The sequence below is a fragment of the Pannus brasiliensis CCIBt3594 genome (genome assembly GCF_036688125.1).
Taxonomy (GTDB): Bacteria; Cyanobacteriota; Cyanobacteriia; order Cyanobacteriales; family Microcystaceae; genus Pannus; species Pannus brasiliensis.
Genome location: NZ_JBAFSM010000042.1, coordinates 1 through 43399 on the forward strand (window position 1 = coordinate 1; position 43399 = coordinate 43399).

Genomic DNA, 43399 nt, shown 5'->3' on the forward strand with positions numbered 1-43399 from the left:
TCTTTCCGCGAGGTTTCTATCTTCCCCGACCCTAGAGTGATAAAAGAGCGATATAATAGAGTCGATCGACCCGGAGGATAAAAACCGTGAATCCCGCTCAATTAAGAAATGAATTGCTCGAAGAGATCCGCTTACTTCCCGATACGGAGTTAGAACGAATTTATCAAATGATTCATCAGTTGAGATTATCTGTAGAAAAACCACAGGCTAATGTACAAAATACGCTAAAGTTCGCGGGAAGTTGGAATGATTTAACCGAAGAGGAATTTAATGGATTCGCGGAGGAAATAATGTCGCGTCGTCAGCGAGCCTTTACGGAGAGAAGAAATCATGAAACCATCCTTGATTGACACTGATATTCTTTCTCTTTTCTTTCGGAATCATCCCAATGTTGTCGCTCGGTTTACCGCTTATCTGAATCAATACGGTTATCTCAGTATTAGTATTATTACTTGTTACGAAATTTTAAGCTGTTTAAAATCGTAAGTCGGGTTAAATAAAGTAAAACTAAACAACTATCTAGGGGACTTTTAAAGATGTAACCATTTAGTAGAAATACGGTTAAAACCATTTAGCAGAAATATAATTAACTAATAGCCCTAGAATAAAAGATAGAACAATAGAAATCGCCAAAATCTGAAGAAATTGATTTCTACGAGCTTCTATTTTTTTATACTGTTCTTTTTGATTGCCTATAAGAAAGTAAATTTTGGGAAACAGATAATGGTTAAACTTTCTAGATTTTTTGAGAATTGAAAAAGGAGGACAGATACAAATTATAAGACCATAAAAAATAAAATTAATAAAATTTAAAAAATTTATACCCAGCAAAGTAACAATATTTGCCAATAAAATGTTAAATAAAATGTTATAAATATAACTGTTTTTAAAAAACAACACAACTACTGTTATAAAAAATATAAATACAGGAAATATATAAGAGATAAAATTAGAAAAATTTGTTTTGGCAAGATAATTATACCAAGGTCTACAATCAAGTAGGTATTCTTCCAATTTTCTCGATATATAAAGAATATTTTTTTCGGAGATGGATTCTAGATCTAGGCTTGCTGTTTTTTGATTGAAATCAAGAAACAGCAAAGAAGTCTGTTCTGATCCAATCGTTATCTTTAAATTTTCAGTTGTTTTAATAGGTGATTTTTCTTTTTTTAAAGCTTGAATAATAATTATAATTATTTTATATTGATTCGTGTTGTCATGATTAATTATATCATTGATGTCATCGGTTTCTATCGTGAGTCCATTTGAACACTCAGCTTTAATTGTTATTTCTTCATAATTTTGTTTTATTAGCTCAAAAACTAGCACCAAACATTTTTCATTAATAATCAAACAATCACTAATTGTTTTGGATATATGAAATTCTTTCATAAGTATGAGTTGACCAAAATATAATAAGCTATTTGAAAAGTTAGGCGAACTGTTTGATCCACAAAGGTTCAGCAGAGCGAGAGATCGAGAGATAACGATGAATCCCATACGTCGAGAGGCTGGCAAAAGAATTCTCGAAAGGAAGAAATCTACTTCACCTACCCTATACTTATTCGATTTTATATTAATCTTGGCTTTTACAACCTCGGTAATTCTTAAAACAGGTTTAAGAATCGAGTTGGGATGTACATCGGTCGAACACAACCAAACTCAACAAAATTGATCGAAAAACCGGCTCTCTTGTAATGGCGATCGATCTCGAAGGGCGCGTCCTACCAGAACGGCGATCGCTATCCAATGTGATATGATTTTATGTGTTGATGATGGGTTAACCGAAAAAATCCATGATTATACGAGCGATATTAGAGTGGGATGAAGAAGTCCAAGCTTTTTCAGCGACCTGTCCGGCATTAAATTATATTTCTTCTTGTGGAGACACCCGAGAAGAAGCGATCGCTAATCTTAAAGAAGCGATCCAACTTCTTTTAGAGCCGATCCCCGATCGTTGGATTTGACCGCGAACCTTCCATAAGCTTTTCGCCCGTGTACAAAATATGATAATTATGGATTTTAGGGAATGATTTCGGGATTTGTAAATTGTGTCTCCCGATCGCCCCGCGAAATTTTCCTTTTCACCGTACCTTCTATGACCAAAAAAGTTATCCGTACTGACAACGCCCCCGCTCCCGTCGGGCCTTACAATCAAGCGATCGCCGCTAACGGTTTCCTCTTCGTAGCCGGACAGATTCCCCTCGATCCCGCGACCGGGGAGATCGTCGGTGGCGATGATATCGCGCTTCAAACCGAACGGGTGATGGCCAATTTACAGGGGATTTTAGAAGCGGCCGGCGCGGGTTGGGAGAATGTCGTCAAAACGAGTGTTTTTCTCTCGGATCTACAAAATTTTACGGCGATGAACGCGGTGTACGCCCGGTATTTCCCCTCGGAAACCGCTCCCGCGAGAGCCTGCGTGGAAGTGTCCCGTCTCCCGAAAGATGTCCTCGTCGAGATCGAGTGTATCGCGGTCTTACCGGGATAAATGACTATATCCGCTCGATCGAACTTTCAATCGAACGGGACAATCGGGCGGGATTCGTAGCGTAACCCGCGAGTAAAAGCCCTTCATCCCTATTCTCTTTTTCGAGGATCGATCGAGCCTAGGGATGAAAGAAGGGACAACTAATGAACTCTCAATCACAAAGTGATTTCCGATAATCTAGCACGATTTTTCCGGGATCGAAAGTGATCGATCCATAGGGATTTCTGTGACACTACCCCAGTTTTTCTTTTGTTAAAAAATTCTTTTTTTCGGCGCGATAGATCTTGACAGGCGCGCGGGAAAATGCCTTATAGTGGAAGGTTAGCGGATCTCTCCCCGCGAATAAATTCCCATGTCTTGGTCGTATAAAACGCCCGGTATTCCCGACGATCGCTTTGAACGCTTACCCGGTATCCCTTTGAGTAAGCGGGAAGTGAGATTGTTGATTCTATCCGCCTTGCGGCTATCGGACGGGGCGGTTGTTTGGGATATCGGGGCGGGAACGGGAACGATTCCCGTGGAACTGGGTTTATTATGTCCTTCTAGCCCGATTATCGCCGTCGAACGCGATGAAGAAGTAGCGAGTCTGATCCGTCGGAATTGCGATCGATTCGGGGTGAAAAATGTAACGGTTTTTGAAGGGAGCGCGCCGGACTGTTTAGAAAAATTACAACCTTTACCCGATCGGGTCTGTATCGAGGGTGGCAAACCGATTAAAACCCTCCTACAAGAAATCTGGCGCTATTTACAACCCGACGGTCGCATCGTGGCCACCGCGGGCAATCTAGAAACCCTCTATCAATTCTCCGAGGGCTTTTCCGAGTTACAGGCCCGGAATATAGAGATCGTGCAAGCGGCCGTGAATCGCCTGGAAACGAGGGGAATTCACCAAGTTTTCGCCGCCGTCGATCCGATGTTTATTCTCAGTGGCGATAAGTTTTAGTATAACGATAACCTTTCATAAGGTTTTCTTAATCGCGTATAATTATTCTCGCTCCCGCCTAATTTACCCGGATTTACCATGCCTTGGCCTCGTATTGTCAGCGCTATCGTCGCTATCGTCCTCGCGTTAGGGATTATTATCATCGGTGGCTGGTACTTCACCCTAGGGTTAGGCGTGATCGTGTTTTTGGGACAATTAGAGTATTTTCGATTGGTTCGGGCGAAAGGTATCGAACCCGCCGCTAAAACCACCCTCGTCGTCTCGCAATTGCTGTTAATCACTGCCGCTCTCGCTTCTCCGATCACCGACGCGATGTTTCCCCTCGCGGGCGCGTTAATCTGTTTTTACCTGCTATTCCAGCCGAAAATGGCGACGATCGCCGATATATCCACCTCGATTCTCGGATTGTTTTACGGGGGCTATCTACCGAGTTACTGGATTCGCTTACGGGTGGGTTTTGCTGGTGAGAATCCCCCGGTGGCGATCGCCAGTAATCTCCCGTTCATGGGATACTGGCCGGAATCGTGGGTAGAGCCGCGATTATTTCCCCCCGCGCTCACGGTGACGTTTCTCGCCTTCGGTTGTATCTGGGCGGCGGATATCGGCGCGTATATCATGGGAAAATGGCTAGGGAGAACGAGCTTATCGTCGATTAGCCCGAAAAAGACGGTAGAGGGAACGATTTTCGGGATTCTCGGTAGTGTGGGCATCGCGGAGTTAGGCGCGTGGTATTTACACTGGCCTTATTGGGAATTTACCGGATTAATTTTAGGGTTATTAATCGGGGTGGTCAGTTTATTAGGAGATCTCACCGAGTCGATGATGAAACGCGACGCGGGGGTGAAGGATTCCGGGCAGTTGATACCGGGACACGGGGGAATTCTCGATCGAACCGATAGTTACGTTTTCACCGCGCCGTTAGTATACTATTTCGTTACTCTCTTCTTACCTCTGCTAGGATAAAATAGAAGTCAACCGATTTCACGAGAGGGTTTGCCTATTTTAAGCGATGATGAACTCCATCAAGAGATAACCGCTATAGCTCGCCGATTCCGACGATTTAAATGTACCGAATGTGTCAGCGCGATCCGAAAGCGTTTACTTTTTTATTCGAGAACAGGAAAAATTATCAAACTCTATACGGGTGATGCAAAAGGAAAATATGGCTATATTTATCACGAGGTTCTGGAAAAAACTATCTCTACTAACGGAAAACATTTTGCGATAATTGTCGTACTAAACAATCAAGAATTAGTTTTCGATAATCTTCATTCTGAAGGTTTGCCCCTAGAAGAGTGGCTAAAAAATTTTAACTGTATCGCAATGGATTTATGTACGGGCTTTCAAATCACCGAAATTGATTTTAATAACTGGTGAGGTTTTCCATGATCGACTTTTTTACACTAATCGATAAAATCAAAAAACGCCCAGCGTTATATTTAGGAAGAAGATCCTTAAGCCATTTATGCACTTTTCTAGATGGCTATACTTTCGCATTACGTCAACAAGATATTCCCGTAAGTACCGAAGAAAGAATTTTTGAAGGTTTTCAAGAATGGATCGAGGAAAAATTCGATCGGGCATCGACTCAGCATTGGTCTAGAATTATATTATTTTCTTCTGAGGATGAAAGAGATGCCCTAGAAACTTTTTTTGAATTATTTGACGAATTTATTCAAGAAAATAGTGAAGAGACAACAAAATTTAGAGAGTATAACGACAAGATGCCACCAAAACCAAGACCTATGCCACTAGCAACAGAGGCTGGCTACAGAGCTTTTCTAGAGAGTCGTCGTTCCACACAAAATAATCAATCCATCAATTCAATCGATAATCCGTGATTGTGGAGTTCTCTTGAGGATCACGATGACAAAGTTAGCTAACGAATCTCGGAAAGCAAGTATAGGGTTACTTTGGGCTACCGCAACATTTAAAAAGTATCCTATCCCTTTTTATCCAACTTCCGAGAGTTCCTATGATATTTTAAGAGAGGGAAACATCGCGATTCGATCGTTCCTAAAAACAAGCATTTCGAGATATTCGGGCCGATCGAACCCGCCATCGAGCTATAATCTCGATCGCACCTCCCACCCCCTCGAAAACCATGCCCACCTATTTTTATTGGGGAGAGGACGATTTCGCCATCGCGCGAGCGGTGAAAAGCTTACAGGATAAAGTTCTCGATCCGAACTGGATATCGTTTAATTATCACAAAATCACGGGTGATCGGGTGGATTCGGCGATCGAGGCGCTCGAACAGGCTATGACACCCGTTTTCGGAACCGGGGGCCGTCTCGTCTGGTTAGCGGACACGGGCATCTGTCAGCAATGTCCGGAAGATGTTCTCAAGGAATTACAGCGAACCCTACCGAATATTCCCGATACTTCCTATCTCCTGCTCACTAGCTCGAAAAAGCCCGATTCCCGACTCAAATCCACCAAATTCATCCAAGCTCACGCGGAAGTACAGGAATTCTCGCCGATACCTCCCTGGAAAGTCGAGGAAATCGCCGCGCGGGTGCGGGAAATCGCCAAGGAAGTGGGGGTGAAACTGACTCCCGACGCGATCGAGGTTCTCGCGGAATCGGTGGGTAATAACTCGCGTCTGCTCTGGATGGAGTTGGAAAAATTACATCTGTTTAAAAATAATTCCAGTTCCGCTATTGACAAAAACGACGTTATACGATTGGTGAATTCCACCGGTCAAAGTAGTTTACAACTGGCGAGCGCGATTTTAAAACGGGAGACGGGAAAAGCGCTCGAATTGGTGTCGGAACTGCTGAATCGGAACGAGAACGCGTTAAGTATCACGGCTACTTTAGTCGGGCAGTTCCGGACGTGGGCGATCGTTAAGTTAAAAATAGAGGAAGGGGAAAAAGACGAGAAAGCGATCGCCTCTGCCGCCGATATCGCCAACCCGAAACGACTGTATTTTATTCGTAAGGAAATCCAATCTTTTTCCTCGAAACAATTACTCGCCACCCTATCGCTCCTGCTCGAACTAGAATATAGTCTCAAACGCGGTGCGGAACCCCTCTCGACCCTCCAGACGAAAATTGTCGAATTGTGCTGTCTACTGGTTTCCTGATACGAAAAGGAGGTAGAAATTCATGAGCGTCGTTACCGATTTAAAAACTCTTTATGAAATCGATGATTCCCTCTGGCTTGAGGAAACGATCGAGCGGTTAAAAGCGAGAAGGTTCGAGGAACTAGATCTAGAAAACTTGATCGAGGAGTTAGAAGATTTGGGCAGTGAAAAAAACACAGGGTTGAAAGTTTATTACGACAAATTATTATCCATCTGCTCCTGATCGAATATTGGACGACCGAGCGAGAATATAATCAAGATCACCGCGAATCAGAAATCGATACCTTTCGGACGGATTTAAATTTGTATTTAACGACGAATCTCCGCAATTATCTCGCGCGCCGAAACCCGATTATCTATCAGGACGCGGTTCGGAACGTTCGGAAAAAAACTCGTCTGTCCGCGTCGGTTTTCCCGATCGAGTGTCCCTACCCGCTCGATCGCTTACTCGATATCGACTGGCTACCCGATCCGGGAAAGAATTGTTGATAAGTTCGGATAAAATAGGCGTGAATAGACTTTCCCGCGAGATGTCGATGAATGACGATGGAATTCCCGGTTTCAGTATAGCGATCGCCCGGTTGGAGTCGGTCGAGGTCGATCGTTTCGCCCGTTGGGTGACGCGAGCGCCCGTACCGGGGGGATACGTGCATCACGATTGTCCGTGGACGGCCGAGTTAACCGCGCTCTGGATGGCGTGGCAGGAAATGTTCTGTCTGCAAGAAAGTGTACCCCCACCGGTCGCGAATTCATCGGTGGAAGTCCCGATCGCTTTCCCGATCGAAGCGGGAAGTTACGGGGGTCAATTGATGCAGAATCTCGGGATCGGGCTGTGGCGCTGGTTATTTCAAGCGTCGATCGCCGAGAGTCTGGCCCGGAGTCAGGGGATCGCGATGGGCAAAGATCGACCCCTGCGCGCGCGTCTGGAAATCCGCGATCCCGCTTTACTCCTCTTGCCGTGGGAGATCATGCAGGCCGAGGCGGGGAGGCAGGCGATCGGCCTGAGTCCGCGAACACTTTTCAGCCGTACCACGAGCGATGTCGATCCCCTTTTCCCGCTAAAACTAACCGACTCTCTCGATATATTGCTCGTTCTCGGTGATAATAAACCGTCCGATCGCCTTCAGCTAGAGATAGAAGCGGCCCGACTCGTCCAGGGAATTATCGAGGAAGGGGAAAATCTCTCGGATTCCCCGGTCCCGGTGAGAGTCGATCCCCTGATCCGGCCGACCGCGGCAGAACTCACCCGCGCCCTCGATACGGGGAATTACAACGCCTTTTTTTACGCGGGTCACGGGATGGCCGCGCCGAACGGGGGAACGCTGTTTCCGCGCTCGGACGAGCGGTTAAACGGGACGGAATTAGCCGGGGCTTTAGTGAGGAATCGGGTGACGCTGGCGGTATTTAACGCCTGTTGGGGGGCGTATCCCGCGCGATCGAACGGGAAAACGCTCGATCGCAGTAGTTTGGCGGAAGTGCTGATCCATCACGGGGTTCCCTCGGTGGTCGCCATGCGGGACGCGATCGCCGATCGAGAGGCGTTGAGTTTTATCGAAACCTTCACCCGCGGCCTCGCGCGACGGCTCCCGATCGATCACGCGCTCCGGTTCGCCCGTCAGCAGTTACTCACGCTCTACAAGTACAATCAACCCGCCTGGACGCTACCGATCCTCTATATGCACCCCGATTTCGACGGGTGTTTACTTCAATCCGCCGACGAGGGGATCACGCGATTACCGGATAGCGGCGCGACCCTGCCCCCCGCGTACCTGCGCTCGCTGGAGGGTCCCGATCGGGTCTGGCGCGTTCGCGGGGGATTACTGCGGGTGGGACGACTCGCGGACAATGATGTCATTCTCCCCGACCAGTGGGTCAGTAAACGTCACGGGGAAATCATCTGTCGTAAGGTAGAAGAAAGGGGAAAATATCAATACTATTTGCGTGATTTTTCCCGTTTAGGTACATTTATTAGTCACGATGGGAACTGGCAGACGGTTCACCACCAAGAAACGCGGCTTCGATCGGGATTGCAGATCCGTTTCGGCAATTCGCGCGGTCAAACGCTCGAATTCGTGATCGAGTGATCCCGGTTTTCCGGATTCGGGTCGAGACGAATTCGGGCGTGGCGAGCGATCGGGCGCGGATGTCCGTCCTGAATCGAGAGATCCGGTACGGCCCGGCGAACCCCGATATTCCGAGAGATTTATGGCGCGGGGGCGTAGCGGTTTAAAGTCTGCCGCAAAGAAGCCGCCTCCGGGACTCTGACCTCGCCCGCGAAAATCTGCTGGGTCGTGATGCCGGGCTTGCCGTAAAATTCCGCGTTTCGACTTTCATCGATCGCTAGTTTAATTCCCTGTAGAGAGACCCCGCCGAATAAGCCCTCTCGATTGCGAACGTAGGTATAGACATCCGGCACGGTCGAGGTAGCTGTCACCGGGTTGGCACCGGTCGGGCCCGCGGAACCGCTGACACTCCCTCCGAGACTGAAATCTTGCGCTAAAGCTTTCTCTAAACTCTTTTTCGTGTTAAAAACCATGATCACGTCGCTCGATTGCGCGCCGACCTGTAGACCGACACTCCCGCCGGTCAGGGTGACGAAGGCGGGATTACTCCATTTTCCCGACGCTTCGCGGGCGACCAAGACCCCCGCGCCGCGGGTTCCGCCCAAGATAAACCCGGCTTTGATCACATCGGGAATAATGGCGATCGCCACGGCTTTTTCTAGCACGGATTTGGGAATTTTCTGGGATTCCGACACTTTCCCGGTAAACACCTGGGTGGACGATCGGACACTATCGATCGCCGCTTGTCGGCTCGCCATGACGGCGGGTACGGCGCTCGCGAGAATCACGGTAGTCAGAACTAGGGCTTGAATTCGACGCGGGATCATGTCAATTTCTCCATCAACTCTAAACGTTTTCCGGCAAAGGATAACGAGCCGATCGCGCGGGCTTCGCGAAAACCCCTACTGGCAAGATAACTCGATATCTCGAAAACCGGGCTATTCCAAAATAGCGCTCTTTTCCCGATCGCGAGCGAGAGCGATCGGGAAAATTTTCTTTCGCGCCCATTTTGTCCGAATTCCTGCCCGGACGGGAATTTATGACATCATAGCCTAGGTTCGGAATTCAAAAATTGTCGCGTGGTTCAGTCGTGGGGGCGGGTTTAGCCGACCGATTAGTGAGAAGCGTTATCTTGACAACAAAACCCGCCCGTACAGAAATCAGGAGGAATCATCAAGAATATTATCGGTAATTTTTTAAAAAACCTATTTATCGTATAATATTCCAGCTTTGAAAGTTTTTAGATCCTCGAAAATGAACTGGCAGACGGTTCACCATCCGGAAACATCGAGTGAAGTGGGTTTCGGATCGATCGAGACCGGTTCCCCCGATACGAGAATCCCCCTAAATTTCCGAGGAAGGGGAAAAATAGGGGGATCGATCGGGTTCGGGTGCGGATTTCTATTCCTCTCGCGCGAGTTTCAGGATCGCCGAAGTCACCTTCATGCTTTCCTCGTAGAGAACATCCTGACCCCAGCGCTGTAACTGTTTACCGAGGAGGGTTTCCGTTTTCTGATCCGCGAGCGAGGAAACCTGTTGTATCCGGCACGATTGCGCCCCTCCGCCGGCTTCCATCCGCATACAGCCGGTGGTTTCCGAGCAGAGTACCGTACAGCAATCGGCCTGGAGGTTGCTGGAACCGAGTTTCAGACTGATCAGGTCGCCCTGAACCGAACCCCAATCGGCCACGGGAACCCCGGCTAATTCCACCTCGATCGAGCGTTGATCGGGCGCGGCCAGGGTGACGCGACGGAGATCGTAATCGCCGTCCTCGTGGCTATAAGCGACCGGTTTCCATTGCAGGCGGCTGGCCATCCAACCGAGATACATCAAGGCCTGAGCGGGATTACCTTTCTCGTAATCGATCGTCACCCGATCGATCTCCAGAACCGCGCCGCGTCTTTCCGGCGGATCGAACGCCTCGGCGGTGAGTTCCTGCCACGGAGCCAACCGCCCCCAGTTGAGATCGGCGAGGGGAATCCCTTTGTCCAACATCTCCCCATTTTGGAACAGAGCCGTTTCCGGATCGCGGAAGGTACTGGAATCGACGATCACCGTGTCCACCAAACTGGAAAGACGCTTGAACAGACCGAATTCGGTTTCGGGAGTGGCTTTCCACCAGAGGAATTTCGGCAGTTCCGGGATTGTTAACTCGGCGATAATCCCGCCGATCCGATCGAGCGCGGCGGCGGTTCCCCGGAGATTGACGTACTCGCAACAGACGAGAGTATTTTGCGATCGCTTGTTCACCGGACAATAGGCCGACACCTGCACCTTCACCCCCTCATCCTCCTCCGCGGTAGGACAGAGGGTGATAATCCGGCAGGGATTGGAGGCGGCGATCGCGTCGGCGATACCGATTCCCTCCAGATCCGGGGTGTAATGTTTCGCGGTCATCGCCGTAGACGGGTGCAAGGTTCCATCGACTTTCGCCCTGTCCAGTTCCGCTTTCAATCGGGTCAAGAACGCTTCGTTCGATACCCCCGTCACTTCCAGTCCGAAAGCTTTTTGAGCCGATTTGATCGCGGCGTTGGTGCGCGGGCCGGCGATCCCGTCGATGGGGCCGGTGTAATATCCCAGCGCGGCCATCAATTGTTGCGCCGCGTCGGGTTCGTAGACGATAAAGCTAAAAGTGGCCGCTCGCGTGGCGGCGATACTGTTATCGTTCCCGTTATACACCTGCCAGATGGAGCGCAGTTCGCTCTCGATAAAATCGATCGATACATCTTTCGGTGCTTGCAAAGAAACCAGGGGAGGCGTTTGAGTAGTCATAATCACTCGTATGAGTACAGTTAAAATTTCGCGCGATCGGGAGTCGGGAGTCGGGAGTCAGGAGTCGGGGCTACTGTCTCCTGTCTCCTCCCCGTTTACAATCTTCTCCAACGACGACCATCGCGGTTGATCAAAAATTCCGCTTCCGTCGGTTCCCAGGTTCCCGCCTCGTATTGGGGGACGGACGCGGGATCGGCGGGCGCGTCCCAGGCGGCCAGGGCGGGAGTCACCACGCGCCAGGCTTCCTCTACCTCGTCGGAACGGGTGAAAAGGGTTTGATCCCCCAACATCGCGTCGAGGAGAAGGCGATAGTACGCGTCGGCGCCGGTCGCCCCGAAAGAGGAACCGTAACTAAAATCCATCTCGACGGTACGGGTACGCAATTCCGCGCCGGGCATTTTCGCCTCGAATCGTAGCGCGATCCCCTCGTTCGGTTGAATCCGCATACTGAGAACGTTGGCGTTCGTTTGATGGGCGACGGATTGAAAGATCAGTAACGGGACTTCCCGGAATTGAATGGCGATCTCGGACACTTTTTTCGGCAGGCGTTTTCCGGTACGCATATAGAACGGCACACCCTGCCAGCGCCAGTTATCCACCATCAGCTTCATCGCCACGTAGGTCGGGGTGGTCGAGTCCGGACTGACCCCCGTTTCCTCGCGATAGCCGGGGACGGGTTTTCCTTGCATCCATCCGGCTTTGTACTGTCCCCGGACGGCGGATTTATCGAGGTTGTGGATGTCCGCGAGGTGAGTCGCTTGCAGGACTTTCACTTTCTCCCCGCGAATGCTGTCCGCGTCGAGCGCGTTGGGGGGTTCCATCGCCGTCAGACAGAACAACTGCATCAGGTGATTCTGCACCATATCCCGGAGCGCGCCGGATTTCTCGTAGTAACCGGCCCGATCCTCGACCCCGACGGTTTCCGCGACGGTAATCTGGACGTGATCGACGAACTGACGATTCCACAGTGGCTCGAAAATGGCGTTGGCGAAGCGGAAAACGAGCAAATTCTGGACGGTTTCTTTCCCTAGATAGTGGTCGATGCGATAAACTTGGTTTTCCTGACAGACCTCCTGTACCACTTGGTTGAGACTGCGCGCGGAGGTGAGATCCTTGCCGAAGGGTTTCTCGATGACGAGGCGCTGTTTCATCGGGTCGGCGAGCATTCCGGCCGCGCCGAGGTTTTTAATCCCCGGCGGGAAGAAGTTGGGAGATACCGCGAGATAGAAAACGCGATTGCCCCGAGTTCCCCGTTTCCCGTCCAATTCTTTGAGAAAAACCTTCATTTTCTCGTAACTCTCGGGATCTTCCATGTTGCCGGGGAAATAATACAATCCCTCGGCGAAGTCTTGCCACAGTTCCTCGCTCCCGATGCCGTCGGAAAATTCCTCGATGCCCTTACGCATCTGCTCTCTAAAATAGTCGTGACTCCATTCGCGCCGCGCCGTACCGACGATGGTGAGTTCCGCCGGGAGTCGTCGTTCTTTTTTCATTTGATAGAGAGCGGGAACGAGTTTTCGTTGGGTTAGGTCTCCTGACGCTCCAAAAATAACTAAAATAAGGGGTTCCGGGATTCTTTCCTGCTGTAATCCCACGCGGAAAGGGTTTTCAAGTAACGTTACCATAGGATTTTCTTTGGTTCCTGCATTACTTTTCAGTCTAGCGAGAATATTTAAGCGGGGAGCGGGGAAAATATTTAGATTTGATGATCGTTAGAGAGCGCGGGGGGCGAAAAATCACTCGATCGCCCCCTCGGGAAAAAGACGGGAATTTCGGGAGTCAGGAGCGATCGAATCTCGATTTCCCGAACTTCTCTCGCGCCGTCTCCCGCGAATTCTATAGATTTTTTTTACGTTTCCGGGTTGTTTTTACGTTTCTACACGGGGGCTAATTTTCGCGCCTTTTCCTCTAGGGAATTCAGGAGCGACTGGAAGGGTGTGACGAATTTCTCGATGCCGTCGAGTAGTAACTCTTCCATCACCGCGTCGAGGTCGATATCGATATCGGGATCTTGCAAGTTCTCGATTAAATTGTAGGCTAACTCGACATGGCTTTCAATGCGATCGCCCGGATGACAGTGATCCGCGCAGGCCTCGATCGTGGCGGGCGGGAGAGTATTGATCGTATCGCGGCCGATTAACTCGTCCACGTACATTACATCGCTATATTCGGGGTTTTTCGTTCCCGTACTCGCCCAGAGAAGTCGTTGCACTTTCGCGCCTTTTTCCGCGAGAGCTTTCCATCGATCGCTCGCGTAGATTTCTTTCGATTTCTGATAGGCGATCTTGGCGTTGGCGATGGCGACTTTGCCTTTTACCTCTAGTAATTTCACTTTCCGCTCGATGCGATCGACCCCGGTTAATTTCTCGTGAATCCGATGGTCGATATTGGTATCGATACGACTGAGAAAGAAACTGGCGACCGAGGCGATTTTACTAATATCTTTTCCCTCGGCGGCGCGTTTTTCTAATCCCCGAATATACGCCCACGCGCTATCAATATAACTCTCCACGGAAAAGAGTAGGGTAACATTCACGTTGATCCCCTGATAGATCGATTCCTCGACCGCGGGTAATCCCTCGCGCGTACCGGGAATTTTAATCATCACGTTCGGGCGATCTAGCGTGGTAAAATAGCGTTTCGCTTCGGCGATCGTTTTCGCGGTATCGTTCGCGATCGTCGGCGTGACCTCGATACTCACATAACCGTCTAAACCGTTACTTTTTTCGTAGACGGGACGGAGAATATCGCAGGCGTTGCGGATATCCTCGAAAACGAGAGATTCGTAGATTTCTAAAATCGGTTTACCCGCGCGGATTCCCGCCTCGATATCCGTGTCGTAGATTTTATTCCCTTTAATGGCTTTTTCAAAAATCGCGGGATTAGAAGTGATCCCGACGATGCCGCGGGTATCGATCATTCTTTGTAATTCCCCGGACTGAAGGACATCCCGGCTGAGATTATCCATCCAGATACTTTGTCCGTAGGTTTGTTCGATCTCGAAAATAGGATTGCTAACGGTCATGAGATACTATCTCCTGTCGTTTGTAAAGCGGATGAATGGTCGGGCTTCCTTCTATTTTTCGAGTCGCTAGTTACTATCCGTCGGGAAATTTCTTCCTCGATCTCTATCTAAAGTTCGTTGAAACGGACTGAAATAGAACGGGAATTTTTCCGAGATCGAGTCGGCTTTATCCGAGTGAGTGACGATTGGAATCGTTATCGGAATAGCCCTCGAATCTCGGTTATCCTAACTAGCAACCCGCGTTACTTATTGTCGAGTTTCAAAATCGCGGCGATCTCGATCGGCGATGAAAGATTCGACGAGTTTTACATCTTCCATGCTACCAATTATTAATGGGGTTCGGGTGTGAAGCTTGTCGGGAACGATATCTAATAAGTTTTCCCGTCCGTCGCTCGCGCGTCCCCCGGCTTGTTCGATTAAAAAAGCGAGCGGCGCGGTCTCGTAAAGCAAGCGCAATTTTCCCCGCGGGTTTTTCACCGTACCGGGATAGAGAAATACGCCACCCTGTAGTAAAATTCGATGGATATCACCGACGAGCGCGCCGCTATATCGCGCGGTATATCCCTCGTGACGGTGAACGTACCGGGTATAGTCGCGAATCGCCTCGTCCCACTGCCAGAAATTGCCCTCGTTGGTGCTATAAATCGGCCCGTGGGGGGGAATAGAAATATTCTCTTGCGCGAGGATAAATTCGCCTAAACTGGGATCGAGAACGAAGGAATGAACGCCGCGACCGATCGAATACACCAGCATGGTCGCCGGCCCGTAGAGAATATAGCCGGCCGCGATCTGTTTCCGTCCGTTTTGCAGTAAATCCCGCGCGTCACCGTCGGTATCGTCCCCTTCCTGTTGTCGGATGGCGAAAATCGATCCCACGTTGAGGTCGATATCGACGTTGGAGGAACCATCGATCGGGTCGTAAAGTAGGGTATAGCGTCCGATCGGACAGTTTTCGGGGATATAGTAGGGGTTATCCATTTCCTCCGAGGCCAGACGGCAGACGAGACCGCTTTGTTTGAAAACGGAGATAAAGACCTCGTTCGCGAAAACGTCCATTTTTTTGACCGATTCGCCTTGTACGTTGGTTTCTCCCGTGAAACCGAGGACATCCGCCATCAATCCGGCTCTACTGAGACGACGGGCGATCAATTTCCCCGCGAGCGCGATCCGGTTCATAATGGCGCTGAGATCCTGCGCGTCCGCGGAAAAACTTTGCAATTGTTGGAGGACGTGACGGGAAAGCGTGGTACAGTCTCGATCGAGCGTGTGTTCGGGAATGGGAAAGGAAGCGGTAGTTACCATAGATTAAAATCCTCGTTGGGGGACGGTACAGCGTTCTATCATTCCGATTCTCTCTAGGGATCGGCTCCGATCGCGTCCTGCTATCTGCCGATCTTAGTCGTGAATTTTCCCGCGACCCCGTAAACTTTAGATGAGCTTCAAAGTTGGGGCGATCTCGACGATGAGGGAATTCGGGGTTCGATCGCCCCGCGAGAGAGTCATGGTACATTGGGGACAGAAATCCTCGAAAGAAGTGATTTCTCGATCGCTTTCCGTTCGTTTTAGAGAGTAAGAGTATGTCCACTGTTATCGATATCGGCGCGTTACTCGATCGAGACCCGAAAATTCATGGCGGTTGTCCGATTATCGCGGGAACCGGGGTTACGGTGCGTCGAGTGGTGATCTGGTATAAACAGGGTTATCAACCAGAACAGATCGCCGATGAAATCCCTCATCTGAGCCTAGCCCAAGTTTATGCGGCCCTGACGTATTATCACGCCAATCAAGCGGAGATAGAAGCGGATATCGCGAGGGAAGAAGAGGAAAGTGAGCGATTGGAAGTGTTACATCGATCGGGGCGAATTTCACGCGTATAATTCGCCTGTATATGGATGAAGATTCCACGGGTCGATCGTTGGTTTGAACTTTTTTACAAATGTGTCTGTATTCGGTATTCGTAAACGGGAGAGCGAGATGAAACAATCATTTACCGCGCGAGTTTTCCAAGAAGGGGATTGGTTTGTCGCCCAATGTTTGGAGATAGATATCGCAAGTCAGGGAAGAAATGAAGAGGAAGCGTTAAGCAATCTTCAAGAAGCGTTAGAATTATATTTTGAACCGCCTTGTGCCACGATCGTGCCGAAATTACAGAAGATCGAGGTAGAAATCGATGCCGCTTAAACCCTTACCTTTTCGTCAAGTCAAAAGAAAGTTAGAGGCGGCAGGTTTTCAGGTAATCGGGCAGAAGGGAAGTCATGTCAAATTTGCCAAAGAAACCCCGGAGGGAAGGCGAACCGCGATCGTTCCCAATCACAAAGAAATCGCTCCCGGTACGATTGGCAGTATTTTAAGACAGGCTGGATTAAGTATTGATGAATTTGAACAATTATAAATTATAATGATTGCTAAAAAATTTGGTTCACCCCAAAAGTAACTACTTAAAAAAAAATTAATTACCGCAAGAAAACATGGATACTCTCACTCGATCGATCCCGAAAAATAAAATCCATTCCACCAATACGGCTCTACTGGTGATCGATATGCAAAGGGATTTTATCGATGTCGGGGCGGTTTTGGAAACTCCTGGCGGACGGGAATTAGTCGAAAAAATCAATCGGCTGATCGCTTGGGCGAGATTACAGGAAATTCCGATTATTTTCACGAGAGAAATGCATCGATCGGACAAAAGCGATTTCGGAATTGAATTAGAATACGAACCGGTTCACTGTTTGGAAGGAACGCCAGGATCTGAATTGACGGATGGACTGGACGCGCGACCGGAAGATTATTATTTAATCAATAAACGGCGTTACGATTGTTTCGCGGGAACGGAACTCGATTTATTTCTGCGATCGAAGCGGATCGAGAATCTGATCTGTTGCGGGGTATTGGCTCAGGTTTGCGTGTTGAGTACCGTTTTAAGCGCTCGCAATCTCGATTATCGCGCGATCGTTCCCCGCGACGCGATCGCCGGAAGTAGTCCCGAATACGAGGCCGCCGCTTTATTGTGCATGGGTTCCGCGTTCGCGTATCTTTCCTCGATCGAGGAGATAATCGCACTAGAATCGCTTTAATTATAGAGTTCTGTTTTTAAACCGAAGGGATCTCTTGGATATGGGGTGAAAAAAGTATAATTTGATACGCCATATTATATTGATAGGTTCGCTTTTAAGTATTGACATACTTGGTTTTCACGGATCGCCAGCTAGAGTGATCGCCGGGTTCCCAAGAGAGCCATTTTTATTATTAAGATATCCGACATATTCTTTGATAAACTTCTTTAATAAACCAATCAATAACTTTTGTAATTTCTTCATATTGAGGTTTAGGAGAGTATAGAGCATATGCATATTTTTGATTCTTTAACTTTTCTTTGATCGCTTCTCCTACTTTTTCCTCAGAGCCATGAGATGATATATTCCTGTACTTTTTAATATTTATGATATGCATATAATTTGCAAATAATACATTTTTCTTGTTTTTAAAATTTCGATCTAGGATATAAAAGAAAATGCTGATCATTGCATGAGTCTGATTTTTTAACTTATCAAATTCTTTTTTGAAAATATACCTCCCGTCGCTTATTTCTGCGTACATATCACTTGTGATACTCTCTGCCCGAACATATATATCTACTGGTGTTTCAAATTGCAATTTACGATATTCTTCACAAACAAGATCGTAAGCGGTCAAAAGTTTGTTGTCACTTTTGCGTTCACTTATACAGATATATTCTCTTTTAAATAATTCTCTAAGTATTGCTTCAATAGATCTAATTGCTTCTCCACAAAAATGGATAAAACTCAAGGCATTGTCCTTTTGTCTGAATTTTGCCATATCTTTATTGTATTGTTCAAGATTCTCACGCAAAACACATAAAGATTTATCTTTAGAATCGATGTATTTATAATCAATCAAAAATTCATTTTCGTCATTTAAAGATTGAGATGATTTCTCATCCTCTTTTTGCGTCGGGTGTATCGAGCTTGAAAATTTATTGATTTCTTGGATTAATTCATTGCCAAATAAAGAACTATCGGTCGTTTTTTTTAAATATCGAGAAATATCCTCGTACATCATAAAAACAACTTTTTTAAGATCATTAATGTCTTTTTCAATTTTTTCATTCATAATAAATATAAAGAATTTAGTTTTCGGGTAATGCTTTAACAAGTTTATGATATTTCTCGAAATATTTCAAGTAAACACTATCTGTTTTTCCTTTTACCAATCCAATAAACTCTATTTTACCTCTTAAAATTTGTAAAAAATTTGATTTACCTTTGAGAGAAAATCGTGATTTTTTTTCATACTTTTCCTGAAACTCCTTTTCCGCCGCATCTAAACCGAACTTCGCCCAAGCATGAAGCATGGCGCGTACTTGACGAATGTAAGAGCGATCGACATTCGGAAATTGATTAGTGGTTAAACCAGTGACAGATTGATGATTATTTCTCGTCTGTAATCTTACTTTTCTATCATTAACTCTAAATCCATTCTCAGCAATAATATTGAATAGAGGCTGACCCAAAATAACTTTTTTAATTCCCTCCTCATCAATGATAGAAGCTAGGGATTCGGGAAATTTCGGAAGCGTAGTAGAAAAAGTGATATCGTCAGCGTAACGAGTATATGTGGCCTTGCATTCTTTAGCTAAACGTTGTAATTGACTATCCATCTTCGCGCAGATCATGTTTGTCACAATCGGCGAGGTTGGCGCGCCTTGTGGAAGTTGATTATCATGACAACAAATCTGAGCTAAAATTGTAGCTATAGTTGGACTTAAACCATAGGGGGGCGACATAAATAATCCTCGAACTCGCCCGAAATTGATTGAAGAAAAAAAATCTTCTAAGTCTAAATTAAGTACATAACGCTTACCCGCATGAGCTTGGGCGTTAGTGACGATATTCTTTCTCTCTACAAATCCATGTACAGAAGGTTTTACAACATAAACCGCCTGTAAAACTTGATTGAGTTTGCCTTGAATTAACTTTAGCGCGGTTACAGGAGTACAGATCTGACGAATGCCACCAGTTTTTTTCGGTATCTCAAATCTTTTATATCTAATCTCTGGATTAACCAAATAAATATGATACACGAGAATACGATAAGGTACTTGTAGCAAATTCGCCACATCGCCAGGATATTTTAAAGATTCAAATTTTTTGCGTAACACTTCTGGTTCTTCTCTTAGAAGAAACTTAGAGAGTTTTTTTACCTTGACTTTTTGATTTTTTAATTGTCCCTGGGGAAATCGAATAGGCATAACTTAGGGATAGCAAAAAAAAACTCGCGGGCGTATTCTAACCTATTCCCTGACGCGTTTCCGGCTCATGAGACGCGCGCGGTTGTAAAGCTAACCGAAAGATACACCGTCGCAGGATCAACAACGGAAATCAATACTTAACCCGCGAGTGATTAGATGGCTATATCAGGGTTATTCCCTGATTCAAGCTTCTTTTAGCATATTCTATCGTTCGCTTTCTGTCATCCCCCAGATGCGAATGACGATCGCCTCCCCCCGATCGATCTCCGCCCCGCCCCCAGCGAGTACAATAGACAAGGAAAGAATCGGTCATCGAAACCATGCGATCGCTCACTCGAAACTCGCCAGAAAATTTTGCCAAGCATTAGCGGGACTCACCGAACGCATCTATCGGACCCCCTCTAATACTTAGGTACTACTATCATGGCTGAAACTTATCTTTTAGACAAACTCAAATCCGTCGAACAAACCTATCGGGAACTCACCCGCCGTCTCGCCGACCCCGACATTACCGGCAATCCCAACGAACTCCAACGGGTAGCCAAAGCCCGCGCCTCCCTAGAGGAAACGGTAAACACCTACGAGATCTGGCAGAAAGCGACGGAAGATCTCGTCGGGGCGAGACAGATCCTCAAAGAGTCCGCCAGCGACCCCGAATTGCGGGAAATGGCCGCCTTAGAAGTCGAGGAACTGGAAAATCAGATTCAGGAACTAGAAGCGAAACTGACGATTCTTCTCCTCCCCCGCGATCCCAACGATGATAAGAACATCATGCTGGAGATCCGCGCGGGAACCGGGGGGGATGAGGCGAGTATCTGGGCTGGCGATCTCGTGCGTTTATATTCCCGGTACGCGGAGACGCAGAACTGGAAAGTGAGCCTTCTGAGCGAGTCTTTAGCCGATATGGGCGGCTTTAAAGAGGCGATCCTCGAAATTAAAGGGGATAACGTCTATAGTAAGCTGAAATACGAGGCCGGGGTGCATCGCGTGCAGAGGGTTCCCTTAACCGAGGCGAGCGGAAGGGTACATACTTCCACCGCGACGGTTGCCGTCATGCCAGAGGTAGATGACGTGGAAGTGCATATCGATCCGAAGGATATCGAGCTTACCACGGCCCGATCGGGCGGCGCGGGCGGTCAGAACGTGAACAAGGTGGAAACCGCGGTCGATTTAATCCACAAACCGACGGGAATCCGCGTTTTCTGTACCGAGGAACGATCGCAACTGCAAAACCGCGAGCGCGCCATGCAGATCCTCCGGGCGAAACTGTACGAGATCAAGTTACAGGAACAACAGGCCGAAGTCTCGTCTATGCGTCGATCGCAGGTGGGAACCGGTTCCCGATCGGAGAAAATCCGCACCTATAACTATAAGGATAACCGGCTCACCGATCACCGTTTGAACCAGAATTTCCCGCTCGATCGGGCCTTAGAAGGCGATATCGAGGATATTATCCAATCCTGTATCGGCCGCGACCAACAGGAAAAACTGGCCGAGTTAGCCAACTCTCCCGAAACCGCCGAAGCCCTGAAATAAGGCGCGGACGGCGATCGAATAGGGGCGGATCTTTCGGGATTCGCTCCTATCGCCTTTTTTTAAGGGATTCATAACAAATTCCGAACTCGATCGGGTTCCATTTTCCGGGGTTGCGGACATAATTGGGAAAGGAAAAGGATTCTCTCGATCGAGTCCGCGAATTACCCCGTAAGAGTCAATGATAAAGATTTACGGGCGTAAATATTCTTTCGTTCGTTGCAAGGCTCGATCGACTCTTTTTCCGCTATCTAGCGAATGTGAGGAGTGTATCGTGAAACGATTTTCCCCGATCTCGATCGGCGTGCCGGTTGTCCTATCTCTCTTAACTGTCGGGTTCGATAGCGGGCGATCGAACGCCGAAGAATCTCCCGCGAACCCGATGGCGACGATTCCCTCCGTTTCTAGTCTGGCGGCCGAACCTCGCGCCAATCCGATGGCGCAGGTAACGAGCGTCAATCAACTGCGCGACGTGTCACCGACCTCGTGGGCCTATGAAGCTTTGCGGAGTTTAGTCGAGCGGTACGGGTGTATTGTCGGTTATCCCGATCGCACCTTCCGAGGCGATCGCGCCCTCACCCGTTGGGAATTCGCCGCCGGTTTAAACGCCTGCCTCAACGTGATGGAACGTTTACTACAAGAGGGCGTATCGGTTGTTCGCGAGGATATCGATCGACTCAAACGACTCGCCGAAGAATTTCAAGCCGAACTCGCCGCGTTGGGCGCGCGCGTCGATAATCTCGAACAACGCACCTCCTTCCTCGAAGATCATCAATTTTCCACCACTACCAAATTAAGCGGCGAGGTGATCTTTTCCGTGGAGGGCGCGACCGGAGGCGAACCCGACAACAGTGACGCGCAATTCGTCTTCAATAACCGCGTCCGACTGAATTTATCCACCAGTTTCACGGGAAAAGACGCTTTAATCACCGGTTTACAGTCCTATAACTTCGGTTCTCGCCTATCCGGTAGTTCTAGCGTCGGGGAAACCCTCTTCCCGAACCAAGTATCGGTTCTGACCGATTCGATGACCAAACTGAACTACGAACCGCAATTCCCCGGATTTAACCCGCAGAATTTGAGCGTGAATTGCGGGGGAAACGATGTCTGTCTCTATAAACTGCTCTACGTCTTCCCCGTTTTCGATAAATTTACCGCCTTTATCGGCCCGATGGCGGAAACCACCGACGCGTTCCCGACGATTATCCCCTTCTCCAGCGAGGGACAGGGCGCGATCTCCCGTTTCGCGGCGGTGAACCCCGTTTTGCGGATGTCCGGGGGAACTTCGGGTTCGGGACTCGCTTCCGCCGGGGGCTTTATTTATACCCCCATCCCGCAGGTGGATTTCCGCGCCCTCTACGCGAGTGTTAACGCCGCGATTCCCGATAATAAAGGGTTTCCCGGCACTCCCCTCGGCGCGGGCTTATTTAACGGTAGTTACGTGGCCGAAGCCCAGTTAACCTTAAAACCCTTCAGTAGCCTCGATATCGGCCTGAACTACGCTTACAGTTACCACCAGATCAACATTCTCGGCAACGGAGCGGCGGCCTCGTCTACGGGGGTTCTGGGAGGCTTACCGCTCACCACTCCCGTCAATATCAATTCCGTGGGCGCGACGTTCACCTGGCGTTTTAGCGATTTCGCCTACCTCACCGGCTACGGTTCCTATTTCTTTGTCGAGCAGGCCAACGGTGGCGCGTATACCAATCTCAGTAGTTGGATGACGGGTTTATATTTCCCGGATCTCATTCTGCCGGGGAATTCGGCGGGTTTAATCTTCGGACAACCCCAGTATCGGACGGCCGCGGGAGGAGGCGCGACGCGAAAACCGTCCGATATCCGATCGCTCGCCACTCCCTATCAGGTCGAGGCGTACTATAACTTCAAGGTGAATAATAATATTAGTTTCACCCCCGGCGGTTTCGTCATCTTCAATCCCGAAGGTGACTCGCGCAACTCGACGACCGCGGTGGGAGTCCTACGCACCACCTTTACCTTCTAAGCGAAAAACGGGACGGATTCGCTGAATAATGGGGAAAGGGAACAGGGGAAAGAATCAGCCTTTCCCTCCCGTATCCCCGCTAGATCTCCAGACAATCGGGATAAAGATGTGACCTTCTCCGATATTTTGCGTCGAATCATTAACAACGCGAATCTTCACACCGATGAGATCGAAATATTATTAGCCTCCGAGAGAGAAGATTCTCGGCAGGCTGATTTTTTTTCTCTCCAAGAAAAAATAGAACGATTCCGACTTCTCTGGCCGGAAGTGCGGGAAAAGTGCCGGGAATTGGGGATCTCTTCGGAAGACGCGATTCTCGTCACTTTCTGGCGCTTGTGGCTGACGGTGGCGATCGAACTCCGGGATTCGCCGAAACCGTTCGTACAGGGAATCCTCGCGCCGCAGGGAACGGGAAAAACGACGTTAACGGTCATTTTACGGCTAATTTTACAATCCTTCGGGGTGAGAGCGATCGGACTGTCGATCGACGATCTGTATAAAACCTATTCGGAACGTTTACAACTACGCGAGGCCGATCCTAGATTACGCTGGCGCGGCCCGCCGGGAACGCACGATATAGAATCGGGAATCGAAACCCTCGATCGCTTTCGGAACCGCGAGAGATCGATCGCCATCCCCCGATTTAACAAGGCCTCGCACGGGGGACAGGGAGATAGAATCGACCCCGAAATCGTCGGGGATATCGATATTATCCTTTTTGAAGGCTGGTTTCTCGGCGTTCGTCCTGTCGGGGAGGAAATTTTCGATTCCCCTCCCGATCCGATTGTAACCGCGGAAGATCGCGCCTTCGCCCGCGATTGCAACCGACGCTTACGGGACTATATCCCCCTCTGGGAGCGGATCGATCGACTCTTAATCCTCTATCCCCTCGATTATCGCTGGAGTCTGCAATGGCGGAAAACAGCCGAACCCGCGGGCGGGATGAGATATACAGAGATAGAGGAATTTGTCAAGTATTTTTGGAAAAGTTTACATCCCGAAATCTTTCTCCCGCCGATGTTGGATCGAGCCGATCGAGTGGTGAAAATTAACCGCGATCGCTCGATCGGCGCGATTAAGAGCCGGATAATTGACGTTTGAGCGATTCTAGGGAAGCCCAGCGACTATCGATCGCCGGCGCGGTGTCCTCTTGCGTCACCGTGAGCGGTTGACAGTCCTTACCGCACAGTTGACGGAGCGGCAAAGCCAGACACAACTGCTCGTAAATCCATTTTTCCGTGTCGAAATAGCCATCCGGGGAAAGGGTTTCCGAAAGATCGTCGTAGGCGACCTCCCGCTCTAGGGGATAGGCTTTATCCATGTCTATCTCCCGATCGAGCCAGATCACTTCCGAGACATCGAGGGGTAAACGATGATTGTACTGTTGTAAACAGCGATCGCAGGTTAAGGTGACGATCGTTTCCGCTTTCAGCGACACCTCTAAAAAATTGCCCCCGTGACGGACGACGAGAATACCCCGAAGCGGTGTCAGCGTTTGCATACCCGGAATGAAATCGTCGAGAGCGATCGATTTCTGCCGGTCGGGGGATTTCAGGAGATTGGGAATAAAGATCGGTTCCATACGCGACTCCTATCGGGGGCGTTTGCTAGGCTAATTCTAGCAGTCATTCCGCCGCCCCCGAATATCTTCCCACCCGGAGGTGGAGCGGCCAGTATACCCGCTGGCGATCGCCCCAATCCTCCTCCAATCGTTCTAATACTTTACCGATCTCGGCTTCCCCGTGGCGATCGAGATACCGCTGAAAACCCGACCAAGTGCAAAGATAGCCGATCACCTGTTCCGCCGTCCACTCGATCGACATCGCGAACGGGGGTATTTCGATTTCGGGGAAAGGAAACGGGATCGATCGATAGCCCTCCATAACGATATGTCTCTCCGGGGGCCAGAACGGGTCGATCGTGTCGTAAAAGGTCTGTAACGTCGCTTTTAACCGTTCGTCCGCGTCCGGGAGATGGAAAAACGCGTAAGTCCACAGGGCGATAATTCCGTCCGGTTTTAACACCCGTTTCGCCTCGCGGAAAAACCGATCCGCGTCGAACCAGTGGAAAGCCTGCGCGACGGTGATCAGATCGATCGAGTCCGGGGATAGGGGAGTGGATTCGGCGACGGAAACGAAGTATTCTACTTTCTCATTCGGCTCCGCGTTGTCGATCTGCGCCTGACTTCCATCGGTAGCGTACACTCTCTCGAAATATCTCGCCAATACGGTCGCTACCTGCCCGTTTCCCGTCGCGCAATCCCACGCGGCCTTTTTTTCCTCTACCAGTTCGCTCAAGTATTGAATCAATTCCACCGGATAACGGGGGCGGAATCGGGCGTAATCCGCGGACTGTCGGGAAAAATAATCTTTAAAGCTCATAAATCGCGTTTACTCCCCTTGAGAGATTTTTGTCGATCGAGAGCGATCGACTCCTCGATCGGGCGATAATTGGTAAATTACCGCCCCGATCATTATTGTTTCGAGACCGAGAGTTTATACCCCTAAAATTTCTTTTAGTTTAGTTAACGCGACGGCTTCCCGATCGCTGACTTTCGCCCCGGTTCCGAAGAGGCCACTTCCGGCGGCGTTGGCTACCGCGTCCGCGCAGGAATAGATAAATTCCTTGTACTGTTGGATGTCCTCGGGGGTGGCTTTGGTATTCAAAATCGCCAGCGCCGCGCTAATTTTCTCGATCGCCGTATCGATCGCCGTGTCCGGTTGGAGATCTTCGGCCGAGATCTCCACTTTCGCGGGTGGGTTTTCCTTGGCTTGTTTTAACGCTTCCTCGGAAAAGAGGGTTTGAATAATAGTATTGGTGGGATAGGTTTCCGCGGCCCCGGCGATTTCTCGCGCCAGCGCGGTCGCCTCGATCGCCGTGGAAATAATGCCCGCGTCCACCATCGCCACCGCCATCCCGGTAATCATTACCGCCCTAGCGATCGTTGCCAGTTCATCGGAAGTGTACACGTCAACCGTCATAATTTTTCTCCTTCAGTTTTTGATTCGTTCGGGTCGATCGAATCTTGTCGATCGAGTGTTTTCGAGAGAGCGATCGAGCCGGATTTCCCGATCGATTTTCCGTGTCCCGCGCTTATTCTATCCGAACCCGTCTTCGTTTTTGTCAACTTAAGAATGAATTTATAAGGCGATCGGTCCGGCCGCCATCAATAACATAGCCACCGACGGATCGCGGTTTTCACGATCGATCCCGGACGGCAAGGGGCATTTAATCCGCAAATCCTCCCATCGATCGACGAGAACAATGGGGGTTATTATCACAACAGAGATCCCGACCCGATCGAGCGATCGCCGATCGACAACTAGAATTTTCATCCCTATGGTTAAACTAACCGCTCCCTTGCAGTATTCGATCGCCATTCTCGCGGGGGGGATCGTTCTCGTCGCGGGGGTTCGGGCGTGGAAAATCCCCAATGTCGTGATTTTTCCCGCGGCCGCTCTCGTTACTGTCGTCACCGCGATCGGTTTCAAAGCGATCGAACCCGATCCCGAAAAGTTAGCCCGCGAGGAAATCGATCGGGAATTAAGAAACCTCAAGGTTTCCGGTCAGGAGTTAGCGCTCAGAGCGGGATTCGTCCGACAGGAAGCCCGTCAAATTTTAAGCCGCGAGGTCGAGTATCAAAAATTGTTCGCCCGGATCGAAAAAACCTGTGAACCGTTCGCCGAAATCGTGCCGAAGATAGAGGAATTCGGTCGTCAGATCCCCCGGAAAAACGCGAGAGTATGCCTCGCCGAACTCAAAAAAGAGTTAGATTCGGCCCGCGATCTCGTCTCTTCGAGTCGCGGGAGCGCCCGTCAACAAGCCGAGGAATTCGTGACCGCGTTAGAGAAAAATTTAGAACTGGCGAAAACGGGAAACTCGGTAACTCTGGCCAAACTGTTACAATTACAGGCGATCGTTCAAGACGCGACGGAACTTCTCCAGGACGTGCAGAACAAAGTCCGAACGATCCGCCGTCGCGGGGTCGATCGAGTGGCGGAGATCGGCGAATTACGCGAGCGATTACAGGGGATTTCCCGTATTTTAGAGATTTTAATCCGGTGAAATATCCCGACCCGATCGCTCTCTAGAGCGAACCCGGCCCCGCGGGGGAACCGAACATCTTCTGATACACCGGTTGTGTCGGCGCGATCCACACCCGTCCCGTTCCCCGGAAAGTTTGCAGAAGCCCCTCGCCACTGGTGATCGCGCCGACGATCGAGGTGGAAGCCTTTTCCACGTTAAAGTGAACCCCCTCCGTCCGCAACAGGGCGAAAGTGCCGTCCACTTGCAGGGTTTCGTTATCGAGCGTCATTTCGAGAATCTCGCGCGGGGGTACGGGGATTTTAAAAACGACGAGACCCGTCCCGCTCACCTTGGTCTGATAGCGTCCCTCGCCCCCGGCCACTCTCGCCGAAAAGCTCTCGACCTTGTGCGCGTCGATTTTCAGCGAGTCCTCACAACAGAAAAATAGCCCCTGATCCGCGTACAGGGTTTCCCCGTTCAGTTGTCTCAACCAATAATGTCCGAAGGTCGGTTCTAGATACAATTCCCCTGTCCCCCGATACAGGGGTTTGAAAATCGTTTCTCCCGTTCGGGCCGCGGCGAGCGCGCCTTTCATCAGGCCGCCCCATCCCTCGCCCGCGCCCGTCGAACTCTCCATCTCGATCCGTCCCTTGAGGAATTGAAGCGCCCCCGGTTCGGTTCGTACCGCGTCCCGGTTCAGACGGACGCGAAGCTGACGGAGACGCATTCCCGCTCGATCGATCGTGTAAATCTGTTCCGCGACCCTCCACGATTCACTACCCCCGAGGGATTCGTATTCCAGTATCTCGAAAATCGTCCCGCCTCTGGTAACGCTCTCGACCACCGTGAAGGGAAAGGAAGGATTCGGGGTATTCATAGATCTCTTGCAGAATTCAAAAATTGTCGTGTGGTTAGGGAGTCAGGAGTCAGGAGTCAGGAGGAATAATCAAGAATATTATACCTAAAATTTTTAGTAAAAACCTATTTATGTTGTAAAATCCCATTTTTTGAGGTTTTTATAGCCTCAAAACGAATTGTGCGAGAGGTCTCATGACGGTGAATCGTGAAAATGGCTATATCGATCTTACCGAAGAGAGTTCTGACGATACCTTGATTCTCGGATTCTCGGAAAAAATCGCCCCGGACCGATCGAACCGGAGCGACCGTTCCCCGAGATCCCCCGGTCACGGATAATAATCCTCGGTACCCACGCGAGAAATGTATGAAAATCTTAATCATGGGAGGCACCCGCTTTATCGGGGTGAATCTAACGCGAGTTTTAATCGAGCGCGGCCACGAGGTCGTTCTTTTCAACCGCGGCAATAAACCCGCGCCGATCGAGGGAATCCGCCAGATCCACGGCGATCGAACCGATCCGGAGCAACTTAAAGAAAAGCTAAAAAACGAGACCTTCGACGCGGTTTTCGATAATAATGGACGCGAATTAAGTGATACTCAACCCCTCGTCGAGATTTTTAAAGACAGAATCCAGCATTTCGTCTACGTTAGCTCGGCGGGGGTTTATTTAAAATCCGACCTCATGCCCCATATCGAGGGAGATCCGATCGATCCCAAAAGCCGCCACAAGGGAAAACACGAGACGGAAACCTATCTCGCGGCCGCCGGCATTCCCTGGACATCGATCCGTCCCGTCTACATCTACGGGCCCGGCAACTATAACGATCTCGAAGCCTGGTTTTTCGATCGCCTCGTCCGCGATCGTCCCCTACCCGTCCCCGGAAACGGTCTCCACTTCACCGGATTCGGTCACGTCCTCGATCTGGCCGAGGCGATGGCCGCGGTTTTAGGGAACGATCGGGCGATCGGACAGATCTATAATATCTCCGGCGATCGCTACGTCACCTTTAACGGGTTAGCCAGAGCCTGCGCGGCCGCGATGGGCAAAGATCCCGAAAAAATCGAGATCGTCAACTACGACCCCAAAAAATTCGACTTCGGGAAACAGAAACCCTTCCCCCTGCGGGTGCAACACTTTTTCGCCGACATTCACAAGGCGATCGATCACCTGAACTGGAAACCCCGATACGACCTGGTATCGGGGCTAAAAGACTCTTTCGAGAACGATTATCTGGCCGGCGGTCGCCGGGAGAAAGAAATCGACCTCTCGATCGACGATACTATCCTCGCCGGGCGCTAGAAAATTACTGCACCCCCCACCAACCGAAAGCGGGGCCGACGAAACGGATCACCACCCAAACCGCCGCCAGAGCGCCGATCCCGATCCAGGCCCCCTTGGTGGTCACTTGATAGGCTTGTTCCGCTTGTTTTTTCGTGACCGGCAACCAGGATACGATTCTCTCGTCCTGTCCGTACTTATCGCCGAGGGCGGTTTTCCGACGTTTTGACTCTCCCATAACACTCGATGATCGCTATATATTAATTTAATTATATCGATAAATATCTTTTTTCGGAATAACGGGAGTGCCGGAAAAAACCCCGCGAGTTTTTTTTTCCAAAAGGGAAAATATCTATATAATAATGTCCATAAGCGGTGAGGAATGGAAAGTGCCGATCGCTCTATAGCGATCGTTTCCCCGACAAGGGGAGGGTGGGGGGAGAGAAAATCGAACCGTTGTTTCGCGAAAAACAGCTTAGAAAACGATACTCTTTAGAAAAATCGCCCGATCGAACGGCGATCGTCCCATGAAACCTATTACAATCTTAATTGTAGAAGATGAGTTAATTGTCGCCCACAGTCTTCGGGAAGCGTTACAGGACGATGGATACGAGGTCTTGAGCGTGGTAGATTCCGCCCCGGCCGCCACGCGAGCGCTAGAACAGACGAAACCCGATCTCGTGTTACTAGATATCACGTTAAAAGGTCCGATCGACGGGATCTCGCTCGGTCAAGAAATTCAACAGCGATATGGGATACCGATCGTCTATCTAACCGCGTACAGCGATCCGGAAACTCTAGAGCGAGCCAAAAAAACCAACCCTTACGGTTATCTTCTCAAACCCTATCGAGTCCAAGAATTAAAAGTGACGATCGAGATCGCCTTACACCGGTATCGCGAGGAGCGCGACGAGCGAAAACATTTACAAGAGGAAGCGACGATCGCCCGCAAGCTCAAGCAAGAATTCCTCACCAATATTAAACACGAAATCCGCACCCCGATGAACGCGATCCAGGGGTTCTGTCAACTTTTGCAGTACGAGATCCAGGAGGAACCCTCGCGTTCCTACATCGTCTCGATTTTAGAAAGTGGTAACGTTCTCATGAAGACCCTAGAAGATATTATCGAATTATCCAGGCTCGAATCCGGAGATATGGAGCGTTCCTTCCAGTGTTTCGATCCCCGAAGTTTGTTGAGCGAGGTGGGACAGATGGCTTCCGCGAAAGCTAGGGAAAAAAATATCGCCCTAGTCACCGCGATCTCCCCCGATCTACCCCCGCTGATCTTCGATGAACTCGCCCTCAAACGGATTCTCTCGAAACTGCTCGATAACGCGATCAAATTTACCGAGCGGGGAAGGGTGACGATCGAGGCCGACTGCCGGGCGGTCGAACCCGAGCGGGCGATCGAGTTGACGATTAGCGTCCGGGATACCGGGATCGGCATCGCCGAGAGCGATCGGGCGCGGGTTTTCGAGCCGTTCTCCCAGGCCGATAGCGGTTTAACCCGTCACCACGGGGGGATCGGCTGTGGTTTGGCGATCGCCCGAGGATTGACCGAGTATTTAGGGGGTAGATTGGAACTCGAAAGCGAGGAAGGCGAAGGAAGCCTATTCCGACTCGTTTTCCCCCGCGTCGAGATCGTCAAAGATAACGAATGGATCGATCGACTCCTCGCTATCCCCACTTTCGTACCGACCCGAACCACAACCCCGCATCTAACCGTCGTCCGCGACCTCCCCGCGCCGGAGATCGAACTCCTCGAACATTTACGCGTCCGAGAGCGAGAGATCTGGCCGAAAATCACCGATACCGCTATCGTTGGCGAAATACGAGAATTCGCTAGAGAATTACAACGATTAGGGCGAGAATATCACTATTTACCCCTACAGGAATACGCCGATCTCCTCCTGAAACAATCGCTCGAATTCGATCTAGAAGTCGTGAAAACCCTCGCCGCCTTCCCCGATATCACCTGCGCCCTAGCCCGAGAATTCGAGTGAAAAGCGGTCAGCTTCAATCTATTTCCAGCTAAAACCTGATAAATTTAGCCCCGTAGGGTGGATTACGCTTCGCTAATCCACCCTATCTTTTCATAAACCGCCAAAAAGCGCGAAAAACCCGATCGCTCCCGAAAAAACCGAAATCTAACCCTTTATATCGATCGCCCCGACAGAAAAAAGCGATACCCCTCGTTTCCCGACCCCCCCCCGCGTCATCTGTCTGTAGTAAACGCTACCGTTTTGTTAAATATGTCATAATAGAAGTATAAGAATTCATTAGCGCGAGGAGGGGCTATGATAAAGAATACCGAACTATTAGAACGGGTGAACCAAGACGGCATCACCTGCCAAAAAATCCTCGTCGCCGTCGATTATGAAGACATCACCCCGGAAATCTTCGATACCGGGCTAAGACTGGCGAAAAACTACGGCAGTGAAATTCGCGTGTTCTACAGCCTGCAAAAACCGCTGATTCCCTACTCGAATACCTTTATTTACGGGAATTTAAGCGGTTACGGCGGGGTATATTCCCCCGAAATGATGGAAATCGAACAGCAACTCACCGAAGAAGTACAAAATCAACTGCAAACCTGGCTCGATGGATTCGTCCGACGCTCTCGCGAGGAAGGGATTCGCGCGACAGCCGACTATCATATCGGGGAACCCGGAGAGGCCATCTGTCGGGTTGCCGAAGATTGGGGCGCGGATCTCATCGTCATCGGCCGCCACGCGCGGGGGGGCATTTCCGAGCTACTGTTAGGGAGTGTGAGCAATTACGTCATCCATCACGCGAAGTGTTCCGTTCTCGTGGTCAAACCGTAAAATAGGGTAGAGACGTTCCGCTAACGTCTCCCCACCGTAGCGTAAAAATCTTCATGACCTTACTAACCTCGGAACAGCGCGAGGGTTTCCTCACCACCAACGGCATCCGACTCCACTACGTCAGTCAGGGACAGGGGAAACTGATGTTATTCCTCCACGGTTTCCCCGAATTCTGGTATTCTTGGCGGCATCAATTACCGGAATTCGCTAAAGATTATCACGCGGTCGCGATCGATCTCCGCGGCTACAACGACAGCGATAAACCTCCATCGCGGGACGCGTATAGTATGGAGGAATTCGTCAAAGATATCGACGGCGCGATCACCGGTCTGGGTTATGAAGATTGTATCCTGGTCGCGCACGATTGGGGAGGGGCGATCGCCTGGGTTTTCGCCTACGAGTATCCCCACCGCGTCGAGAAATTAATCGTCTTAAATATTCCCCATCCCGCTAAATTCCTCAAGGGATTGTTCACCTCCCCGCAAATTTTCCGAAGCTGGTATATCTTCTTTTTCCAACTTCCCCTACTCCCCGAATTATGGTTAAAAAAGAATAACTACCGGACGATCGCGAATATTTTTTCCGAAATGGCGATCGATAAATCCGCCTTTTCTCCCGAAGATCTGGAAGCCTATAAAAACGCGGCGGCTAAAGAGGGAGCGTTAACGGCGATGGTTAATTACTATCGCGGGATTTTCTCGAAATTTCCCTCTAGTAGCCAGATCCCGACCGAGAAGTTAGACATACCCACGCTGATGATCTGGGGAGAAGAGGACACGGCATTAGGAAAAGAGTTAACCTACGGAACCGAGGAATACGTGCGGGATTTTACCGTGAAATATATTCCCGACTGTAGCCACTGGGTACAACAGGAACGGCCGGATTTAGTCAATCAATATATTCGCGAGTTTTTGGCGAGAGATTAGGATGGATTTTCCCGTAGACCGACAAAATAGTTATTGTCTACTTTCGTCAATTGTAATCCGTCGATCGATTGAAATGCTTTCGTTAAATTTTTCCCCATTCCTAATTGACTCATCATTTTCGTGACGGGAACATTATATTGTTCCCGGAAATAAGCGCCGACGTTGCCGATATTAATCGAGGGTCGATCGGATTTTTCCAGTAATTCCCTCGTCAGTCGATCGACAATTTCTAAAAATTGTTCTTTCGTAGAAATAATCGGATCGCTCGAACCCGAATCTTCCCGACAACTAACCTGATAGGTATTGCCGATTTTAGTAATTTCCAATCTCTCGAAGTTTTTCAGCGCTTTCGGTAAATGTTTTCCCAGCCCTAACTGTTCGGTCACTTGTTTCAGTTGGATCGCGTGGGTTTGATAGAATTTACTGGCGATATCGGCTACCGTCGAGGGTTTAGTGGGATTTTTCCGAGTCGTTTCCTCGATGAACCCGCGAATAAAATCCTCGCAATCTTGTTTAGAAAATCGAGATACCGAGGGGAGAGCTTCCGTGGATTCGGCGGGAGCAAAATCGAATAAAGAAATATAAATTTCCGACTCCTCGCTCACTTGATGGATGACGAAATCCTGTTTGCGATCGAGGAAAATATCCCGCGCTCTTTTTCCGGGGAGATGGCGCGAGATCACCTGCGAGAGCGTGATCCCGTGTTTCTCTCGAAATACCGCGGAAAGTCGGGCGAGCGGCATCCAAAATGAATTAGAATCTTCCCGCTCTTTTTGAACGATTTCTTTAAGAGAAGAGATAGAATCTTCTAGAGAAAGTACGCTTTCCGCGGTCACGAGAGAATATTTTCGATCGCTAGAACTATTCCCATCACTAACCACCAGATCGTTATCCCGTCGGAAAACCCGATAGACTTTTAACCCGTGACTTAAGAGACTATTCGCCAGATGATCGAGATCTCGATCGGACGAACAAACGAAAACCTCTTTAATCCGCGGGTATTGAATGGCGATCGATAACCCGAACGAGGTCATTTTTAAATCCGTATTATTCTTATCCGGGGGAACGTGAATCAGATGATAACCGCGTTGGTGAAAATCCAGATCCTTTTTTCCCAACCCTCGCCAGTTAGCGAACGCGTATTTCCCCCGGATCGGATAGGGAGAAGTTTCCGCGACAAATCTTTCTAACTTTTCCTCCAGAAACAGATTCTCCGCGTCGAGCAGGATCATCGAGGAATAATTTAAGAACGGATACTGTAAAATCTCGTGAACGCTCGTGATCAACCGAACGTAATACGGCGAGGTAAAAAACTCGCTTTCCAAACCACTCGTCAACATCGGCAGTAAACGGTTTACTGTCTCGTTCGTCCCCGTCGGCATTCCGATTTTCTCGATCGACCACGCGATAAATCTCTCCCGGAACTCTTCCTTTTCCCAGGGTTGATTTTTCAGCTTTTCGGACATCCATCGCGGGTAATGCCGATAAACCGATAAAAGGCACTGATAGATAGTAGAAGCGATCGAACGACGCGAGAATTCCCAATCCGGGATCGAAGGAAGATCGGTAGTCATACAGCGAGCGAGAGCGGTAAAAGCGGGGGATCGATCGAGATTATACGTTTAAACTTCCCGAAACCCTATCCGAATCTAACATCCCGAGGAGGCAGGAGTCAGGAGGCGGGAGGAAAGTCCGGACTCCCACCGAATACTTTTCCCGTGGAAAGGGGAGGCTTCCGATGGGTGTCGATCGCCGATAATAGAGACAGCGATTCATTTACATTTCTTCATCATGGCCAGAGACTTACGGGGATTCATCCAACTCCTGGAGGAACGGGGACAACTGCGACGTATCAAGGCTTTAGTCGATCCGGATCTGGAAATCGCCGAAATTTCCAACCGGATGCTACAGGTCGGCGGCCCCGCGTTACTGTTCGAGAATGTCAAAGGGGCCGAATTTCCCGTCGCGGTGAATTTGATGGGAACGGTAGAGCGGATCTGTTGGGCGATGAACCGGGAAAAACCCGAAGAACTAGAAGATCTCGGCAAAAAACTCGCTCTCCTGCAACAACCCAAACCGCCGAAGAAAATAGCTCAAGCGATCGACTTCGGAAAAGTTCTCTTCGATGTTCTCAAGGCCAAACCGAATCGCGACTTTTTCCCACCCTGCCATCAGGTCATTATCGAGGGAGAGAACCTAGATTTAAACAAAATCCCGATGATCCGTCCCTATCCCAACGACGCGGGCAAAATTATCACGTTAGGGCTAGTGATCACGAAAGATTGCGAGACCGGAACGCCGAACGTGGGAGTATACCGTCTCCAACTACAGTCGAAAAATACCATGACCGTTCACTGGTTATCGGTGCGCGGGGGGGCGAGACACCTGCGAAAAGCGGCACAGCAGGGCAAAAAACTAGAGATAGCGATCGCTTTAGGGGTCGATCCCCTCATTATCATGGCCGCGGCGACTCCTATTCCCGTGGATCTCTCCGAATGGCTATTCGCCGGTCTCTACGGGGGATCGGGAGTGCGGTTAGCCAAATGTAAAACCCTCGATCTCGAAGTCCCCGCGGACTCGGAAATCGTGTTAGAAGGAACCATTACCCCCGGCGAGATGTTACCGGACGGCCCATTCGGCGATCACATGGGCTATTACGGCGGAGTGGAGGATTCCCCGCTCATCCGTTTCCACTGCATGACACACCGCGAAAATCCGATCTATCTGACCACTTTTAGCGGTCGTCCCCCGAAAGAAGAGGCGATGATGGCGATCGCTCTCAATCGCATCTACACGCCGATCCTACGGCAACAGGTACAGGAAATCACCGATTTCTTCCTTCCGATGGAGGCGCTGAGTTATAAAGCGGCCATTATCTCGATCGATAAAGCCTATCCCGGCCAGGCGCGACGGGCGGCCCTAGCCTTTTGGAGCGCGTTACCCCAATTCACCTACACCAAATTCGTCATCGTCGTCGATAAGGATATCAATATCCGCGATCCCCGTCAGGTGGTATGGGCGCTGAGTTCCAAAGTAGACCCCTCGCGGGACGTGTTTATCCTGCCGGAAACGCCCTTCGATACCCTCGATTTCGCCAGCGAGAAAATCGGCCTGGGGGGACGCATGGGCATCGACGCGACGACGAAAATCCCTCCCGAAACCGATCACGAGTGGGGAGAGCCGCTAGAGTCCGATCCCGATGTGGCCGCGATGGTCGCCCGACGCTGGGCCGAATACGGGTTAGTCGATATCGATCTCCAAGAGGTCGATCCCAATAAGTTCGGCTACGAGATGTAGATGGGAGAATCGGGGCGATCGAGAACGGTAGCAAGAGCGATCCTTATCTCGATCGAAATAAGCCCTCGAATTTCCGCGAAACCCCCGTCGGGGAAGTCCCGCCCACACTCGATCGCTCGCCGGTTTCGCCGGGTGATATTCTAAAAAATGGTATTATCCGTACAACCGTGTCAGAGGTCGCCGATCATGCAAGTAAACAACCTGGGATTTATCGCGAGTATTCTTTTCGTTTTGGTTCCGACCGTCTTTCTGCTCATTCTGTACATCCAAACCCGCGGAGAGGCCGAAAGTTAACTCGCCCCTTTCTTCTTGACAAAAATCCCCGATCGACCATTCCGGACGATCGGGGATTTCGCGTTGTAGCCGTCCGCTATTCACTCGTAACCGAGGGCGGTTCGGGATCGGCAAAGGAGGGAACCGGGTTCGGTTCATGTCATCCACGCTCCGATCGCCGATCGTCATCTACATCCGCGCCCGAATCCTCGTTCCGTCCGAATTCTTCGCGACACGAAACCAGAAAAAGGTGATGACGTGAATGATTGTAAACAATCGAGATTTCGGGCGAATTTCCGAACGGGCCGATTATAATCGGAACATCAACAAGCTTAAGGGTGAGCGAGACATGAAATTTCGCGCGGGTTCGATCGGATTATTAGCGGTTCTCCTGTTGGCCCTTTTTTCGATCGGTTTTCGAGGGGGGCCATTAGCGGTAGCCGAACAGCCACCTTCGCGCCCCCATATTGTCTACATAATGTCGGACGATCAGGGATGGAAAGATGTCGGGTTTCACGGCTCCGATATCGCGACCCCGAATCTCGATCGACTCGCCAGGGGCGGGGCCCGGCTCGAACAATATTACGCCCATTCTATGTGTACTCCATCGAGAGCGGCCCTGATGACCGGTCGGTATCCCTATCGCTACGGACTACAAACCTTAGTAATTCCCTCGGCGGGTAAGTACGGCCTCGCTACCGACGAGTGGTTGTTACCCCAAGCCTTAAAAGAAACGGGCTACCAAACGGCGATCGTCGGAAAATGGCACCTCGGACACGCGGACCCCAAATACTGGCCCCGACAGAGAGGCTTCGATTATCAATACGGTCCGCTTCTCGGCGAGATCGACTATTTCACCCATCAGGCGCACGGAAAAATCGATTGGTATCGAAATAACGAGTTGGTTCGCGAAGAGGGGTACGTGACTACGTTGCTCGGACAAGAGGCGGTGAAGCTCATTGAAAATCACGATCCGAAAACCCCGCTCTTTCTTTATCTAGCTTTTACCGCGCCCCACGCCCCCTATCAAGCGCCGCCAGAGTATCTCGATCGGTATGCCAAAATTAGCGATCCCAATCGTCGCGCCTACGCCGCCATGATTACAGCGATGGACGATCAGATCGGTCGGGTAATCGCGGCGTTAGATCGACGGGGGATGCGTGACAACACCCTCATCTTCTTCCAAAGCGACAACGGTGGACCCCGTTCCGCCCAGGTGACGGGCGAGGTCGATACTTCCGGGGGAACCATTCCCGCCGATAACGGGCCCTTCCGCGATGGAAAAGGCTCGCTCTACGAGGGGGGGAATCGGGTCGTCGCTCTCGCCAACTGGCCCGGACAGATCCCGGCCGGTTCGGTAGTCAACCAGCCGAGCCATATAGTCGATCTGTACCCGACCCTAACCGGTCTCGCCGGCGTATCGTCTAGTAAGAGTAAGCCGCTCGACGGAACGAACCTTTGGCCGGCCCTGAGCGATGGAAAGACCTCGAAGCGCGATGAGATCGTCTACAGTGTCGAGCCTTTTCGGGCCGCTCTCCGTCGGGGAGATTGGAAACTCGTCTGGCAAGTCACCCTACCGCCTCGCGTCGAACTCTTTAACCTATCGCGCGATCCTTCGGAAAAGACCGACCTCGCCGACCAACAACCGGATCTCGTATCCGAGTTGAAGCGACAGATCGAGTTACTGTCTCGTGATGCCGTCTCTCCACCCCTGTTTTTGAAAGAAGCGCTCGGCGCGGCCAAGAGCGTACTTTTTACCTCGGTTTCCACGCCCGAGGAAGCGGAGGAGGTCGAGAATCAGCCGTAACGGAATCTCGACAAATTTCAGGCTAGAGGTGGAAGAGATAATCATAATCGTCTCCCGCCTCCTGCCTCCTCTAAGTCGTGTATTCCGCGTTAATCTTGACGTAATCATAGCTGAGGTCGCACCCCCACGCGATACCCGTTCCCGATCCGTTGCCGATACAGACGGACATCAGGACGGTATCCTCTTGCAGGTACGCCCCGCTCGCGGCCGATTTTAGATAATTACTCGCCGCGGCCCGATCGAACGGTAACGGTTGTCCGTTTTCCATCATCACGAAATCGCCCAATTTAATCTGTAAATCCTCCTGATGGAAGATGACACCCGCGCGACCCGCGGCCGCCGCGATCCGTCCCCAGTTGGGATCGCGCCCGAAAACCGCCGATTTCACCAGAGAGGAGCCGGCGATCGTTTTGGCGATTTTCCGCGCCGACTCGTCATCGGCCGCGCCCGAAACCCGTACCTCGACGAGACAGGTAGCCCCCTCGCCATCGCGGGCGATCGATCTCGCCAGATACTGACACACCTCCGTCAGCATCGCCTCTAGTTTCTCCGCGTCCTTGCCGGGTTCGGTGATCGCCATCGTCCGCGATTGTCCGTTCGCGAGCGCGATCAGACTATCGTTGGTACTCGTGTCGCCGTCCACCGTGATCTGGTTAAAACTTTTATTCGCCGCCCGGCTTAACATACTCTGCCACAGATGCGTCGAAACCGCCGCGTCACAGGTAACGAACGAGAGCATCGTCGCCATATTCGGGTGAATCATCCCCGATCCCTTCGCGATGCCACCGATCCGAACCGGACGGCCGTCGATCGTCGTTTCCAGGGCGATCGATTTCGGCACGAGATCGGTGGTCATAATCGCCCGCGCGGCCGAGGCTCCCCCCTCTTCCGATAGTTCGCTCACCAACCGCGGAAGCGCGTTTTTCAGTTCCGTCATGCGAATTCGCTGGCCGATCACCCCCGTGGAGGCGATCAGGATAGAATCCGCGGGAATTTGCAAGATCTCGCCCAGAGATGCGGCGGTATCGAGGGTATCCTGCCAACCGGCTTCCCCGGTGGCGGCGTTGGCTTGTCCGGCGTTGCAGAGGATCGCGCGGGCGCTGGCTTTCGCCTGGAGGCGTTGACGGCAGTAATCGACGGGAGCGGCGCGCACTTGACTGGTGGTAAAAACGCCCGCCGCGATCGCGTCCGTATCCGAAACGATCAGGGCTAAATCGGGCGCGCCGGACGGTTTTAAACCGGCCGCCATTCCCGTGGCTTTAAATCCTTTCGGGGCCGTGATCCCCCCGTCTATTTCCTGCCAATCTGCCATGAGAGCGATTTTTCCTACTCGAATTTCGACCACCGATTATAGCAAGAATGCCGGGGAGGGGAGCCGAGCGTCGTGGAAGTCTACAATAGATGTAATATTTTGCAATCTAAACGCCAATTTTTATGGAACGCGGGTTATTGTGGTTGCCCCTGCTGATCCTGTTTATCGGTCTCGCCTGGAGCGGTTGGAACGAGTACCGGAAGGTGGAGATGTACCGACAGTGGGCGGAAGGGTTCGATCGGGCGAAATACGATATCTATTCGGTATTGGGTCAGAAAGAGCGATCGCTCACCTGGGGCAAACCCACCCGAAAAGGAGCGATCGATCTCCAGACAGTCTCTCTAGACGACGTGGAATCGGTGCGATTACTGGTGAACGATCGCCCCGTCGATCTCGATCCCGCGCCCGCGAGCGGTTCGACGGCTATAGAATTAATCCTCCGCGATCGATCGACCCGAAAAATCCCCTTCACCGAGATCGCCCTCGCGGGACAGTGGGCGAAATTCCTACAGGAATCGATCGCCGAAAATCGCGGGATCTAACGCGGGTAATTTTTCCCCGCGTCACCGAACTCCCGCGAAAATTCCCCCCGTTTTTAAACCGCTTGCGGCTGTCCCTGGGGTTGGAACTGGAAGAGAGAATAGACGACGTTACGACGGATATCGATCATCATCTCCAGGAACATTTCGTACCCTTCCTGTTTGTACTCGATCAGCGGATCTTTCTGTCCGTAACCGCGTAAACCCACCGATTCCCGGAGCGCTTCCATCGCCTGTAAATGTTCGCGCCAGAGGGTATCGATCTGTTGCAGGATAAAGAAACGTTCCGCGTCGCGCATCAGTCCGGGACGGATATTATCGACCTGACTTTCTTTAATCTCGTAGGCTTTGCGGACTTCCTCGTGCAAGAACATCTTCATCTCGCTGACGCTCATATCCTCCAGATCTTTTGCGGTAATATCCTCCAGAAGATAGATGAATTCTTGCGATTTACTCACCAATTTTTCTAGATCCCATTCTTCCGCGGGCAGTTCGGGATTGACGTAGGCATCGACGATTTCATCCATCGTTTTTTCCGCGTACTGGAGAACCTGTTCTTTGAGATCCATCCCTTCCAATACCCGGCGCCGTTCCGCGTAGATCGCCCGACGTTGGTTGTTCATCACCTCGTCGTACTCGAACACCTGTTTGCGCGCGTCGTAGTAGAAAGTTTCCACCTTTTTCTGCGCGCCTTCCAGGGAACGGGTGAGCATTCCCGACTCGATCGGCATATCCTCCTCGACCCGGAACGCGTCCATCAGTCCCGCCACCCGATCGCCGCCGAAAATTCTCAGCAGGTTATCCTCTAAACTGAGGAAAAACCGCGTCGAACCGGGGTCGCCCTGCCGGCCCGCGCGACCGCGTAACTGGTTATCGATCCGCCGGGATTCGTGGCGTTCCGTCCCGATCACGTGTAATCCGCCGCGATCGACCACTTCCTCGTGTTCTTTCCCCGTGAAGTTCTCGTAGGTCTGACGGATGAGTTTATACGCCTCCCGTAACTTCAGAACCGCGGGATCGTCGGTGGGCGCTTTTTCCGCCGCGATCGCGATCTTTTCCTCGGCTTCCAGTTCCGGTAAACTCTGGCTTCCGTAGCGATCGACGGCGAATTTCACCGCCTCTTTTAGCTGGTTTTCCACCTCTTTCGGTAACGCGGTCGGGAAAATCTCCGCGGACGCGCGCCAGTTTTTCTTTTTCTTGTCCTTACCGAAACCTTGGGGACGTTCTCGATCGCTGACCGCCGGCATATTGAACCCGAGATTATCCTCCTCCGGCATGACCACTTTCGGCATCAGGTACTCGCGGATCTTCAAACGCGCCATGTAATCGGAGTTCCCCCCGAGAATAATATCCGTTCCCCGTCCCGCCATGTTCGTGGCGATCGTGACCGCGCCCGCGCGTCCTGCCTGGGCGACGATTTCCGATTCCCGTTCCACGTTTTCCGGGCGCGCGTTGAGGAGATTATGGGGAATTTTTCGCTGTTGCAGAAGCGAGGAGAGTAGTTCCGATTTCTCCACGCTAGTCGTCCCCACCAGAACCGGACGACCGTTCTCGTGCATCTGCTGGCACTCTTCGGCAACCGCGTTCCATTTCGCCGCCTCGTTTTTGTAAACCACGTCGGCGAGGTCTTGACGGCGGGAGATCCGGTTCGTCGGGATAATCGTTACCTGTAGGTTATAGACCTTCTCTAGTTCCGTCTCCTCGGTTTTCGCCGTCCCCGTCATTCCCGAGAGTTTCGGGTAGAGGAGGAAAAAGTTCTGATAGGTAATGGTGGCGAGGGTTTGGGTTTCCTGTTGGATCTCGACCCTTTCTTTCGCCTCGATCGCCTGATGCAGTCCATCCCCCCAACGTCGTCCCGGCATCACCCGTCCGGTAAACTCATCGACGATCACCACCTCGCCGCCGCGGACGATATAGTTCACGTCTTTCAAATACAGTTCTTTCGCGCGAATGGCGTTGAAAATATAGTGCGCCCAGGGATTCTCCTGATCGTAGAGATCTGTTACGCCGAGTAATTCTTCCGCCTTTTTAAAACCGTCATCGGTCATCAACACCTGCCGGTCTTTCTCGTTGACCTCGTAATCGCCCGGGCCTTCTTCCTCCTGTTGTCTGACCAACTGCGCCGCGACCTGGGAGGCGAGAAGATATTTTTCCGTGGGTCGATCGACCGCGCCGGAGATAATCAGGGGAGTTCGCGCCTCATCGATGAGAATCGAGTCTACTTCGTCAATAACGCAGTAATTAAACGGTCTTTGCACCACTTCCCCCATCGTGGTGGCCATATTGTCGCGCAGGTAATCGAAACCGAGTTCGCCGTTCGTGGTGTAGGTGATATCGCAGGCGTAGTTTTTCTTTCTTTCCTCCGGCGACATTCCCGCCTGGATCAGTCCCACGCTTAACCCGAGAAATCGGTGTACCTGTCCCATCCACTCCGCGTCACGACGGGCTAGATAATCGTTCACGGTGACGACGTGAACGCCTTTGCCGGTTAACCCGTTGAGATACGAGGGAAGCGTCGCCACGAGGGTTTTTCCTTCCCCGGTCTTCATCTCGGCGATCTGCCCCTTGTGGAGTACCATCCCCCCGAGTAACTGCACGTCGAAATGGCGCATCCCCAACACCCGCACTCCCGCCTCGCGCACGATCGCGAAAGCTTCGGGGAGAATTTCGTCGAGGATTTCCTCTCTCTCGTCGTAACTTCTCGCCTTGTCCAGTTTTTCCCTAAATTCTTGAGTTTTTCGCTTTAGATCTTCGTCGGATAACTTTTTAATATCTTCTTCTAATAAATTGATTTCGGTGACGATCGGTTGAAATTTTTTAATTTTCCGAGCGTTGGGATCTCCGAGCAGGGCTTTCAACATGGCGGTTTTCCGATTCCAGGGCGATTCACGAGTGGCGATCGTGTCTATAGGTGTTACTAATTCTATCATCCCACCCGGCGAGGATGACGGCGTTCGGGAAGGGGGAGAGGGGGGAGATGGGGAGGTGGGGAGAGGGGGGGGTGGGGAGGGGGGGGAGATGGGGGAGAGGGGGACGGGAGGGATGGGGGGGTGATGGGGGGTATTGGGGAG

Annotated in this window: 44 protein-coding genes and 1 pseudogene; 28 read left to right on the forward strand and 17 right to left on the reverse strand. The window is 50.7% G+C overall.

Going from position 1 to position 43399, the window contains the following annotated elements:
- Positions 1-86: 86 nt before the first annotated feature.
- A complete protein-coding gene (locus tag V0288_RS18575; protein ID WP_332866647.1) occupies positions 87-350 on the forward strand; it encodes a protein kinase family protein in 264 nt (87 codons plus the stop codon).
- A gap of 211 nt (positions 351-561) precedes the next feature.
- On the opposite strand, the gene V0288_RS18580 is transcribed toward V0288_RS18575, so the two are convergent.
- Positions 562-1518 carry a hypothetical protein gene (locus V0288_RS18580; RefSeq protein WP_332866649.1) on the reverse strand — a complete coding sequence of 319 codons (957 nt, stop codon included), beginning with the start codon at positions 1516-1518 and terminating at the stop codon, positions 562-564.
- 278 nt (positions 1519-1796) lie between these two features.
- Here V0288_RS18580 and V0288_RS18585 point away from each other — a divergent pair, with 278 nt between their 5' ends.
- The 9 genes and pseudogenes from V0288_RS18585 (at position 1797) to V0288_RS18625 (ending at position 8606) form a co-directional block, all read left to right on the forward strand.
- On the forward strand, positions 1797-1967 hold the full coding sequence (locus V0288_RS18585; RefSeq protein ID WP_332866650.1) for a type II toxin-antitoxin system HicB family antitoxin: 171 nt from the start codon (positions 1797-1799) through the stop codon (positions 1965-1967).
- A 131-nt stretch (positions 1968-2098) separates the two neighbouring features.
- Complete coding sequence (locus tag V0288_RS18590) at positions 2099-2491, forward strand: RidA family protein (RefSeq protein WP_332866651.1); 393 nt, start codon at positions 2099-2101, stop codon at positions 2489-2491.
- Between the two features lie 352 nt (positions 2492-2843).
- On the forward strand, positions 2844-3434 hold the full coding sequence (cbiT, locus tag V0288_RS18595; RefSeq protein ID WP_332866652.1) for a precorrin-6Y C5,15-methyltransferase subunit CbiT: 591 nt from the start codon (positions 2844-2846) through the stop codon (positions 3432-3434).
- 78 nt (positions 3435-3512) lie between these two features.
- Positions 3513-4397, forward strand: a complete 885-nt coding sequence (locus V0288_RS18600) for a phosphatidate cytidylyltransferase (protein WP_332866653.1) — start codon at positions 3513-3515, stop codon at positions 4395-4397.
- Between the two features lie 30 nt (positions 4398-4427).
- The gene (locus V0288_RS18605; RefSeq protein ID WP_332866654.1) at positions 4428-4811 is read left to right on the forward strand and encodes a papain fold toxin domain-containing protein; all 384 of its coding nucleotides are present in this window, start codon (positions 4428-4430) and stop codon (positions 4809-4811) included.
- An 8-nt stretch (positions 4812-4819) separates the two neighbouring features.
- Entirely contained in the window at positions 4820-5275 is a 456-nt protein-coding gene (locus V0288_RS18610) for a hypothetical protein (RefSeq protein ID WP_332866655.1), read from the forward strand.
- 263 nt (positions 5276-5538) lie between these two features.
- The gene (gene holA, locus V0288_RS18615; protein WP_332866657.1) at positions 5539-6522 is read left to right on the forward strand and encodes a DNA polymerase III subunit delta; all 984 of its coding nucleotides are present in this window, start codon (positions 5539-5541) and stop codon (positions 6520-6522) included.
- A gap of 22 nt (positions 6523-6544) precedes the next feature.
- Positions 6545-7011 (forward strand): annotated as a pseudogene (locus V0288_RS18620) (DUF29 domain-containing protein).
- A 47-nt stretch (positions 7012-7058) separates the two neighbouring features.
- Positions 7059-8606 carry a CHAT domain-containing protein gene (locus V0288_RS18625; RefSeq protein ID WP_332866658.1) on the forward strand — a complete coding sequence of 516 codons (1548 nt, stop codon included), beginning with the start codon at positions 7059-7061 and terminating at the stop codon, positions 8604-8606.
- Positions 8607-8725: 119 nt separating this feature from the next.
- On the opposite strand, the gene V0288_RS18630 is transcribed toward V0288_RS18625, so the two are convergent.
- The 5 genes from V0288_RS18630 to fbp all read right to left on the reverse strand — a co-directional run bounded on the left by V0288_RS18630 (position 8726) and on the right by fbp (position 15684).
- Positions 8726-9412, reverse strand: a complete 687-nt coding sequence (locus tag V0288_RS18630) for a lipid-binding SYLF domain-containing protein (protein ID WP_332866659.1) — start codon at positions 9410-9412, stop codon at positions 8726-8728.
- A gap of 574 nt (positions 9413-9986) precedes the next feature.
- Complete coding sequence (gene opcA, locus V0288_RS18635) at positions 9987-11357, reverse strand: glucose-6-phosphate dehydrogenase assembly protein OpcA (protein WP_332866660.1); 1371 nt, start codon at positions 11355-11357, stop codon at positions 9987-9989.
- Positions 11358-11452: 95 nt separating this feature from the next.
- Positions 11453-12982, reverse strand: a complete 1530-nt coding sequence (zwf, locus tag V0288_RS18640; protein ID WP_332866661.1) for a glucose-6-phosphate dehydrogenase — start codon at positions 12980-12982, stop codon at positions 11453-11455.
- A 251-nt stretch (positions 12983-13233) separates the two neighbouring features.
- Positions 13234-14382 carry a transaldolase gene (gene tal / locus V0288_RS18645; RefSeq protein ID WP_332866662.1) on the reverse strand — a complete coding sequence of 383 codons (1149 nt, stop codon included), beginning with the start codon at positions 14380-14382 and terminating at the stop codon, positions 13234-13236.
- A 246-nt stretch (positions 14383-14628) separates the two neighbouring features.
- Positions 14629-15684, reverse strand: a complete 1056-nt coding sequence (gene fbp, locus V0288_RS18650; RefSeq protein WP_332866663.1) for a class 1 fructose-bisphosphatase — start codon at positions 15682-15684, stop codon at positions 14629-14631.
- Between the two features lie 130 nt (positions 15685-15814).
- On the opposite strand from fbp, the gene V0288_RS18655 reads away from it, so the two are divergent.
- The 5 genes from V0288_RS18655 to V0288_RS18675 all read left to right on the forward strand — a co-directional run bounded on the left by V0288_RS18655 (position 15815) and on the right by V0288_RS18675 (position 17456).
- Positions 15815-15955: a hypothetical protein gene (locus V0288_RS18655; protein ID WP_332866664.1), complete on the forward strand. Its 141-nt coding sequence runs from the start codon at positions 15815-15817 to the stop codon at positions 15953-15955.
- Between the two features lie 4 nt (positions 15956-15959).
- Positions 15960-16259: a DUF433 domain-containing protein gene (locus V0288_RS18660; RefSeq protein WP_332866665.1), complete on the forward strand. Its 300-nt coding sequence runs from the start codon at positions 15960-15962 to the stop codon at positions 16257-16259.
- Positions 16260-16356: 97 nt separating this feature from the next.
- Positions 16357-16563, forward strand: a complete 207-nt coding sequence (locus V0288_RS18665) for a type II toxin-antitoxin system HicB family antitoxin (protein ID WP_332866666.1) — start codon at positions 16357-16359, stop codon at positions 16561-16563.
- On the forward strand, positions 16553-16774 hold the full coding sequence (locus tag V0288_RS18670; protein WP_332866667.1) for a type II toxin-antitoxin system HicA family toxin: 222 nt from the start codon (positions 16553-16555) through the stop codon (positions 16772-16774). Before V0288_RS18665 ends, V0288_RS18670 begins: the two co-directional genes overlap by 11 nt.
- A gap of 76 nt (positions 16775-16850) precedes the next feature.
- Complete coding sequence (locus V0288_RS18675) at positions 16851-17456, forward strand: cysteine hydrolase family protein (protein ID WP_332866668.1); 606 nt, start codon at positions 16851-16853, stop codon at positions 17454-17456.
- A gap of 172 nt (positions 17457-17628) precedes the next feature.
- On the opposite strand, the gene V0288_RS18680 is transcribed toward V0288_RS18675, so the two are convergent.
- Entirely contained in the window at positions 17629-18513 is an 885-nt protein-coding gene (locus V0288_RS18680) for a hypothetical protein (RefSeq protein WP_332866669.1), read from the reverse strand.
- Between the two features lie 16 nt (positions 18514-18529).
- Entirely contained in the window at positions 18530-19651 is a 1122-nt protein-coding gene (locus V0288_RS18685) for a reverse transcriptase domain-containing protein (RefSeq protein ID WP_332866670.1), read from the reverse strand.
- A gap of 423 nt (positions 19652-20074) precedes the next feature.
- Between V0288_RS18685 and prfA the strand changes: the two genes are divergently transcribed.
- The 3 genes from prfA (at position 20075) to V0288_RS18700 (ending at position 24287) form a co-directional block, all read left to right on the forward strand.
- The gene (prfA, locus tag V0288_RS18690) at positions 20075-21187 is read left to right on the forward strand and encodes a peptide chain release factor 1 (RefSeq protein ID WP_332866671.1); all 1113 of its coding nucleotides are present in this window, start codon (positions 20075-20077) and stop codon (positions 21185-21187) included.
- Positions 21188-21566: 379 nt separating this feature from the next.
- Positions 21567-23186, forward strand: a complete 1620-nt coding sequence (locus V0288_RS18695) for an iron uptake porin (protein WP_422662019.1) — start codon at positions 21567-21569, stop codon at positions 23184-23186.
- Between the two features lie 126 nt (positions 23187-23312).
- Positions 23313-24287, forward strand: coding sequence for a glycerate kinase (locus V0288_RS18700; protein WP_332866673.1), 975 nt, complete (start codon positions 23313-23315; stop codon positions 24285-24287).
- Here the strand turns inward: V0288_RS18700 and V0288_RS18705 are convergent.
- The 4 genes from V0288_RS18705 to V0288_RS18720 form a co-directional block, all read right to left on the reverse strand.
- Positions 24262-24768: a YceD family protein gene (locus tag V0288_RS18705; RefSeq protein WP_332866674.1), complete on the reverse strand. Its 507-nt coding sequence runs from the start codon at positions 24766-24768 to the stop codon at positions 24262-24264. The two genes, V0288_RS18700 and V0288_RS18705, sit on opposite strands and share 26 nt — an antisense overlap.
- 43 nt (positions 24769-24811) lie before the next feature.
- Entirely contained in the window at positions 24812-25567 is a 756-nt protein-coding gene (locus V0288_RS18710; protein ID WP_332866675.1) for a class I SAM-dependent methyltransferase, read from the reverse strand.
- A 114-nt stretch (positions 25568-25681) separates the two neighbouring features.
- A complete protein-coding gene (locus V0288_RS18715) occupies positions 25682-26167 on the reverse strand; it encodes a hypothetical protein (RefSeq protein WP_332866676.1) in 486 nt (161 codons plus the stop codon).
- Positions 26168-26326: 159 nt separating this feature from the next.
- Positions 26327-26521, reverse strand: coding sequence for a hypothetical protein (locus V0288_RS18720; protein ID WP_332866677.1), 195 nt, complete (start codon positions 26519-26521; stop codon positions 26327-26329).
- A 4-nt stretch (positions 26522-26525) separates the two neighbouring features.
- On the opposite strand from V0288_RS18720, the gene V0288_RS18725 reads away from it, so the two are divergent.
- On the forward strand, positions 26526-27251 hold the full coding sequence (locus tag V0288_RS18725) for a hypothetical protein (protein WP_332866678.1): 726 nt from the start codon (positions 26526-26528) through the stop codon (positions 27249-27251).
- Positions 27252-27273: 22 nt separating this feature from the next.
- Here the strand turns inward: V0288_RS18725 and V0288_RS18730 are convergent, their stop codons facing one another.
- Positions 27274-28089, reverse strand: coding sequence for an AIM24 family protein (locus tag V0288_RS18730; RefSeq protein WP_332866679.1), 816 nt, complete (start codon positions 28087-28089; stop codon positions 27274-27276).
- Positions 28090-28262: 173 nt separating this feature from the next.
- Here V0288_RS18730 and V0288_RS18735 point away from each other — a divergent pair, with 173 nt between their 5' ends.
- Together V0288_RS18735 and V0288_RS18740 are read left to right on the forward strand one after the other, a co-directional pair.
- Entirely contained in the window at positions 28263-28406 is a 144-nt protein-coding gene (locus V0288_RS18735) for a hypothetical protein (RefSeq protein ID WP_332866680.1), read from the forward strand.
- A 28-nt stretch (positions 28407-28434) separates the two neighbouring features.
- Entirely contained in the window at positions 28435-29370 is a 936-nt protein-coding gene (locus tag V0288_RS18740) for an NAD-dependent epimerase/dehydratase family protein (RefSeq protein WP_332866681.1), read from the forward strand.
- Between the two features lie 4 nt (positions 29371-29374).
- Here V0288_RS18740 and V0288_RS18745 read toward each other — a convergent pair whose 3' ends face one another.
- Positions 29375-29587 carry a DUF2839 domain-containing protein gene (locus V0288_RS18745; RefSeq protein ID WP_332866683.1) on the reverse strand — a complete coding sequence of 71 codons (213 nt, stop codon included), beginning with the start codon at positions 29585-29587 and terminating at the stop codon, positions 29375-29377.
- A 289-nt stretch (positions 29588-29876) separates the two neighbouring features.
- Here V0288_RS18745 and V0288_RS18750 point away from each other — a divergent pair, with 289 nt between their 5' ends.
- The 3 genes from V0288_RS18750 (at position 29877) to V0288_RS18760 (ending at position 33100) form a co-directional block, all read left to right on the forward strand.
- Positions 29877-31352 (forward strand): ATP-binding response regulator, encoded by a 1476-nt coding sequence (locus tag V0288_RS18750; protein WP_332866684.1) that lies wholly within the window; start codon positions 29877-29879, stop codon positions 31350-31352.
- 297 nt (positions 31353-31649) lie between these two features.
- On the forward strand, positions 31650-32174 hold the full coding sequence (locus V0288_RS18755) for a universal stress protein (RefSeq protein WP_422662020.1): 525 nt from the start codon (positions 31650-31652) through the stop codon (positions 32172-32174).
- 53 nt (positions 32175-32227) lie between these two features.
- Complete coding sequence (locus V0288_RS18760; RefSeq protein WP_332866686.1) at positions 32228-33100, forward strand: alpha/beta fold hydrolase; 873 nt, start codon at positions 32228-32230, stop codon at positions 33098-33100.
- Here V0288_RS18760 and V0288_RS18765 read toward each other — a convergent pair.
- On the reverse strand, positions 33097-34674 hold the full coding sequence (locus tag V0288_RS18765) for an NYN domain-containing protein (RefSeq protein ID WP_332866687.1): 1578 nt from the start codon (positions 34672-34674) through the stop codon (positions 33097-33099). The two genes, V0288_RS18760 and V0288_RS18765, sit on opposite strands and share 4 nt — an antisense overlap.
- Before the next feature lie 217 nt (positions 34675-34891).
- On the opposite strand from V0288_RS18765, the gene V0288_RS18770 reads away from it, so the two are divergent.
- The 3 genes from V0288_RS18770 (at position 34892) to V0288_RS18780 (ending at position 38477) form a co-directional block, all read left to right on the forward strand.
- On the forward strand, positions 34892-36397 hold the full coding sequence (locus V0288_RS18770; RefSeq protein WP_332866688.1) for a UbiD family decarboxylase: 1506 nt from the start codon (positions 34892-34894) through the stop codon (positions 36395-36397).
- Positions 36398-36583: 186 nt separating this feature from the next.
- A complete protein-coding gene (gene psbM, locus V0288_RS18775) occupies positions 36584-36691 on the forward strand; it encodes a photosystem II reaction center protein PsbM (protein ID WP_332866689.1) in 108 nt (35 codons plus the stop codon).
- Positions 36692-37019: 328 nt separating this feature from the next.
- A complete protein-coding gene (locus tag V0288_RS18780) occupies positions 37020-38477 on the forward strand; it encodes an arylsulfatase B (protein WP_332866690.1) in 1458 nt (485 codons plus the stop codon).
- A 70-nt stretch (positions 38478-38547) separates the two neighbouring features.
- Here V0288_RS18780 and argJ read toward each other — a convergent pair whose 3' ends face one another.
- The gene (gene argJ, locus V0288_RS18785) at positions 38548-39789 is read right to left on the reverse strand and encodes a bifunctional ornithine acetyltransferase/N-acetylglutamate synthase (RefSeq protein ID WP_332866691.1); all 1242 of its coding nucleotides are present in this window, start codon (positions 39787-39789) and stop codon (positions 38548-38550) included.
- A gap of 122 nt (positions 39790-39911) precedes the next feature.
- Between argJ and V0288_RS18790 the strand changes: the two genes are divergently transcribed.
- Positions 39912-40331 carry a hypothetical protein gene (locus V0288_RS18790; protein ID WP_332866692.1) on the forward strand — a complete coding sequence of 140 codons (420 nt, stop codon included), beginning with the start codon at positions 39912-39914 and terminating at the stop codon, positions 40329-40331.
- 53 nt (positions 40332-40384) lie between these two features.
- On the opposite strand, the gene secA is transcribed toward V0288_RS18790, so the two are convergent.
- On the reverse strand, positions 40385-43189 hold the full coding sequence (gene secA, locus V0288_RS18795) for a preprotein translocase subunit SecA (RefSeq protein ID WP_332866693.1): 2805 nt from the start codon (positions 43187-43189) through the stop codon (positions 40385-40387).
- Positions 43190-43399 lie beyond the last annotated feature (210 nt).

Excerpts from the sequence above, each read along its gene's own strand:
- zwf (WP_332866661.1), bottom strand. The coding sequence starts at position 12,982 with ATGGTAACGTTACTTGAAAACCCTTTCCGCGTGGGATTACAGCAGGAA.
- V0288_RS18770 (WP_332866688.1), top strand. The coding sequence starts at position 34,892 with ATGGCCAGAGACTTACGGGGATTCATCCAACTCCTGGAGGAACGGGGA.
- argJ (WP_332866691.1), bottom strand. The coding sequence starts at position 39,789 with ATGGCAGATTGGCAGGAAATAGACGGGGGGATCACGGCCCCGAAAGGA.
- V0288_RS18680 (WP_332866669.1), bottom strand. The coding sequence starts at position 18,513 with ATGAATGAAAAAATTGAAAAAGACATTAATGATCTTAAAAAAGTTGTT.
- V0288_RS18740 (WP_332866681.1), top strand. The coding sequence starts at position 28,435 with ATGAAAATCTTAATCATGGGAGGCACCCGCTTTATCGGGGTGAATCTA.
- tal (WP_332866662.1), bottom strand. The coding sequence starts at position 14,382 with ATGACCGTTAGCAATCCTATTTTCGAGATCGAACAAACCTACGGACAA.
- V0288_RS18715 (WP_332866676.1), bottom strand. The coding sequence starts at position 26,167 with ATGACGGTTGACGTGTACACTTCCGATGAACTGGCAACGATCGCTAGG.
- psbM (WP_332866689.1), top strand. The coding sequence starts at position 36,584 with ATGCAAGTAAACAACCTGGGATTTATCGCGAGTATTCTTTTCGTTTTG.
- V0288_RS18610 (WP_332866655.1), top strand. The coding sequence starts at position 4,820 with ATGATCGACTTTTTTACACTAATCGATAAAATCAAAAAACGCCCAGCG.
- secA (WP_332866693.1), bottom strand. The coding sequence starts at position 43,189 with ATGTTGAAAGCCCTGCTCGGAGATCCCAACGCTCGGAAAATTAAAAAA.
- V0288_RS18705 (WP_332866674.1), bottom strand. The coding sequence starts at position 24,768 with ATGGAACCGATCTTTATTCCCAATCTCCTGAAATCCCCCGACCGGCAG.
- opcA (WP_332866660.1), bottom strand. The coding sequence starts at position 11,357 with ATGACTACTCAAACGCCTCCCCTGGTTTCTTTGCAAGCACCGAAAGAT.
- cbiT (WP_332866652.1), top strand. The coding sequence starts at position 2,844 with ATGTCTTGGTCGTATAAAACGCCCGGTATTCCCGACGATCGCTTTGAA.
- V0288_RS18750 (WP_332866684.1), top strand. The coding sequence starts at position 29,877 with ATGAAACCTATTACAATCTTAATTGTAGAAGATGAGTTAATTGTCGCC.
- V0288_RS18780 (WP_332866690.1), top strand. The coding sequence starts at position 37,020 with ATGAAATTTCGCGCGGGTTCGATCGGATTATTAGCGGTTCTCCTGTTG.
- V0288_RS18670 (WP_332866667.1), top strand. The coding sequence starts at position 16,553 with ATGCCGCTTAAACCCTTACCTTTTCGTCAAGTCAAAAGAAAGTTAGAG.
- V0288_RS18600 (WP_332866653.1), top strand. The coding sequence starts at position 3,513 with ATGCCTTGGCCTCGTATTGTCAGCGCTATCGTCGCTATCGTCCTCGCG.
- V0288_RS18735 (WP_332866680.1), top strand. The coding sequence starts at position 28,263 with ATGACGGTGAATCGTGAAAATGGCTATATCGATCTTACCGAAGAGAGT.
- V0288_RS18730 (WP_332866679.1), bottom strand. The coding sequence starts at position 28,089 with ATGAATACCCCGAATCCTTCCTTTCCCTTCACGGTGGTCGAGAGCGTT.
- V0288_RS18665 (WP_332866666.1), top strand. The coding sequence starts at position 16,357 with ATGAAACAATCATTTACCGCGCGAGTTTTCCAAGAAGGGGATTGGTTT.
- V0288_RS18725 (WP_332866678.1), top strand. The coding sequence starts at position 26,526 with ATGGTTAAACTAACCGCTCCCTTGCAGTATTCGATCGCCATTCTCGCG.
- V0288_RS18660 (WP_332866665.1), top strand. The coding sequence starts at position 15,960 with ATGTCCACTGTTATCGATATCGGCGCGTTACTCGATCGAGACCCGAAA.
- V0288_RS18655 (WP_332866664.1), top strand. The coding sequence starts at position 15,815 with ATGAGCTTCAAAGTTGGGGCGATCTCGACGATGAGGGAATTCGGGGTT.
- prfA (WP_332866671.1), top strand. The coding sequence starts at position 20,075 with ATGGCTGAAACTTATCTTTTAGACAAACTCAAATCCGTCGAACAAACC.
- V0288_RS18630 (WP_332866659.1), bottom strand. The coding sequence starts at position 9,412 with ATGATCCCGCGTCGAATTCAAGCCCTAGTTCTGACTACCGTGATTCTC.
- V0288_RS18590 (WP_332866651.1), top strand. The coding sequence starts at position 2,099 with ATGACCAAAAAAGTTATCCGTACTGACAACGCCCCCGCTCCCGTCGGG.
- V0288_RS18675 (WP_332866668.1), top strand. The coding sequence starts at position 16,851 with ATGGATACTCTCACTCGATCGATCCCGAAAAATAAAATCCATTCCACC.
- V0288_RS18710 (WP_332866675.1), bottom strand. The coding sequence starts at position 25,567 with ATGAGCTTTAAAGATTATTTTTCCCGACAGTCCGCGGATTACGCCCGA.
- fbp (WP_332866663.1), bottom strand. The coding sequence starts at position 15,684 with ATGGTAACTACCGCTTCCTTTCCCATTCCCGAACACACGCTCGATCGA.
- V0288_RS18745 (WP_332866683.1), bottom strand. The coding sequence starts at position 29,587 with ATGGGAGAGTCAAAACGTCGGAAAACCGCCCTCGGCGATAAGTACGGA.
- V0288_RS18765 (WP_332866687.1), bottom strand. The coding sequence starts at position 34,674 with ATGACTACCGATCTTCCTTCGATCCCGGATTGGGAATTCTCGCGTCGT.
- V0288_RS18720 (WP_332866677.1), bottom strand. The coding sequence starts at position 26,521 with ATGAAAATTCTAGTTGTCGATCGGCGATCGCTCGATCGGGTCGGGATC.
- V0288_RS18790 (WP_332866692.1), top strand. The coding sequence starts at position 39,912 with ATGGAACGCGGGTTATTGTGGTTGCCCCTGCTGATCCTGTTTATCGGT.
- V0288_RS18760 (WP_332866686.1), top strand. The coding sequence starts at position 32,228 with ATGACCTTACTAACCTCGGAACAGCGCGAGGGTTTCCTCACCACCAAC.
- V0288_RS18625 (WP_332866658.1), top strand. The coding sequence starts at position 7,059 with ATGAATGACGATGGAATTCCCGGTTTCAGTATAGCGATCGCCCGGTTG.
- V0288_RS18695 (WP_422662019.1), top strand. The coding sequence starts at position 21,567 with ATGGCGACGATTCCCTCCGTTTCTAGTCTGGCGGCCGAACCTCGCGCC.
- V0288_RS18685 (WP_332866670.1), bottom strand. The coding sequence starts at position 19,651 with ATGCCTATTCGATTTCCCCAGGGACAATTAAAAAATCAAAAAGTCAAG.
- holA (WP_332866657.1), top strand. The coding sequence starts at position 5,539 with ATGCCCACCTATTTTTATTGGGGAGAGGACGATTTCGCCATCGCGCGA.
- V0288_RS18585 (WP_332866650.1), top strand. The coding sequence starts at position 1,797 with ATGATTATACGAGCGATATTAGAGTGGGATGAAGAAGTCCAAGCTTTT.